Annotated in this window: 49 protein-coding genes (2 of these 49 only partly in view); 17 read left to right on the top strand and 32 right to left on the bottom strand. The window is 43.1% G+C overall.

Annotated elements, in window-relative coordinates; genetic code table 11:
• The 9 genes from ACYX4M_RS16715 to ACYX4M_RS16675 all read right to left on the bottom strand — a co-directional run.
• Positions 1-688, bottom strand: the 5' portion of a protein-coding gene (locus tag ACYX4M_RS16715; RefSeq protein WP_476080961.1) for an SIMPL domain-containing protein. The gene continues 29 nt to the left of window position 1, outside the view; only the first 688 of its 717 coding nucleotides appear in the window; the start codon lies at positions 686-688; its stop codon lies beyond the left edge, outside the window.
• Between the two features lie 196 nt (positions 689-884).
• On the bottom strand, positions 885-2006 hold the full coding sequence (locus ACYX4M_RS16710; protein WP_476080960.1) for a pyridoxal-phosphate-dependent aminotransferase family protein: 1122 nt from the start codon (positions 2004-2006) through the stop codon (positions 885-887).
• A gap of 517 nt (positions 2007-2523) precedes the next feature.
• On the bottom strand, positions 2524-3048 hold the full coding sequence (locus ACYX4M_RS16705) for a gamma carbonic anhydrase family protein (RefSeq protein ID WP_476080959.1): 525 nt from the start codon (positions 3046-3048) through the stop codon (positions 2524-2526).
• An 11-nt stretch (positions 3049-3059) separates the two neighbouring features.
• Positions 3060-3920: an acyl-CoA thioesterase II gene (gene tesB / locus ACYX4M_RS16700; RefSeq protein ID WP_334060141.1), complete on the bottom strand. Its 861-nt coding sequence runs from the start codon at positions 3918-3920 to the stop codon at positions 3060-3062.
• On the bottom strand, positions 3913-5790 hold the full coding sequence (locus ACYX4M_RS16695) for a protein kinase domain-containing protein (protein WP_476080958.1): 1878 nt from the start codon (positions 5788-5790) through the stop codon (positions 3913-3915). Before ACYX4M_RS16695 ends, tesB begins: the two co-directional genes overlap by 8 nt.
• Positions 5791-5891: 101 nt before the next feature.
• Complete coding sequence (locus tag ACYX4M_RS16690; protein ID WP_476080957.1) at positions 5892-6809, bottom strand: 23S rRNA (adenine(2030)-N(6))-methyltransferase RlmJ; 918 nt, start codon at positions 6807-6809, stop codon at positions 5892-5894.
• Between the two features lie 145 nt (positions 6810-6954).
• Entirely contained in the window at positions 6955-8652 is a 1698-nt protein-coding gene (locus ACYX4M_RS16685) for a dihydrolipoyllysine-residue acetyltransferase (RefSeq protein ID WP_476080956.1), read from the bottom strand.
• 16 nt (positions 8653-8668) lie between these two features.
• Entirely contained in the window at positions 8669-9646 is a 978-nt protein-coding gene (locus tag ACYX4M_RS16680; RefSeq protein WP_334060137.1) for an alpha-ketoacid dehydrogenase subunit beta, read from the bottom strand.
• Positions 9646-10833, bottom strand: a complete 1188-nt coding sequence (locus tag ACYX4M_RS16675) for a thiamine pyrophosphate-dependent dehydrogenase E1 component subunit alpha (RefSeq protein WP_476080955.1) — start codon at positions 10831-10833, stop codon at positions 9646-9648. Before ACYX4M_RS16675 ends, ACYX4M_RS16680 begins: the two co-directional genes overlap by 1 nt.
• A 517-nt stretch (positions 10834-11350) precedes the next feature.
• Here ACYX4M_RS16675 and ACYX4M_RS16670 point away from each other — a divergent pair.
• Positions 11351-15322 carry a S8 family serine peptidase gene (locus ACYX4M_RS16670; protein WP_476080954.1) on the top strand — a complete coding sequence of 1324 codons (3972 nt, stop codon included), beginning with the start codon at positions 11351-11353 and terminating at the stop codon, positions 15320-15322.
• 43 nt (positions 15323-15365) lie between these two features.
• Here ACYX4M_RS16670 and rmuC read toward each other — a convergent pair whose 3' ends face one another.
• Both rmuC and ACYX4M_RS16660 read right to left on the bottom strand, forming a co-directional pair.
• Positions 15366-16655: a DNA recombination protein RmuC gene (gene rmuC / locus ACYX4M_RS16665; RefSeq protein ID WP_476082901.1), complete on the bottom strand. Its 1290-nt coding sequence runs from the start codon at positions 16653-16655 to the stop codon at positions 15366-15368.
• Positions 16656-16925: 270 nt separating this feature from the next.
• Positions 16926-18455 carry a fumarate hydratase gene (locus ACYX4M_RS16660; protein ID WP_334060134.1) on the bottom strand — a complete coding sequence of 510 codons (1530 nt, stop codon included), beginning with the start codon at positions 18453-18455 and terminating at the stop codon, positions 16926-16928.
• Positions 18456-18698: 243 nt separating this feature from the next.
• On the opposite strand from ACYX4M_RS16660, the gene pabB reads away from it, so the two are divergent.
• From pabB to ACYX4M_RS16645, 3 genes are all read left to right on the top strand, one after another.
• Positions 18699-20159, top strand: a complete 1461-nt coding sequence (gene pabB / locus ACYX4M_RS16655) for an aminodeoxychorismate synthase component I (RefSeq protein ID WP_476080953.1) — start codon at positions 18699-18701, stop codon at positions 20157-20159.
• 70 nt (positions 20160-20229) lie between these two features.
• Entirely contained in the window at positions 20230-20802 is a 573-nt protein-coding gene (locus ACYX4M_RS16650) for a CoA pyrophosphatase (protein ID WP_476080952.1), read from the top strand.
• A 152-nt stretch (positions 20803-20954) separates the two neighbouring features.
• Entirely contained in the window at positions 20955-22328 is a 1374-nt protein-coding gene (locus ACYX4M_RS16645; RefSeq protein ID WP_476080951.1) for an L-serine ammonia-lyase, read from the top strand.
• A gap of 82 nt (positions 22329-22410) precedes the next feature.
• Here the strand turns inward: ACYX4M_RS16645 and cysB are convergent, their stop codons facing one another.
• Positions 22411-23385 (bottom strand): HTH-type transcriptional regulator CysB, encoded by a 975-nt coding sequence (gene cysB / locus ACYX4M_RS16640; protein WP_118494818.1) that lies wholly within the window; start codon positions 23383-23385, stop codon positions 22411-22413.
• A 209-nt stretch (positions 23386-23594) separates the two neighbouring features.
• On the opposite strand from cysB, the gene ACYX4M_RS16635 reads away from it, so the two are divergent.
• Positions 23595-24299: a sensor histidine kinase gene (locus tag ACYX4M_RS16635; RefSeq protein ID WP_476080950.1), complete on the top strand. Its 705-nt coding sequence runs from the start codon at positions 23595-23597 to the stop codon at positions 24297-24299.
• A gap of 93 nt (positions 24300-24392) precedes the next feature.
• Complete coding sequence (locus ACYX4M_RS16630; RefSeq protein ID WP_334060129.1) at positions 24393-25151, top strand: hypothetical protein; 759 nt, start codon at positions 24393-24395, stop codon at positions 25149-25151.
• A 39-nt stretch (positions 25152-25190) separates the two neighbouring features.
• On the opposite strand, the gene ACYX4M_RS16625 is transcribed toward ACYX4M_RS16630, so the two are convergent.
• Positions 25191-26075: a LysR family transcriptional regulator gene (locus ACYX4M_RS16625; RefSeq protein WP_476080949.1), complete on the bottom strand. Its 885-nt coding sequence runs from the start codon at positions 26073-26075 to the stop codon at positions 25191-25193.
• Between the two features lie 120 nt (positions 26076-26195).
• Here ACYX4M_RS16625 and ACYX4M_RS16620 point away from each other — a divergent pair, with 120 nt between their 5' ends.
• From ACYX4M_RS16620 to ACYX4M_RS16605, 4 genes are all read left to right on the top strand, one after another.
• Positions 26196-26903 carry a CoA transferase subunit A gene (locus ACYX4M_RS16620; RefSeq protein ID WP_476080948.1) on the top strand — a complete coding sequence of 236 codons (708 nt, stop codon included), beginning with the start codon at positions 26196-26198 and terminating at the stop codon, positions 26901-26903.
• Positions 26903-27556 carry a CoA transferase subunit B gene (locus ACYX4M_RS16615; RefSeq protein ID WP_476080947.1) on the top strand — a complete coding sequence of 218 codons (654 nt, stop codon included), beginning with the start codon at positions 26903-26905 and terminating at the stop codon, positions 27554-27556. Before ACYX4M_RS16620 ends, ACYX4M_RS16615 begins: the two co-directional genes overlap by 1 nt.
• A 273-nt stretch (positions 27557-27829) precedes the next feature.
• The gene (locus ACYX4M_RS16610) at positions 27830-29152 is read left to right on the top strand and encodes a DEAD/DEAH box helicase (protein WP_476080946.1); all 1323 of its coding nucleotides are present in this window, start codon (positions 27830-27832) and stop codon (positions 29150-29152) included.
• Between the two features lie 227 nt (positions 29153-29379).
• Positions 29380-29913, top strand: coding sequence for a hypothetical protein (locus tag ACYX4M_RS16605; protein WP_476080945.1), 534 nt, complete (start codon positions 29380-29382; stop codon positions 29911-29913).
• A gap of 389 nt (positions 29914-30302) precedes the next feature.
• On the opposite strand, the gene ACYX4M_RS16600 is transcribed toward ACYX4M_RS16605, so the two are convergent.
• Positions 30303-31577 carry a hypothetical protein gene (locus tag ACYX4M_RS16600; RefSeq protein ID WP_476080944.1) on the bottom strand — a complete coding sequence of 425 codons (1275 nt, stop codon included), beginning with the start codon at positions 31575-31577 and terminating at the stop codon, positions 30303-30305.
• A 357-nt stretch (positions 31578-31934) separates the two neighbouring features.
• Here ACYX4M_RS16600 and ACYX4M_RS16595 point away from each other — a divergent pair, with 357 nt between their 5' ends.
• Positions 31935-32426 carry a tyrosine-type recombinase/integrase gene (locus tag ACYX4M_RS16595; RefSeq protein WP_476082900.1) on the top strand — a complete coding sequence of 164 codons (492 nt, stop codon included), beginning with the start codon at positions 31935-31937 and terminating at the stop codon, positions 32424-32426.
• A gap of 425 nt (positions 32427-32851) precedes the next feature.
• On the opposite strand, the gene ACYX4M_RS16590 is transcribed toward ACYX4M_RS16595, so the two are convergent.
• The 7 genes from ACYX4M_RS16590 to ACYX4M_RS16560 all read right to left on the bottom strand — a co-directional run bounded on the left by ACYX4M_RS16590 (position 32852) and on the right by ACYX4M_RS16560 (position 40683).
• On the bottom strand, positions 32852-35959 hold the full coding sequence (locus ACYX4M_RS16590; protein WP_476080943.1) for an efflux RND transporter permease subunit: 3108 nt from the start codon (positions 35957-35959) through the stop codon (positions 32852-32854).
• A 60-nt stretch (positions 35960-36019) separates the two neighbouring features.
• Complete coding sequence (locus ACYX4M_RS16585; RefSeq protein WP_014951216.1) at positions 36020-36949, bottom strand: efflux RND transporter periplasmic adaptor subunit; 930 nt, start codon at positions 36947-36949, stop codon at positions 36020-36022.
• Positions 36942-38339 (bottom strand): TolC family protein, encoded by a 1398-nt coding sequence (locus ACYX4M_RS16580; protein ID WP_014951215.1) that lies wholly within the window; start codon positions 38337-38339, stop codon positions 36942-36944. Before ACYX4M_RS16580 ends, ACYX4M_RS16585 begins: the two co-directional genes overlap by 8 nt.
• Positions 38340-38411: 72 nt before the next feature.
• Positions 38412-38789 (bottom strand): hypothetical protein, encoded by a 378-nt coding sequence (locus ACYX4M_RS16575; protein ID WP_014951214.1) that lies wholly within the window; start codon positions 38787-38789, stop codon positions 38412-38414.
• 19 nt (positions 38790-38808) lie between these two features.
• Positions 38809-39708 (bottom strand): cation diffusion facilitator family transporter, encoded by a 900-nt coding sequence (locus ACYX4M_RS16570; protein ID WP_014951213.1) that lies wholly within the window; start codon positions 39706-39708, stop codon positions 38809-38811.
• On the bottom strand, positions 39695-40060 hold the full coding sequence (locus ACYX4M_RS16565; RefSeq protein ID WP_014951212.1) for a DUF3703 domain-containing protein: 366 nt from the start codon (positions 40058-40060) through the stop codon (positions 39695-39697). Before ACYX4M_RS16565 ends, ACYX4M_RS16570 begins: the two co-directional genes overlap by 14 nt.
• On the bottom strand, positions 40057-40683 hold the full coding sequence (locus ACYX4M_RS16560) for a cation efflux transmembrane domain-containing protein (RefSeq protein ID WP_014951211.1): 627 nt from the start codon (positions 40681-40683) through the stop codon (positions 40057-40059). Before ACYX4M_RS16560 ends, ACYX4M_RS16565 begins: the two co-directional genes overlap by 4 nt.
• A gap of 79 nt (positions 40684-40762) precedes the next feature.
• Between ACYX4M_RS16560 and cadR the strand changes: the two genes are divergently transcribed.
• A complete protein-coding gene (gene cadR / locus ACYX4M_RS16555; protein ID WP_014951210.1) occupies positions 40763-41185 on the top strand; it encodes a Cd(II)/Pb(II)-responsive transcriptional regulator in 423 nt (140 codons plus the stop codon).
• Between the two features lie 336 nt (positions 41186-41521).
• On the opposite strand, the gene ACYX4M_RS16550 is transcribed toward cadR, so the two are convergent.
• The 3 genes from ACYX4M_RS16550 to ACYX4M_RS16540 all read right to left on the bottom strand — a co-directional run bounded on the left by ACYX4M_RS16550 (position 41522) and on the right by ACYX4M_RS16540 (position 43414).
• Positions 41522-41770 carry an EF-hand domain-containing protein gene (locus ACYX4M_RS16550; RefSeq protein ID WP_039220280.1) on the bottom strand — a complete coding sequence of 83 codons (249 nt, stop codon included), beginning with the start codon at positions 41768-41770 and terminating at the stop codon, positions 41522-41524.
• 52 nt (positions 41771-41822) lie between these two features.
• Positions 41823-42818, bottom strand: a complete 996-nt coding sequence (trhO, locus tag ACYX4M_RS16545; RefSeq protein WP_334060119.1) for an oxygen-dependent tRNA uridine(34) hydroxylase TrhO — start codon at positions 42816-42818, stop codon at positions 41823-41825.
• Positions 42819-42889: 71 nt separating this feature from the next.
• On the bottom strand, positions 42890-43414 hold the full coding sequence (locus ACYX4M_RS16540; protein ID WP_476080942.1) for a VC2046/SO_2500 family protein: 525 nt from the start codon (positions 43412-43414) through the stop codon (positions 42890-42892).
• A 121-nt stretch (positions 43415-43535) separates the two neighbouring features.
• Here ACYX4M_RS16540 and ACYX4M_RS16535 point away from each other — a divergent pair, with 121 nt between their 5' ends.
• The 3 genes from ACYX4M_RS16535 (at position 43536) to ACYX4M_RS16525 (ending at position 47520) form a co-directional block, all read left to right on the top strand.
• The gene (locus ACYX4M_RS16535) at positions 43536-45176 is read left to right on the top strand and encodes a response regulator (protein ID WP_476080941.1); all 1641 of its coding nucleotides are present in this window, start codon (positions 43536-43538) and stop codon (positions 45174-45176) included.
• Between the two features lie 256 nt (positions 45177-45432).
• Positions 45433-46674, top strand: coding sequence for a putative DNA modification/repair radical SAM protein (locus ACYX4M_RS16530; protein WP_476080940.1), 1242 nt, complete (start codon positions 45433-45435; stop codon positions 46672-46674).
• Positions 46675-46725: 51 nt separating this feature from the next.
• Positions 46726-47520: a TIGR03915 family putative DNA repair protein gene (locus tag ACYX4M_RS16525; protein WP_476080939.1), complete on the top strand. Its 795-nt coding sequence runs from the start codon at positions 46726-46728 to the stop codon at positions 47518-47520.
• 114 nt (positions 47521-47634) lie between these two features.
• Here the strand turns inward: ACYX4M_RS16525 and ACYX4M_RS16520 are convergent, their stop codons facing one another.
• Positions 47635-48477 carry a DUF6279 family lipoprotein gene (locus tag ACYX4M_RS16520; RefSeq protein WP_476080938.1) on the bottom strand — a complete coding sequence of 281 codons (843 nt, stop codon included), beginning with the start codon at positions 48475-48477 and terminating at the stop codon, positions 47635-47637.
• A 215-nt stretch (positions 48478-48692) separates the two neighbouring features.
• On the opposite strand from ACYX4M_RS16520, the gene ACYX4M_RS16515 reads away from it, so the two are divergent.
• Positions 48693-49709, top strand: a complete 1017-nt coding sequence (locus tag ACYX4M_RS16515; protein ID WP_476080937.1) for an ATP-dependent 6-phosphofructokinase — start codon at positions 48693-48695, stop codon at positions 49707-49709.
• Positions 49710-49829: 120 nt separating this feature from the next.
• Here the strand turns inward: ACYX4M_RS16515 and ACYX4M_RS16510 are convergent, their stop codons facing one another.
• The 4 genes from ACYX4M_RS16510 to ACYX4M_RS16495 all read right to left on the bottom strand — a co-directional run bounded on the left by ACYX4M_RS16510 (position 49830) and on the right by ACYX4M_RS16495 (position 53085).
• Positions 49830-50657, bottom strand: coding sequence for a LytR/AlgR family response regulator transcription factor (locus tag ACYX4M_RS16510; RefSeq protein WP_476080936.1), 828 nt, complete (start codon positions 50655-50657; stop codon positions 49830-49832).
• A 1-nt stretch (position 50658) separates the two neighbouring features.
• Positions 50659-51732 carry a sensor histidine kinase gene (locus ACYX4M_RS16505; RefSeq protein ID WP_334060111.1) on the bottom strand — a complete coding sequence of 358 codons (1074 nt, stop codon included), beginning with the start codon at positions 51730-51732 and terminating at the stop codon, positions 50659-50661.
• Positions 51733-51872: 140 nt separating this feature from the next.
• The gene (locus ACYX4M_RS16500; RefSeq protein WP_476080935.1) at positions 51873-52334 is read right to left on the bottom strand and encodes an Mpo1 family 2-hydroxy fatty acid dioxygenase; all 462 of its coding nucleotides are present in this window, start codon (positions 52332-52334) and stop codon (positions 51873-51875) included.
• Between the two features lie 67 nt (positions 52335-52401).
• Positions 52402-53085: a PilZ domain-containing protein gene (locus ACYX4M_RS16495; protein ID WP_476080934.1), complete on the bottom strand. Its 684-nt coding sequence runs from the start codon at positions 53083-53085 to the stop codon at positions 52402-52404.
• Between the two features lie 187 nt (positions 53086-53272).
• On the opposite strand from ACYX4M_RS16495, the gene ACYX4M_RS16490 reads away from it, so the two are divergent.
• Positions 53273-55117, top strand: a complete 1845-nt coding sequence (locus ACYX4M_RS16490; RefSeq protein WP_476080933.1) for a M61 family metallopeptidase — start codon at positions 53273-53275, stop codon at positions 55115-55117.
• Positions 55118-55245: 128 nt separating this feature from the next.
• On the opposite strand, the gene ACYX4M_RS16485 is transcribed toward ACYX4M_RS16490, so the two are convergent.
• From ACYX4M_RS16485 to yejK, 3 genes are all read right to left on the bottom strand, one after another.
• Positions 55246-56094 (bottom strand): M23 family metallopeptidase, encoded by an 849-nt coding sequence (locus ACYX4M_RS16485; RefSeq protein WP_476082899.1) that lies wholly within the window; start codon positions 56092-56094, stop codon positions 55246-55248.
• Positions 56095-56233: 139 nt separating this feature from the next.
• A complete protein-coding gene (locus ACYX4M_RS16480; RefSeq protein ID WP_476080932.1) occupies positions 56234-57109 on the bottom strand; it encodes a 6-carboxytetrahydropterin synthase in 876 nt (291 codons plus the stop codon).
• 66 nt (positions 57110-57175) lie between these two features.
• Positions 57176-57671, bottom strand: partial view of a nucleoid-associated protein YejK gene (yejK, locus tag ACYX4M_RS16475; protein ID WP_476080931.1) — the final stretch only. It continues 611 nt past the right edge of the window; the window shows 496 of its 1107 coding nt (coding positions 612-1107); its start codon lies off the right edge, out of view; it ends in the stop codon at positions 57176-57178.

Here is a 57671-nt window from a genome sequence, read left to right as displayed (position 1 = left end):
TCCGCGCTTCTATCCGCTCCTGACCAGGCAGAGACATAGACATGTCTTTGGCAAAAGCTTCAGCACGCATTACTGGAATCGGCATATTGCCACCAGATTCTGAGATTGCAACTACTTCACCTAATTCCACGTTTAATTCTTTTGCCAACAAGTGTGCGCGCTGCTTTGCGTCTTTAACTGCAGCAATCAACGCTTTTTGGTAAGCATCTGCTTCACCAATAGTAATAAAGTTGAATTGTTGAACTCGGTCAACACCGCGTTTAAGCACGCCATCTAGCACCTTGTCGTAGGTTCCAAGGTCAGTTGAAGTAACCGTTATATCTCTTGAAAGGACAAAACCTTGTTGTTCTCGCCCTTGCGGCGTATTGGTATAGCGTGGTTGTAGGCGAACCTGCATACTTTGAATATGCTTTTCTTCTATACCTTGATTAAGCAAAAACTTAACAATAGAGCGTAGATCCGCATCTAGCTGTGTATTAAGTTTACCTACTGTTTCACCCTGCTCTTCTACAACTAGTTTCACTGAATAAGCATTTGGTGTTACTTCTACGGCACCTACGCCTTGTACATTCATCACTCCATCTTGAGCTGCTTGAGCGGAGAACATTGGAGTGGACCATGCGATTGCTGCTGAAGCCCAAAGAGCTCTCTTCAACATGTTTGATTTAGTACGCGTCAACAATTTCATATTGATTCCTTTTCAAATTGCATTTTAGAAACTATGCGTGGAGGATAAAGGTCCATGGCTGAATCGTGGATGAATGCTTTGATGTGGGAAATATTAGCACTTAACCGTAAGCGAGAAAGTTACAACTTCGTCGAGCAGCGTTATTTATGGGGTAAGCCCCTTGTTAACAATAGAAAACAGGGGCTACGAGTTACGACTATTTCAATACGCTACGCAGCGCTGCTAGACAGTGGTCTATATTGCGTGGTTTACAGGCATAGCCCATTAACCCAATGCGCCATACTTTACCAGCGTGATCCCCCAGTCCTGCACCTATTTCTAAATTGAAATCTTCTAGCAGTTGTTTGCGAGTGGCAGCATCATCAACACCGTCTGGTATTTTGACAACGTTTAATTGAGGTAAACGATAATCGCTGTCTACGGTTAGCTCTAAATTTAGCTCACTGAGGCCCTGTGCTAGTTTTTCATGTCCAGAAGCATGTCGCTGCCACGCATTTTCTAAGCCTTCTTCTTTTAAAATTAGAAGCGATTCGTACATTGCATACATGCTGTTAACGGGCGCTGTATGGTGGTACGCACGTTTAGCCCCCTGACCCCAGTAACCGACAATCAAATTCATGTCTAAAAACCAGCTTTGCACTTTTGTTTTTCTGTTTTGAATAACGTGAACTGCTTTATCACTAAACGAAACTGGCGAAATTCCTGGAACGCAACTTAAGCATTTTTGCGAGCCTGAATAAATTGCATCAATACCCCAACCGTCCACGTCTAATTCAATGCCGCCTAACGAAGTAACCGCGTCGACAATAGTTAAACAATCGTATTTTTGGGCGAGTTCGCAAAGTACTTTTGCTTCATTACGCACACCCGTTGATGTTTCTGCATGAACAAAGGCTAGAATTTTAATTTCGGGGTTGGCTTTTAGGGCATCTTCAACAGCATTGAGGTCCGTTTGCTCACCCCACGTATTATTTATGGTGATAGCTTCACCACCGCATCGCTCAACATTTTCAACCATGCGGTTACCAAAAACGCCGTTAATGCATACAAGTACTTTATCGCCAGGTTCTACCAGATTAACAAAACACGCTTCCATACCCGCAGATCCAGGGGCAGAAATAGGCATAGTGAGCGCATTTTCGGTTTTAAGTGCATATTGTAATAGCTGCTTAGTTTGGTCCATCAACTCAATGAATAGAGGGTCTAGATGACCCAAAGTTGGGCGGGCCATAGCGTTTAATATTCTTGGGTTAACGTCGGATGGTCCTGGTCCCATTAAGGTACGCTCAGGCGGTATAAAAGTAGAAAACGATTGCATAATCCAACCTTTTTTTGTTGTGAGGGCCAATTGTTATAGTAAGTATCATGCCTTCAAAGCATGACTCATAACGTCATACTACAAGTTTAGGGAAACGGAACAAGCGTCTGTGTTCAACATAAACAACATGAATGAAAGTTATGCATTATATCTGTATTTGAATATACGCAGAAGGTTTTAATCCGGACATCAAATGGGGAGCATTACTGCATGGAACGATATATTAATGTACTACAAAAATTTTTTACCACATCCGACCAGGAGCTAGTTCTTTGAATTTTAAAGTTTTAATTTTATCTTTAATCGGCTAGAGAGCCTGTAAGATAAAATTCACACAATTGTTGTTTATATTTTGAGCATATTTAAACTATACTAATTGTCCGTTTAAAAATTTTTATTTAAACTCTCCCTGTAAAAGTTAGCGCACGGCTCAGCAATGAGCCATTCCCCTAGGCCCGGAACGTTTGTTCTGGGCATTTTTTATGGGGTAAGAAAAGTTAAATGGTGAGTAGAATTATTACTCATCAATCTGTTGCAAAGATGTCATGTAAGTCTTTGCATTGCTGACATAGTGGTCTGCTGATGCCTTCAATTTTGGCTCTACACTCTCATCAAAAGTCCTGATAACTTTGCCTGGTGCCCCCACAACTAAACTGTAGTCTGGAATTTCCATGTTTTCAGTAATGAGTGCATTAGCACCGATAATACAAAACTTTCCAATTTTGGCACCGTTCAGTACGACAGCGTTAATTCCAATTAATGAATAATCGCCAATTTCACAACCGTGCAGCATAACTTTGTGCCCTACGGTTACTCCTTTTCCAAGTACCAAAGGAATTCCAGCGTCGGTATGTAATACGCTGCCATCTTGGACATTTGTATTTTCACCCAAAGTTATTTTATCCATATCACCACGGATTACGGCGTTAAACCAAACACTGGCTCCCTCTTTAAGTTCCGCATTCCCAATAATATGGGCACCTGGTGCAATAAACGCACTGTCATGAACTTGCGGCGATGTCGAACCTAATTTATAACGCATTCACTTACTCCCTATTCGTCTACTTTTCTCATTAGTCCTTCTTGCATAGTTGAGGCTATTAGTTCGCCACTTTGATTGAATATTTGACCGCGAACCAGGCCTCTAGAACCACCACTAAAAGGGCTTTCCATTGCGTATAGCATCCATTCATTCATGCTTATTGGGCGATGAAACCACATAGCGTGATCAATGGTCGCTATGCGAAGCGACTTATCAGTTACAGCAACGCCATGAGGTTGTAGTGAGGTGCTCAAAAAATGATAGTCTGATGCATATGCAAGAGCAGCTTGATGCACAGCAAGTTGCGCATCCATGGTATCTCTTGCCTTTAACCAAATATAACGGGTTGGTTCTCGCTTAGCTGAATGATACGAATTAGCTGCATCAACCGTGCGAATATCTACCGGCTTATGGTAACTCAAAGCTTCTTGCATAGGGCGCGCAATTTTGTTGAAGTTTGCTTCGTAAAACTCTATGTCAGATTGGACTTCTTCAGGACTAGGGACATCGGGCATAGATGGGTTTTGATGCTCCATGCCTTCTTGCGGCACTTGGAAAGATGCCGTCATATAAAAAATGTTTCTGCCATCTTGTATCGCTTTAACCCGACGCGCAGAGAAGCTCCTTCCATCGCGCACTATCTCAACATCGTACACGACAGGTTTCTTAGCATCACCGGGTAAAAGGAAGTAGGTATGAAATGAATGAGCTACTCTGTCTGGTGATACTGTTTCATAGGCTGCTGCTAGTGCTTGCCCCAAAACCTGCCCGCCAAATAAAGCTCTAAAGCCTAGATCCCAGCTTTGACCTCGATAAATGCCAGCTTCTACTGTTTCGAGTTCAAATAGTGATGATAGTTTAATCTCAGACATCTTGTACGTTCTCTTCAATAACTGCTTTCGGGTTTCGCGGATAATATTTCTCAGGCAATTTTGCTTTGTGCTCGAAAAAACGCGTGTCTTTATAGGGTAACTTCATAAACCCTGAAATGCCTAGCCCTTTTATGTTAGGAATTTGTTGCACCACCTGCGCCAGCAAAGCTTTAAATCGCTCTTCTTGGCTATGGTCGAGCAACGTGTAATAGTTGTGAATCTTCAAATGCTTAGGTAATGCTTCGAATATAATACACCCAGTGTGGTGTATCGTATTTAACTGAACAATAGTTTCAATAGTATCCTGTGGCAGTTTTAGTAATTCATCGGGATCATCGCCGTCTTCGAAATAGGAATGAGTCCGGCTTTCATCTTTTTGCGCAGAAATACGTGATAACTCATAAGGAATGAAAAGGTCACTGCTAGGTATAAAGGCTTCATCTTCACTGCTGCGCTCAATATGAAGGGTATTTTTGGCGTTAAACATACAGCATTTAAATACCGCAGGTTTATGAATAGCTCTTGCTAAATTAATAACGTTATTTACCGCTAAATCAAAGGCACTTTTGAGGGCTTCATCATACAAATTTAAGCTGGAATCCACATATATACCCTCGGGCTCCCAACGTACAGCCATACCGCCTACTACCGGATAGCGCCCTAGCCTACTAATGGCTGATACAAATGCTTTTTCAGTATTTCCCATACCCTGCAGGTAGTTTTTGTAGTAGCGATCAAATTGCGCGTCGTCTATGTAGCGCAACTCTTCAACTTCTTTATCATCTAAAGAATCAGATAATAGCGCCTGTTGGCGTAAATAAGACTTCCGCGAACTATAAACAACGGTTTCTATGTCAGCATTAAGAGTATGGGTTAGCCATGTAGGAATTAATGGGGTGTACTGCGCCTTATTGTCTTGTGCGAAAACCATATTTTTTAGGACATGAAGGTGGTTAAACAAGTAATCCCCTCCTTGTCTTCTTTTCACAGGATCATCACTAAGCATGTATTCCAAGATGTTAGCGAGCATTTTGGGTAACCCAAGGGATGATGGGGTAATGACTTTACTGCCATAGCGACAAGATTGCCCAGATGCTAAAGCGTATAGAGTGCTAGCTAATCCCTGCTCATCAAAGCGAGGGCTAGAAAGTGCGCCGTTTAATTGCTCTTCCCCAATAAAGTAAACATCGCCTAGTCGTGCGTTTGTCTGATGAAGTTCGCCTGACATTAAATCCATCACATTGTTACCCACATACTGCCCATGAATGTCAGTTTGTGCGAATACTGAAGAGCCCCAATCTATTAACCCAATGGATTCATTAGTGGCATCCCAAACAAGATTTGAGGGTTTAATGTCGCCGTGAACAATGGGCTTGATTTCCCCATTTTCGCTGTATTGCCTGAAGCTCGATAAAAGTTCCCCCACTTGAACGGCTATCTTGACAATTATACGGGGCGATAATGGGCCTGTTTTCAAGCTCACTTTTTCTAGATCTTCGCCAGGCGCTCTGCCCATTACTAAGATTGATTGCTTACGTATCTGTTGATATTCGATAAAACGCGGTACAAACTCGTGGTTAACGTGAGAAAGCATAAAAGCTTCCTCTTCTAACCGGTCTTGAACATGCTGGGGTAAGGTTATACGCGAGAACTTAAACACACGTGATTCACCACTTGGTGCATTTCCAGCAAAAGCAAAGCCAAATGCGCCTTTCCCTAAAAGCTCAATGTCGCTATATCCTAACCCTTCTAACTGAGAGATACACAAATTCACCCAGTCTTTTAGTTTTTTAGCATCTGCATGAGATAGCAAATAAATTGACTGTTCGTCTGGTATGTAGAAGTGTTTTAAGCCTTTAAGTTGAGCCATTTCTCAGTTTCACAGTTGTATGGTTGTTTTTATAGCGACTAGACGATAATAAACTTTTTAAAAACAAATCACCTTGCGTTAACTGTTAGGACAAGACGCTTTTAGCTGTCTTCATTTACCCAAGTAACGTGTGCGGTGGCGTGAAAACCTGCTTCATTAACACTGAGCATTTCAACAACATTTGTTAATGCACTGTCTAGGCTTATATCTAGCTGCCATGGTGGGTTGAGTACAAATACACCTGAACCATACATACCTGCGTCAGGCGTATTTTCTGCAACACATATTTCTGCTTTAAAGCAGGGGCGTCCAAGTTCGGCGAGCTTATCGCACATTACTTCACTTGCTCCGCTCTTAGCGCCGGCCCTTTCTGATAGCAGCGGGTACCACACAACAATTTGCGCCTGCTGCCAACGTTTTAACACCTGCTCGACGCCTTTAACAAGATCGCTATACTCATTTGCTCTCTCATAAGGTGGATCGATCAAAATAGCACCGCGATTAGGCTTTGGAGGCGTAAGTGCTCGAAGGCCTTCGTAGCCATCTCGCTTGTGCACATGGCTAAGTCCGGTTCGAAGGCGTGACACGTTTTTCTCTAATTTTTGGAATTCGCCAGGATGAAGCTCCATTAAATGCAAAGTATCAATGCCACGTTTAGCTCTAGCGCTTATTGCAGGCGAGCCTGGATATTGCTGTTGCGCTAAGAAAGGTTCGCATAATGACAGGTAGTCATTAAGTAAGCGTGGTAAACCTTCCGTACTCTTGTTTTCTGAAGCTTGGTTTTCCAAAGCCGCAGATCCATCACCTTGCCCCAAAAGACGAGAAATTCCCGATTCATACTCTTTGTTTTTCGACGATAGATCGTCAGTTAAATCATATGTGCCAGCACCGGCATGCGTGTCAAAAAGTGTAAATGGCTTATCTTTCTTTTTTAAGGCGTTGATAACACCAATCCAACAGAGATGTTTGATGACGTCGGCGTGATTGCCAGCATGAAAGGCGTGTTGATAACTAAGCACAAAACCTCAGTAAAATTTTCATTTGTTTATAGGAAGCTATAATAACGCCATCCCGCTGTGAGGTACACAAAACAAAAAAGGCCAATACGGTTAATATTGGCCTCTCTACTATTTTGCTACAGCACATCAAAATGTATTAGGTAGATCATTTAAGGTGCATTAGCATTTTTTCTGGTTGAGTAAGATAACTCATCCATAAGTTATTAAAGCGCACCATAGTTGCACCATCAATGATACGGTGATCACCAGACCAATTAACTGCCATAATATGTTGTGCGCTAACATTACCCTCATCGTCAAAGCGAGGAAGCTTTTGCGTTTTACCCAACGCCACAATAGCGGCTTCCGGCTTGTTAATTACCGGCGTCGCAGTGATACCGCCGATAGCACCAATGTTTGAGATACTGATAGTACCGCCTTTTAGATGCTCGCCGGCTACGCGCCCTGCTCTCGCCTGCTCGATTATGTCTTGCATTTGACGGGCGATATCCAGTAGTGAAAGGTCTTGTACCCGTTTTATGTTAGGCACTAGAAGCCCAATCTTGGAATCGACCGCAAAACCGATATTGTGATCAGAATAGTAGCTAATCTCGGTGGTATCATCATTGAGCTGGCTGTTAATTACAGGAAACTCGTTAAGTGCCAGTGACATCGCTTTTACGAAAAATGGCATAAAGCTTAATTTAACGTTATTAGCCTCAAACTCAGGCTTGAGCAACTTACGCAATGACATTAGGTTGTCCATCACTAACTCGTCACTTACAGTGAAATGAGGAATTGTGTAGACCGACGCGGACATTTGCTTGGCCATGGCGGCCTGTATACCGCGCACTTTTTCAGTCTTAACGCTGCCTTTAACCACAGTGTTTGCGCTATTCGTATCACTTTTATGTAAAGTGGACTCGATTGACGAAGCAGATGATGTATCTTGTGCCGACGCACCAACATTCGTTTGTTGTAGGTTCATTACGTCAGACTTAAGAATACGCCCTTTTTTACCAGTGCCTTTAACCGAAGAAAGGTCGATATTTTTTTCTCTAGCAATACGTCTTACCGCAGGGCTCGCTAGCACCTTACCTTCAATAGCAATAGGTGGTTCAAACTCACCATCACTAAATTTCGATTGTGTTTTTTCATTTGAGGTTTGTGAAGCATTTGAGGATGGCGTGCTTGTCGCTTTAGATGCATCATCTGAATTGTCAGATGTGTTGTTTGTTACTGAAGAATCGCCCATAACTTCGAGTGCAAACAAGGCACTATGTACTTTAGCGATGTCACCTTGCGCGTAATAAAGTCGATGCACGGTTCCCGCGTTTTTAGCAGGAATTTCAACCACTGCCTTGTCGGTCATCACTTCAACAACGGCTTGATCTTCTTCAATTTCATCGCCCTCGGCTACATTCCATTTGACGATTTCACACTCTACGATACCTTCTCCGATATCTGGCAGAATAAAGTCCTCAATATGCTTGCCATTTAAAGCTTCCGACGTTGATAAACTTCCAGTGTCTGCCGCTGTTTGTTCAGGTCCCTCAGCGTTTTCTTTTACACTATGTGCATTCGCGTCAGTGGTTAAGTCGCTATTTGCATTTTCATCGGTTGCATCGTCAGGCGTCATTGAAAATAGTGGCTCATGGACTTTTGCAATATCGCCAACCGCATAATGTAGTTTATTAACTACTCCAGCATGCATGGCTGGAATTTGAACGGTAGCTTTGTCGGTCATTACTTCAGCTACGGGCTGGTCTTCTTCGATGTGTTCACCTTCAGAAACTAACCATTCTAAAAGTTCGCATTCAACAATACCTTCACCAATGTCCGGTAAGATAAACTCAATTGTCATTTCATTGTCTCCCGGCTTAATAATGAAGCGTACGCTTGATAGCTTCGTACGTTTTGGTCTCGTCTGGCATATATTCTTTTTCGTGAGCCAGTGGATAAGGCGTATCTAGCCCACAAACTCTGGCAATAGGCGCTTCAAGGTATAAGAAACAACGCTCTTGAATACTCGCCGCTATTTCGCTTGCAAAGCCACCTGTTAGCGGAGCTTCATGGTTAATGAGTAAGCGACCTGTTTTCATGACAGATTGCATCACTGTCTCAACATCCCATGGAAGTATGCTTCGTAAATCAAGAATCTCACACGACACGCCATCTTCAAGGGCCATCTCTGCAGCCTTTTGCAGGATTTCTATCTGGGCACCCCAGCCAAGAAGCGTAATGTCGCTACCCTCTTGCACAATATCAGCCTTACCCAGAGGCAACTCGTAATCTTCTTCTGGCACATCGGATACAGACGCTCGATAAAGTCGTTTAGGCTCCATAAACAATACGGGGTTTTTATCCCGTATCGACGCAAGTAATAGACCTTTTGCTTGGTAAGGGTCTCGTGGAATAACAATCTTGAGGCCCGGGCAGTGGGCAAAGAATGCTTCAGGTGACTGGCTATGGTAATGACCGCCAGCTATCCCACCACCGTACGGTGTACGAATAGTTAAAGTACCTACATCAAACTGTCCACCTGAACGATAGCGCCATTTGGCCGTCTCGTTTACGATCTGGTCAAAAGCAGGAAAGATGTAGTCACCAAATTGAATTTCTGCCACAGGAACAGAGCCCTGCGAAGCCAATCCATTTGCAAAGCCAATAATACCTTGCTCAGTGAGTGGCGTGTTAAAACACCGGGCTTTACCAAATTTTTCTTGAAGGTGACTTGTGGCACGGAATACGCCACCAAAGTGACCCACATCCTCACCAAAGACCATTACTTTCTCATCTTCGGTCATGGCTGTAATGAGTGCATTGTTAATTGCTTGTAGTAAGTTCATCTTAGCCATTATTTAACTCTCCCTGCGGTTTTAGGGTACATCTTAGGGTATTTTTTGATGTGGGCTTTTAGTTCGTTAAGCTGTTCTTTGAGGTGCCAAGGCGCTGTGTCGTACACATCTTCTACGATGTCTTCAATAGCGCATATGTCTGTCTTTTCACAACTTTTCATAGCCGCTAACACGTCTTGTCTCGCTTTATCAACACGCTTTTGGTTTTCTGCTGCATCAAACCACCCTTTGCTCTCTAGCCACCTTTCCATGCGAGCTATAGGGTCTTTTGCTCGCCATTTGTCTTCTTCTTCACGGGAGCGATAACCTGTTGGATCATCTGATGTAGAGTGTGCGGCTAGGCGATATGTCATGGCTTCAATAAGCACAGGACACTTTTCTTCGATGGCGATTCGACGGGCTTCTTTTGTTGCTGCGTAAATAGCTAAAACATCATTTCCATCTACGCGGATAGTTTTAATGCCATAGCCTAGGCCTCGCGACGCAATACCATCACCGGCAAATTGTTCCTCTGCTGGCGTTGATATGGCATAACCATTATTGCGGCAGAAAAAGATTACTGGGCAGTTCAGAACAGCCGCCATATTTAAGCCTGCATGGAAATCACCTTCTGACGCGGCACCTTCACCGAAGTAGCAAATGGTAACCACGTCTTTACCTGACATTTTCTGTCCATACGCATAACCTGAAGCCTGAGGGATTTGTGTCCCTAACGGCGACGATATAGTCATGAAGTTTAGGGGCTTATCACCGTAATGAATAGGCATTTGACGGCCTTTGTTCGGGTCATCCTTATTGCTAAACATTTGGTTCATGAATTGCTCTGTCGTATAACCACGATATGCGAGTGCGCCTTGTTCGCGATATTGAGACATAATCATGTCATCATCCGACAACGCTGCTGCACTTGCTACTGATGCTGCTTCTTCACCTGTACTGGCGAGATAGAAACTTATACGCCCTTGACGTTGTGCACCAACCATGCGCTCGTCCAATACACGGATGTAATGCATGGTATTAAAAATTTTTAATGCCTCATCTTTGTCAAGTTCCGGCTCTATCGCTTTTTCAATAAGCTGGCCTTCCGCCGACAAGATTTGAAGCATCGGGATATCAACAACCCCTTTCTTAATAATTTCGACCTTGTTTGTCGTTTTTACTTCGGCCAAATGATTTCTATCTTTCACGTTTGTTCCCCTTAAATATGAGGGTTAATAGCGACTTGAAAAGTTAAAAATATGCTAGATGAGAAAACACAGGAGTGTCTTTCTTATTCAAAGGTAAATATTCAAATGTATGAGATAGGCATACTCAATTAGCAACATTCGGGAGGATAACTGTCCTAACAAAGTAAAATGTATGTAAATATTTTGATAACGGCGTAGGATGAAAATTTTGCAAGATGCGATGAAATTAACGTAAGACGACAGAACGGCTGTGCTTGTTTATGTAATTTTATTTCAATTATATGCGGATTTTCTGCATTATTTCGGCTAATTATTCTAGCTTTATTTCATAATTAGCCTACATCCAAATGTAACAAAATATGTAAATTGTGTATTTATGAAATACACATTACATAACCCGAAAAATTGTGCTAACAATAAATGTGTCATGGCGATTCATGGTGATTAAAAAGGCAAATGACCTTTAAAGCGTTACATAGATTGTCAGACCCAGGGAACTATTCACACGAGAATAATTATGAAAAAAACAATTATCAGTACGGTAGTTGCAACCGCACTTGCAGGTTCTGCATTTGGCGCGTTCGCACTAACAAATCAAATCTCCGGCCACAGCGTTGAACAACAAAACGCAATCGAGGCCTCATTCGACAAGAAAAACATACTTGCTAATGCTATCCAGGTAAACAGTGATAGTGTTCGTGTAATCATCCAGCTAAACGATGCGCCGATGGCGCAGTTCAGCGGAGTAAACCCCAGTGTTAGCAGCATGGCTGCGCACAAGGGACAAAAGGTTAACTTTGAATCTAATGCAGCAAAGGAATATAAATCATTCCTAGAGGCACAACAGCAATCTGTTATTCAATCGATCAAAGCTTTTGACAAGTCTTTTAAAGCAGATCTTTCTTATACTGCAGCATTTAACGGTTTTGCAGGTATCGTTTCTAAGAGTGCATTAGATAAGTTATCTAGCCTCTCAACAGTAAAGGCTGTATATCCTGACGTTATCCATCACGCACAAATGGATGCTAGCCTGGATTTAATCGGTGCAGTTGAGACATGGGAACAGTTCGGCGGTAAAGAAAGTGCTGGTGCTGGTGTTAAAGTGGCCATCATCGATAGTGGTATCCGCCCTGAAAACCCACTGTTTAGCGGTGAGAATTTCGAAGCGCCTGCTGCTGATACGCTACCTACTGACGATTACTGTTCAGAAGACCCTGACTTCTGTAACAACAAGCTAATCGTTGCACGTGCAGCCGACATCGTAGAAGGTTTTGCTGTTGTTGAAGAAGAATATGAAAGCCCGCTAGGTTTTAACGGTCACGGTACGCACGTTGCTGGTACTGCCGTTGGTAACTTTGGCGTTATGGCTGAACGTGATGGTGCTGAAGCGGAAATTTCAGGTGTTGCTCCTGCAGCGTATCTTATGGCTTATAAAGGCCTTTATGCCACACCGGCAAACCCAGCTTCTTCTAGCGGTGCTTCTTCAATGTTGCTTTCTATGTTGGAAGCAGCGCTAACAGACGGCGCTGATGTTGTTAATAACTCTTGGGGCGGCGGCGCTGGCGGTAACCCTAACGGCTCTGTATATGAAGACGTACTTGAAGCCATGCACGACGCTGGCGTTGTGACTGTATTTGCAGCCGGTAACGATGGTCCAGGCGAAGGTACAATTGGTTGCCCAGGTTGCTCCGAGGACGTAATCACTGTAGCGGCAACTACAACCGATCGATTGTTTGCTAACGAGTTGACGATTGAAGGTGACACATCGATTGGTACCATTCCGGCGCTTTACTCTGTTGGCAATCCTGACATCGTTTTTGATACGGCTTTAACTGCACCTGTTGTTTATGCTGGTGAAGTTGCAGAAGCAAACGTTGAAGGCTGTGAAGAGTTTGCTGCCGGAGCGTTTGATGGTGCTATTGCACTTATCAGCCGTGGTACATGTGGATTCGTAACAAAAATTGAAAATGCCGAAGCTGCAGGTGCGGTTGCGGTTGTAATTCATAACGTTGATGGTCGTGGCGAAGCTCCTATCTTAATGGGCGGTCTTAGCCCAGATCAGACGGTTCCTTCATTCATGGTACCTGCAACGCCGGGTCAAGAGCTGGCAACGCTAATCTCAGGCTCAGAAGAAGCAGTTAACATTACCATTGGCGCTGAGGTAGTTCGCGTTGTATCTGAAAGCTTAGCGGACATTATGGCTGACTTTAGCTCACGTGGTCCTAACGGCGATCCTACTTTCCTTAAGCCGAATATTGCTGCACCGGGTGTGAGAATTTTCTCAGGTGAATCTCCAGATGCCCCTGGGCATGTAGGCGAGAACTTCTCGTTCAAAGGTGGTACGTCAATGGCGTCACCACACGTAGCTGGCGCTGCAGCACTTATCAAGCAGATGCATCCAGACTGGACTGCACAGCAAATTAAGAGCGCGCTTGTAACCTCGTCAATTCGTGACGTGTTAAAAGAAGACGCTGCTACACAAGCTGACAACTTTGATATGGGCGCTGGTCGTTTAGATCTTCCACGTGCAACTAGTGTTGAGCTTACTTACAGCGACCTAAGCCTAGTAGACGGTAACTGTTATTTGAACTGCGAAATGTCTATAACAGTAACAAATACCAGTGACGAAGACGTGACTGTTGACGCAACAGTGATGTTTAACGACCCTGCAATTGTAGCAACCGTTACACCACAAATGGCTACCCTGCCTGCTGGCGCGTCTGCTGAAATCATGGTTGCGGTAGATGTTACAACAGCGTCTACAGGCTCATGGTCTTTCGGTGGCATCAACTGGGCTGACACTGACGATACAACAACGGATTATTTCATTCCTGTTGCGGTTTACCCTATTAGCACAGATAGACCAGAATTGTTTAGTAGTGATGTTAGTACTAGTTTGGCTGAAGAGGAAGAGTTAGTTCGAGTAACTGCATCAGCAACTAACCAAAATGTGACAGGTATGATTGGTGTTACTGGTTCAATCGATCACAAGTTCGAAATTGACCCTTCTAGTATCGCAGCGGTTAAGAATGGAGACCAACAGCCAGTATCTTACGACGCCGATAAAGGTGAAATCTATTGGGAAGGTGCATTGAATACCTCGTCGTATTCACTTGATTCTGACACTTCGATTGCAGCGCTAACAGGTGGTTACCTGCCAATGGCTGCATTAGGTGTACAGCCTCTTACGTGTTCTGGTTCGTGTGATGACACGTCTATCACGCTAACTGGCCTCCCTGAAATGACTTACCTTGGCAAGACCTACACGTCAATGCAGGTTTCTTCAAATGGTTACATTTCTCTTGGTACATCATCGGGCAACGTAACTACACCTTCACCTGCTGTTTTGCCAGACAGTAATGAACCAAACAACGTACTAGCTCCTTTTTGGACTGACCTTGATTTACTTGGTACTGATGCTGGTGATGTAGGTACTGGTAACTTATATGCAGCTAACTTAAACGGTCCTAATGGCTCATTGCTGGTAATTGAATGGGAAAATGCTCAATTGTGGGGTATTCCTGATACTAGCTTTAATTTCCAAATTTGGTATGACTTTGCTTTTGATAGTATCCACTTTGTTTATGGTGAAATGGATAGCCCTCAATACGCAACTGTTGCAGGTTTTGAAAATAATACAGGTACTGCTGGCTTTACACTGGGTGCTTTAACAACGGCTGGCACTCAAGGAACGCTTCCTGTAGCTGGTGATGAGTTTATTTTAGCATCATCACCAGGCGATGAAATTGAGTTCAGCTATAATGGTACTGTTCTTCCTTCAAGCGAGTATATGGACGATATGCTATCGGTTAACGAAGATGCGTCGGTGACGGCTAACATTCTTGCTAACGAGATGGATAGCACCATCATCAATTCGTTTACCATGGAATCGCTTTCTGGAGACTTCCGTACGTTTACGCCGATCACCATCGATAAAGCGCCACTTGACCCGTCAACTGTTACAGTCACTACTGAAGCAGCAAACGGTACAGTGATGGTTAACGATGATGGTACGGTAACCTACACGCCAAATGCAGACTTCTTCGGTGAAGACTCATTTACCTATACAGTTCAGGTTGAGGGCACCACTAACGATGCTGGCGAAGTTGTTGAAGGCGACATCGTAGGCGAAGGTACTGTTTCAGTAGCAGTTGCTGGCGTTCAGGATGCACCTGTACTTTCGATCTCTGCACCATCGAGTGTTGACGAAGGTGAATCATTTACTGTTACTGCATCTGCTACTGATGCGGACGGCGATGACGTTACCATCACTATTGACGGTGTTGAAACTTCGTCAATCACTGGTACAGCACCAAGTCATGAGCAATCAGAGACTGTAACAGTACAAGTGACAGCAACGGACGGCATCGATACAACGACAGAAACCGTGACTATTCCAGTCAACGATAAATCTGGTGGCTCTATGGGCTGGATTGCATTACTTCTTGCACCAGCGGTATACCTGCGTAGACGCATGAAACGTTCGTAACGTTTACTTAAAGTGTAAAAAGGCCGCAATCGCGGCCTTTTTTTTAATCGTCTTTAGAAAGTTGCTGTAAGTGCTGTGACATCCGTTTACTTGGCTGAACCCCAAGTTCACGAAACTTTTCAATCTGTCTGACGATATTCCCTCGCCCGTTAGTTAATTTATTCATTGCTTGTTCATAGCTTGCCTGAGCGGTATCCATAGACTTTCCTACTTTTTCCATATCAGTAACAAAGCCTACGAATTTGTCATATAACTTAGCAGCCTGTTCTGCAATTAGCTGTGCATTTTGATTTTGGTACTCGTATTGCCAAATATTATTAATAGTTCTAAGCGCTACAAGTAAGTTTGTTGGGCTTACTAGCATAATATTGTGGTTAAGCGCCATGGTGACTAAGTCGGGCTCTTCCTCTACAGCGATTAAAAAAGCGGGCTCTATGGGGATGAAAAGCAAAACGTAGTCCAACGTCTTTAAGCCTTTTAAATTCTGGTAATCTTTTGCGCCAAGACCTTTAATATGCCCCTTAATTGAAGCTACGTGTTGCGTTAAGAACTGCGCTTTTTCCATTTCATCATCACAATTAAAAAAACGCTCATAAGCTGCAAGGCTCACTTTTGAATCGATAATTACGTCTTTATCGTTTGGCAAATGCACTACTACATCGGGCTGGAAACGCTTGCCTTGTTCGGATGTTGCAGACATTTGAGTTTCGAATTCGTGTCCTTCCCGTAAACCAGATTCTTTAAGAATGCGTTCAAGAACGACTTCACCCCAGTTACCCTGCTTCTTGTTATCACCTTTTAGTGCATTGGTAAGTGCAGCTGCTTCTTCTGTTATTTTTTGATTTAGAGCTTTTAAGCCTAATATTTCTGTCTTAAGTGACGCTCGCTCCTGGCCTTCGCGTATATGCTGCTCTGAAATTTGGCGTTTGAAGCCATCTAATTCATTTTTGAACGGTGCCAGCACAGCCTCAATGTTGTGTTTGGTTTGTTGGGTGTAGCGCTGTTGTTTCTCTTCAAAAATACGGTTCGCCAAATTCTCAAACTGAGTTTGCAACCGTTGTTCAGATGCGTTCATAGCAGCTAATTTATCTTCATGTGCCGTATGCAGCGCCTGAATTCTTGCTTGGTGAGCCTCGTTTTGTGCCTGCAGCTTCGCACTAGATACACGCTCGTCGTTCAATTGACTTTGCAATTGTTCGCAATATTGGGAAGTTTGTGAAAGCTTGGTTGAATTCGTTTGGCTACGAATGAAGGAATAAAGTGCTAGTACACAAACACTAATAAAGGCGATTAAAAAGGCAATGGGTTCGCTAGAAATGAGGTTGGTAATCATAGTGCGCATTCATACTGTTATTTTGTACAGCACTATAAACAAAATAAGGAAAATATACCAACTTACAAAGATATAAACGGCAGGTTTCTGCTTCGTGGTAGTCTTTTACACGAGTTATGTTCTGTATATCGGTATTAAAAAACGGGCGTGGACACGCCCGTTTATCAAATAGATTGAAGCTTTTAAATAAGTTTTGGTAACCCAAACAAACCCACTATGTGGCGACCTTCGTGTTTGCTAACGTTAATTTAAAAGCGACAGTGTCACTGACTATTTAGAAAGAGACTCGTCTAGCTCTTCTATTTTAGCCTTCCAAATCGCTGGGCCATTTTTATGTGCATTTGCACCCGTGCTATCTACAGCAACGGTCACCGGCATGTCTTCTACGTCGAACTCGTAGATTGCTTCCATACCTAAATCTTCAAATGCTACAACACGTGAGTTTTTAATCGCCTTCGATACTAAGTATGCTGCCCCACCTACTGCCATAAGATACACGGCCTTGTGTTTTGCAATAGAGTCAACTGTTGCAGGGCCGCGCTCTGCTTTACCAATCATGCCAATAAGACCTGTTTGTTCCAGCATCATGTCTGTGAACTTATCCATACGCGTCGCTGTTGTAGGGCCAGCCGGACCTACTACCTCGTCGCCCACGGCGTCAACTGGACCCACGTAATAGATAAAGCGATTGGTTAGGTCAACGCCCTCAGGAAGACCTTCACCATTTTCCATCATGGTTTGAATGCGTTTGTGTGCGGCATCACGGCCAGTAAGCATTTTACCTGATAGTAATACCGTTTCGCCTACTTTCCACTCTTGGATGTCTTCTTTGGTCACTTCATCAAGATTCACGCGGCGAGTATTTTCACTCACTTCCCACGTTACTTCTGGCCAATCTTCAAGCTTAGGCGGTGTAAGTTCTGCTGGACCTGATCCGTCTAAATAAAAGTGTGCGTGACGTGTTGCAGCACAGTTAGGTATCATAGCCACTGGCTTGGATGCAGCATGTGTAGGCAAAGACTTAATTTTAACGTCAACAACGGTCGTTAAGCCGCCTAAGCCTTGTGCGCCGATACCCAGTTTGTTAACTCGGTCAAAAATTTCTAAGCGAAGTTTTTCGTCAGTAGTTTGTGGACCACGTTCAATAAGCTCTTGAATATCTACTGGGTCCATTAGGCTTTCTTTAGCAAGTACCGCAGCTTTTTCAGCTGTACCGCCAATACCTATCCCCAGCATGCCGGGAGGACACCATCCTGCACCCATTGTAGGCAAGGTTTTAACAACCCAGTCAGCGATATCATCACTTGGGTTTAGCATAACCATTTTAGATTTATTCTCTGAACCGCCACCTTTTGCTGCGATCATTACTTCAATCTTTTCACCCGCAACCATGTCGATGTGAACAACAGATGGCGTGTTATCTTTCGTGTTTTTACGCGCACCAGCTGGGTCAGCTACAATAGATGCACGAAGCGGGTTGTCAGGGTTAAGATAAGCGCGACGGGTACCTTCATCGACCATTTCTTGAACGGTCATGTCAGTTTTGTCCCATGTAACGCCCATACCCACTTTAACGAAACAGGTCACAATACCAGTGTCTTGACACAAAGGGCGCTTTCCTTCGGCAGACATACGCGAGTTGATAAGAATCTGTGCCATCGCATCTTTTGCGGCTTGGCTCTTCTCTTTGTTGTACGCCTCTTCTACGGCCTTAACGTAGTCAAGTGGGTGATAGTAAGAAATAAATTGCAGGGCATCTTCAATGCTGTCAATGAAGTCTTGTTGACGGATAACGGTCATGACATCCTCTTTTTATTTGGCTTTCGTGGTCTTAGCTAGCTAAAAAAGCGTATACTAGCGCATCTCAAGACATCGCACCATGCAAAACAATGTGCTTGGGGTTAATTCCAGATATTTTTACACGCTATATTATAAAGAAGCATTAGAAAGCGTTGTAGAAGCGACAAGAATTACGCTTGGTCGCAAGTTTCAGTTACAAATAGGAGGCTGCTCTTTTTGCGCTTTTAGCACCTGACGGCCTAGATGAAAAGAAGTACAGAAAAACCTATGCCACACGCAGATACTATCAATATTTATGTTAACCGTTTTACCCAACAGGAATTAGCCGACGAATTTGCGCTAGATTGTGATAAGGCTAGCGTTTTTAATAGGTTATTCGGACAAATATCTGCCCAGCCCTATGCAATTTTATTAGATACTTCAGGTTCATTTAAGAGCGAGGGCCGGTTTAATATAATGGCTTTTTCACCCACAGCGGTTATTGAGGCGAAAGGTCAAGTTACAGAACTCGTAAATTTACACACCGCATCGCGCCAACCACTTAACATGCGGCCTTTCGAAGCTGTGCAAGCGCATTTGCATGCTAAGTTTCAGTCTGTTGAGGTGAGAGCTGATTTTGACACTTCCCACCTACCTTTTATTGTTGGTGTAGCTGGAATGGCTGGATATGACACTGGTCGATTCTACGAAGTGTTACCCAGTATGGCTAAAAACGATTACAGTTCACCAGACTTCAGTGTTGGCCTTTACTTGAGTTCACTTATTGAAGACACCCAAACCGGATATATTTACTATTGCTGCGCGGACAATCGGCCGATATCCAAGGTATTTAATATGTTTGAGCAAGCTTCAACTTCGGATAATTTTAAGCTCACATCGCCCTTTAAGTCTAACCTGACAAAAAGCGCCTATGAAGTGTGTTTAGATAAAGTTCACGCATACTTGCGAGCAGGCGATTGTTATCAGGTAAATATGGCACAGCGATTTAGTGCAGACTTTGAAGGTAACATATGGCAGGCCTATTGTGAGTTACGAAATCAGAATCAAGCGCCTTTCTCTGCCTATTACAATCTTGCACAAGGCTGCATTGCGTCTATTTCACCCGAACGTTTTTTGCGTGTAAAAAACGGCCTTGTAGAAACTAAACCTATTAAGGGTACTCGCCCTCGCTTTAGTGACATGGAAAAAGACAAAGCCAGTGCGCAGAGCTTGCTTAGTGCTGAGAAAGATCGTGCAGAAAACCTTATGATTGTAGATCTGCTTCGCAACGATGTTTCAAAACACTGTAAGCCTCATTCAGTAAAGGTGCCGGCACTGTTTGCACTTGAAAGTTATGAAGCAGTACATCATTTAGTTAGTACCGTAACGGGCGAATTAAACGACGCTTCATCGCCTTTAGAACTTCTAGCTTCGGCTTTCCCAGGTGGTTCGATTACCGGTGCTCCTAAAATTCGTGCTATGGAAGTGATTGATGAACTAGAACCCCATCGCCGACATATATATTGCGGTAGTGTGTTTTATATGGGGTATCGAGAAGATATGGATTCAAGTATCTGTATAAGAACGGTTTTGGCAGAGAATAATAAATTACATTGCTGGGCAGGCGGTGGTATTGTACTAGATTCCGTACCTAGCGATGAATATCAGGAAACCCTTGATAAGGTCTCAAAAATACTGCCTGTGTTAGCATCGATGAACCAGTAAAAACACAGTTTTAATCGCGCTCACTGTAAGCGAACTGCGCTATGTATGTAGTTTTCGAGTAAAAGTATCTATGAAGAGAAGCGAATTTTTATCACAATTTCATCACTTTAGGCTGACTCGTACCGAGCCAGACTTTCCTTTGAAGAAAAAGGGGCGGCCCGCTGCGGTGTTAATACCCTTGATAGATTATGACAACTCTCTACAGCTATTACTAACTGAGCGTGCACACCATCTAAAACATCACCCCGGCCAAATTAGCTTTCCGGGTGGAGCTGTTGACGACACCGACAAATCTTTCTTTGACGCTGCGCTTCGCGAGGCACAAGAAGAAGTCGGCCTTCCGTCTACTCACGTAGATGTTATCGGCATGCTGCCAAAATACCGCACGATTAGTGGCTATGAAATTGCGCCCGTTGTGGGCTTCGTAAAACCCGATTTCGCGCCTGTTATTGACAAAAATGAAGTAGAGAGCGCTTTTGAAGTACCGCTTGCTCATGTGCTTGATAGAAAAAATCACCTCGTCCATAACACCCACCGCCATAAGAAAACTTTTCCTATTTATTTTATACCTTGGCAACACCGCATGATTTGGGGAGCAACGGCGGCTATACTGCGAAACCTCTCCCATCATATTCACCCTTGATAGCTTAGATTTTAGCTGTCACTCAAGAAGCTATAAATTAATCTTTACAGCCTATTAGCAAAACTAATCCCTCTATTAGCTTTTCTGTATTGAGCTTTTAGTGTGGTGGATGCATGATCATAATATTACTTAGTTTTAATTTATGAATGTTTATGATCAGTGTATTTGATATGTTCAGCGTGGGTATCGGCCCATCAAGCTCTCACACCGTAGGCCCAATGAAAGCAGGAGCCGAGTTTGTTTCTGAGTTAGCGCAAGACACTGCGCTTTTTGATTCGGTTGATAGTGTAAAAGTTGAACTGTTTGGGTCACTAGGTCAAACAGGTATCGGCCATGGTACTGGGAAAGCCGTAATCTTAGGATTGTTAGGCGAAATCCCAGACGTTGTGGACGTTGATACCATTGACAGCAAACTTGAAGAAATACGTAACACCGAAGCATTGTGCCTAAACGGCAAGAAACTTATTCGCTTCCCAAACAAAAACGCCATTGTTTTTCATCGGCGTAAAACATTGCCAAAGCACGCAAATGCGCTGACTTTTTATGCTTACTCAAAAAATGAGTTAGTAAAAGAGCAGACCTATTACAGCATCGGTGGCGGCTTTATCATCAAAGATGAAGATTTTGATGCTACAAAGGCCCATGCAGCTAGCCTACAAGCATCGGTGCCCTTTCCTTTCAAAACAGCTGAAGAATTACTGGCTTTGTGTAAAAACAATGGTTTGAGTATCAGCTCATTGATGTTGCGTAATGAAACCACATTTAGGCCGAAACACGAAGTTAAGCAGCAGCTACATCATATCTGGCTGGTGATGAAAGCCTGTATTCAGCGTGGTATTGAAAGCGAAGGCATTTTACCTGGTGGCTTAAAGGTAGTTCGTCGTGCCCCTGCTCTTTATCGTCGTCTGCAGACCGAGCATACGAATGACCCCATGCAAACCATGGACTGGGTAAACCTTTTTGCTCTGGCAGTGAATGAAGAAAATGCAGCTGGGGGGCGCGTCGTAACTGCGCCTACAAATGGTGCTGCAGGTATTATTCCCGCAGTACTGCAGTACGTAGATAAATTTATTCGTCCTGTAGATGAAGAAGTAGCCAGCCGCTTTCTTCTTACTGCAGGGGCTATTGGCATATTATATAAAGAGAATGCATCGATTTCGGGTGCCGAAGTGGGTTGCCAAGGAGAAGTAGGTGTTGCGTGTTCAATGGCTGCTGGTGCCCTTGCGGAAATAATGGGTGGTACTGCGGCATCAGTAGAAAATGCTGCTGAAATCGGCATGGAACACAACCTTGGATTGACTTGTGACCCTGTGGGTGGCCTTGTTCAAGTTCCATGCATTGAGCGCAACGCCATGGGGGCAATAAAAGCAATTAATGCCTCACGCCTTGCGCTACGAGGCACGGGTGAGCAAAAAGTGTCGTTAGATAAAGTGATTAAGACCATGCGAGACACAGGTAATGATATGAAAACAAAATATAAAGAAACAGCCAGGGGCGGCCTCGCGGTTAATATCATCGAGTGTTAATTGTCAGCGCACCGCGAACAAAGATTAAAAACAAAAAAGGGGCGACAGCCCCTTTTTCAATCATACTCATTTTTTAACGCCCCTACTTCACTGGTAGCGTTACGCCCTTAAACATTTTTTCAACTTCTTCATTGTTTTTAAGCATCATAGCTTTTTCCACCTTATCTTTAGTGAGGTGTGGTGCGAAACGTTCAATGAAGTCATACATGTAACTTCTAAGGAATGAACCTTTTCTGAAGCCAATTTTCGTGGTGCTATAGTCAAATAAATGGCTCGCGTCTATCTTCACTAAGTCATCGTCTAACTCTTCACTAACGGCCATTGAGGCGATTACACCAATGCCTACTCCTAAGCGCACGTATGTTTTGATAACGTCGGCATCTGTGGCAGTGAAAACAATTTTTGGTGTTAACCCTGCTCGTTCGAATGCCTGGTCCAATTCCGAGCGTCCTGTAAACCCGAAAACGTAGGTCACTAAAGGATACTTTGCGATATCTGAGATATCTATGGTGCCTTTTTTGGAAAGCGGATGGTCTTTATTTACAATCACGCTGCGGTTCCAGTGATAGCAAGGAAGCATAACTAAGTCGTTGTACAAATGAAGCGCTTCAGTGGCGATAGCGAAGTCAGCTTCACCTTTAGCGGCCAAGTCGCTAATTTGAGAAGGCGTACCTTGGTGCATGTGCAATGAAACCTTGGGGTACTTTGTCATAAAGCCCTGAATTACGTCCGGAAGTGCATAGCGTGCCTGGGTGTGAGTGGTAGCTATATTCAACTTGCCTTGGTCGGGAAGCGTGTGTTCTCTTGCAACGGCCTTAATGCTTTCTACTTTCGCAAGAATTTCGCGAGCAATATTAATTACATCGTTACCCGCGTCGGTTACATGAGTAAGGTGTTTACCGCTACGCCCAAAAATTTGAACGCCTAACTCATCTTCTAGCATGCGCACTTGCTTGCTTATACCTGGCTGCGAGGTATACAAACTTTCTGCCGTTGCAGACACATTCAAATTATTATTGAGGACTTCTACGATATATCGTAGTTGCTGTAGCTTCATATTTTACACCGCTTTATGGGATAGACTGACACTTTACTCCCTCCGTTATAACCAAAACCACCGTTTTTTACTAGTTGCTATTACAAAATTAGCATTATAAAGTTGAATTTATTTCATTTTTTCACAAATTTACGCGTAATTTGTCCTTCATTTTCTAAATTCTTCTACAGTATGTTTAGGGCAAAAAGTCGCACGGCGTTTGATTGACAATGAGCAGTAGCAAACAAGTTACATCCACAATTGATTTTTCATCGGTATTGGCTGCCGCTGTGCACGATATGAAGAATTCATTATTTCTTTTAATTCAATCTATCGAAACACTGAGCGACTCCCTTTCGCCACAGAACACCGAGGCAAGGGAGCAAGTAGCTAGCGTCCATTATGAAGCATCAAGGCTGAACACCAACCTTGTCCAAGTACTTTCTCTATATAGAGCCGAATTAGAAAGTCTTCCCATTACCGTTGATGAAAGTTTTGTCAAAGATTTAGTGGAAGATGTGGTTGGCTCTAACGCACTCTACGTATCACAAAAAAGTATAGAAATTACTATTGATATTGAAGAAGACCTGAGCTGGTATTTAGACAGTGAGTTAATCTATTTACTTTTGAACGATGTGATCATAAACGCAATGCGCTACGGTACGTCCAAGATACTTGTTACGGCCTCTATTGGCGATGATGAGTTTATGATTTTAAAAGTTGAAGATGACGGTAGCGGCTACCCAGAAGCAATGCTATCAAAAAGCCATGAAGAGTTATGTGATTTTGAATTAAGCCAAGGGAGAACGGGGCTAGGACTATTTTTTGCAAAGCTCATTGCAAGCGCGCATTCTCAAGGTAACAGAAAGGGAACAATAAGCCTTTCTAACGGAGGAATTTTAGGCGGGAGTGTATTTGAAGTAAAAATACCGTAAGATTGTCCGATAACAATAGATAATTCAAAAAGTAACGCTCGCGGTTAATAAAAACTGACGTTATAAGATATAAAAACAGACGGAAACACACGCATGTACGTGATTATTATTATTTTGATTGTTGTTTTGCTCATTGCCGCTATTTTCATAAACGCAATTCAACAGCATCGTCAAAAACAAGAGGCAGAGCGTCGTACCGAGCTTGCTAAGCAGCGAACAATTGTCGATGAAACCGAGAACGTTTTATCAGCTTGTTTAAACATGCCAGTTTCTTCTCGCTTGATGGGGATTCTTCACAACCGAATTCTTAATGCGCTCAAAGCCATGAATGAACTATCAAGCACTTCAGAATTAAAGCAAAGAATAGCGAGTAGCGAGCAATCAACTGCAGCCGCACTGTCAGACAATTCGACTGGCACTTCTGAATTTTCGTTGCCTGACAACGATAAAATGATAATTCAGTACATCCAAGCAGTTAAAAAACTACGTATTGTACTCCGCTCTGAACATAGCAAAGGGCAAATCGACTCAAAAGTGTTTATGGACGAAGATAAACAGCTAGAGCGTTTGCAATTAAAAGTAAACGTTGAAACCCTAATCAAGCGCGGTCGTGCTGCACTACAAACCAATATGCTAGGCTCAGCAAGGCAATATTTTGAAAAAGCTAAGACAGCGCTGGAGAACCAAAACCCCCAGGACGAGTACTCTACGTCTAAGCTTTCCACACTAAACGAGTGGCTAAACGATATTCAAAGTAATCTTAAGAGTGTGAATGAACAAGATCGCGCTAAAAAGCAGGAAGAAGAACGAGACGAGTTGGACGAGTTATTCGCTCCTAAAAAGAAGTGGTAGTATAACTCTACTAGCAATTTATTTTGCGCATTATTTGATTCAAGCATAATGCGCAAGTGCCAAGTCCCACATGGATTGAGCTGGCAGCGACAACCCTTTTCTCGCGTTTTTTATTATTCCTATATTTTTCACCAAGGGTTCATCGCTTATTCGTTGGGCTACAAGACCAAGACGCTCCATTTGATCTTTACAAATAGCTGGCATAACAGATATGCCTAAGCCATTTTGTATAAGTTTTCCAAGCGTAGAGAGCTGACCTGTTTCTGCAACAATATGCAAGTCGCCGTATTGTTCGAGTTTAGACTCCGTCCAGTAACGTACGGCGGATCCTCGGTTCATCATTACTAAGGGAAAACGAAGGCAATCCTCCCATTTCAGTGCTTCGTTTGAAGTAGGTAATAGTGCTTTATTCGCCACCACAACAAATTCATCGGTAAAAAGACTCGTAAAGACTAAGCCGTCTTTTCGTTCTGGCTCAAAGGAGAATCCTATCTCACTTCGGCCGGTTGATACTTCGTGAATAACCTGCTCCATAACAACATCTACTATCCGTAGGTTCACATTCGGAATACGTTGATGAAATATCGATAGAATATTTGGCAGGTGCGATTCAGCGAATGACGGCATTGCACAAACGGTGAGTTGCCCCTTGGCCATCGCAAATAGGTTTTGCATGTCCGAAAAGGTATTATCCCAGTCGTGTAACAAACGCAGAGCGTTTGGAAAAAGTACCTCTCCTTCAGGTGTTAAGCTGACATTCCGGGTATTACGCTGGAACAACTTACCGCCTAATTGCTCTTCCATTTTTTTTATCGCAGAAGACAACGCCGGCTGAGTTAAGTGCAGGTTTACTGCAGCTTCGGCAAAGGTTGAAGACTTTGCCACTTCAACAAATGCTTTTATTTGACGATATGAGACATCCATACACGCGGACCTTAATTGCTTATTAATAAATAATATTTATCAATTGGAAGATTAATTCGATTTTACATAGCTTGCAACAATGCTGATACTAATTTTTAACAAAAGCATTGGAGATAAAAAATGGCAGGGTTTAATAAAGTTGTATCCTCGTACGATGACGCCATGGCAGGGCTTGAAGATGGGATGACGGTCATTGCTGGTGGCTTTGGCTTATGTGGAATACCCGAAGGCTTGATCAGCCAGATTAAGAAGATGGGCGTGTCTGGCCTTACTGTAGTTTCAAACAACTGTGGTGTTGATGGATTTGGGCTAGGCCTTTTACTAGAAGATAAACAAATCGCAAAGATGGTGTCTTCCTATGTTGGTGAAAATGCGCTGTTTGAAAAGCAATTGCTCAACGGTGAGTTAGAAGTAGAACTTACCCCACAAGGCACACTCGCCGAAAAAATGAGAGCAGGTGGCGCTGGCATTCCGGCATTTTACACCGCTACAGGTTATGGCACGCCAGTTGGCGAAGGTAAAGAAGTCAAAGAGTTTGATGGGCGCCCTTACATCCTCGAGCCTGCTATCACTGGTGACTTTGCAATTGTTAAAGCATGGAAAGCGGATAGCTACGGTAACTGCGTTTATCGGCACACTGCACAGAATTTTAACCCGATGGCAGCAACCGCAGGCAAGATCACTGTTGTAGAGGCTGAAGAAATTGTAGAACCTGGCGAGCTTAACCCTAGCGAAATCCATACTCCAGGTATCTATGTAAACCGCGTTATTAAAGGTTCATTTGAAAAACGTATAGAACGTCGTGTAGTTAGCAAGGAGACCGTATAATGCTTAGTAGAGAACAGATTGCAATGCGCGTAGCCCAAGAGTTTAAGGATGGTGATTACGTGAATTTAGGCATAGGGATCCCTACCCTTGCAGCTAATTACGTACCTGATGATATTAGCGTTATGCTGCAGTCGGAAAATGGCCTTTTAGGAATGGGGCGTTATCCTACAGAAAATGAAGTAGACGCAGACATGATAAACGCGGGTAAAGAAACGGTAACGGCCATTACCGGAGCCTCAATCTTTAACAGTGCCGAGAGCTTTGCCATGATCCGCGGCGGACACGTAGATTTTACTGTGTTAGGTGCGTTCGAGGTTGATGTATCTGGAAATATTGCCTCGTGGATGATACCGGGCAAACTGGTCAAAGGCATGGGCGGCGCAATGGACCTTGTTGCGGGCGCGAAAAACATCATAGTTACCATGACGCATACTGATAAACGCGGTAACCCTAAGTTACTAAGCGAATGTACATTACCGTTAACCGGTGTGAACTGCATTACACGTATAATCACTGACTTAGCAGTCCTGAGCGTTGAAGACGGCGCGTTTGTTCTTCAGGAGCGTGCACCAGGCGTGAGCGTAGACGAAATAAAAGAGAAAACCGGTGGAAAGCTTGTTGTGCCAAAGGATGTGCCAGAGATGCAGTTTTAGTACTTTCAACAAGTACATACGACGCTCAATCATTTCTCTTTAAAAAATAGCGCTTACTAGGTAACACTTATTGTGTTTATCGGTAAGCGCAACTTAAACGCCATCCCGGCTTTGTGTCTGGTTTTTCAATTTACTGCTCCCCAATACAGAAGCGATTGGTTGTGAAATGCGTCACAAAGTCAAGTTTAAAGCGAACAAGCCAATAAGCCTTTTAATAAACGGTGCATTGAGGGATAATGCGCGCGAACGTTATTTTAAAAAGGCTAACCTTTCTTGCTAGTTACTGATTTACCTGTCCATCATAAAATTATTTCAAAGCTTGAAACGAAAAACATTTCGACGCTAACCGAAATTCAAGAACGCACTATGCTTCCCGCTATTCAAGGTAAGGATATTATTGCGTCTTCAAAAACAGGGTCAGGTAAAACTTTCGCCTTTTTAGTACCTGCTATGAATCGGCTAATGTCGCAAAAAGCGTTAAGCAGACAAGACCCCCGTGCACTTATTCTTGCGCCTACCCGTGAGCTTGCTAAACAAGTTTTCATTGAAGCCAAGTCAATGTGTACAGGTTTAAACCTTACTTGCTCACTTGTTGTGGGCGGTGAAAACTACAATGACCAAGTTAAAGCACTTCGCCGTAATCCCCACATTATTGTAGGCACAGCTGGTCGTGTAGCTGACCATCTATTAGATAAAAGTGTGTATTTGAATGGTTTAGAGCTGCTGATCTTTGATGAAGCCGACCGTATGTTAGATTTAGGCTTCTCTGCTCAGCTTAAAATGATTAACGACTATGCTGATCACAGAAAACGCCAAACCATGCTGTTTTCTGCCACACTCGACAATATTGAGCTTAAGCATATGACAACGCAGTTGACCAAAGGCGCTGTTCGCGTAGCTGTAGGAGACTCAACGGCAGAGCATGGCGATATCGAACAGAAGTGCTTCTTTGCAGACAATGTTGATAACAAAGACCAAATCTTACAGTTTGAACTGGCCAATCGTGCGTACAACCAAGCTATCGTATTCACTGCTACCCGTGAAGATACCGACAGAATTGCTGCGTTGCTTAACGAAAAGAACTTAGAAGCTATTGCGCTTCGTGGTGATATGCTACAAAGCCAACGCGCAGCAGTAATGAGTGCGTTTGCTCGTGGACAGCACAGTATTCTGGTTACTACCGACCTCGCCTCTCGCGGACTAGATCTATCAAAAGTAGGTTTGGTGGTTAACTTTGACCTTCCCAAAAACGCTGATGAATATATTCACCGCATCGGCCGTACTGGACGTGCTGGGCAAAAAGGCGAAGCATTCTCGCTAATTGGCCCGCGCGATTGGAATAGTTTCGAAGGGCTTAAGAATCACCTTCAATATGCATTAGAGTGTTCACCGCACGACGAATTTTCGGCGTCTTTCAAAGGTTTTACGCCCAAGAAAAAAGTGTCGAAAAAATCAAATACGAAAAATGGTAAAAAGCGTGTAGCGAAACCAGCAAAACATGGCACTAAAAAGCGTGTCGATACCATGTCTGGAGAAGATATCGGTATGGTTCCTGTGAAGCGTAAACCTAGAAACACTCTGTCTGACGACGAATAAAAAACGTTTAATAGTAAATTATTTTCCGCCGCTAATTATCACGGACTAGCGTTAAAAGCGGCGGTCATCACTTCATTTATTCTTAGCGAACATTCTCTTACATACTTTCTCTATCAACGCTTCGCAACACATGCTTTAATTTGCATGTATCGCGTGAGGTTATCCTGTAGCCTTATTAGTTGACCTAACTACCTTTAAAGCGTTTCTTTAAAACGGATTTTATAGATATGAAAGCATTAAAATTCTTCTCAATATTACTCGTTGCTGTACTTATTGTTTCCGTACTTTTCTATGAAAAGATAATTGCGAGTGTATTATTGCCTCAATACATTGAATGGGCGCATGAAATCGATCAGAAAGGGCTTGAAATTGGCGTACCGCTGAACGAAAAGGAAAGATTACTCGCATCAAAAATAGGTGTTAAACACCCCGATAAAGTAAGAATTGTTTACGTTGACGCAGTACCCTATCCCTATGAAAACTTTACTTTGAAAGTATTCGGTGAAGCAGCTGGTCTCATCGGCGAAGGTATCATTAACAACGCACAGGTCTTTGGTTATTCAATTTACGCGCGTAAAAACTTTGTACTTAATAGACCAAAGCTAGCCCATGAGTTAGTTCACGTGTTACAAATTGAAAGAGCTAGCTTAGACGAGGTTGTTACTCAACACTTCTTTGACATGGCACAATACGGCTACGACCACGCACCACTAGAAGTCGAAGCTGCAAAAGCTAATAAAAAATACAGCGCAGACTGGTAGCCTTTACTGGGTAGCTTACATAGCTTAGTCATAGGCTCTTCTGTTGCGGCTTAAAACACTGTTATCGACAAACACCAGACCTATAGGGGCTAGGCATCAAACATCCTAGTTGTGCCAGAAGCTGCCGTTTGTAATTTACCTTGTGAGCGGCAACTGCGTACGTAGAGCAGCCGGTGAGATAATATTTAAAACTCAGGATTTGCTAATCGTGCACAGCGGACGCTAAGACCTCTAGTATAGCCTTTTCTTCCAAATTTAAAGAGTTCTCCTTAGAATTAGATTGGTAGTGTGCAACATTAGAGTTATCTAGTTTGTTGATTAAGGACTAGACACTTAATCAAAACTGATGAAATTTATCTCTTAAAAAGAAGTGATAGGTTAAGTCGAGACTAATTCACTATATTCAAAGCGGCTGATAATTCATTAAATGTTCTATGGACATACTCAGAATCACGAGAATATTTAAAACGGTGCATCTTGGACTTCGTATCGTCTTTAATGAAAGCACAACTCGTGGTTGACTGTGAGGTTTTAGGCAGTATTACAGACTCTTTTGTGTCATGTAAAGTTGAATAAATCTTACTATCATGCCAATAAAACACACCTTCTTCAAAGAGTATTTCTTCATAATATAATAGCATGTCAGATTTTGCATCTCCATATGCTTTCGATATGTAAAACTGAACCGACTCTCCGTTGATTACAATAATTCCTGACTCTACACGCCACGATGAATTGGTTTCCCCCCCAATAAATACTACATAGCTTTCTCTTTGGGCAATGTCACTAAATATTATTTCATAATAAACTTCGCTCTTGTGGTAATTGGGTTTAATAGACCATATTCCACCATTGCCATCAGAGCATCCATTTGCTGTATATCTTTTACCTACTGATGTTGCTTTAAGTTTATTAGTAAACCGAAAATCATCGGGTCCGTCTTCATTATAACAATGAGTTGTACAAAGATTCCCTTGAATGCGACGCCACTGTTTATAGGCACTGCTTGTGTTTTCGATCGTTGTATATTTTCCCAATAAATCGTTGACCCAAGATTTGATAGCGATGTCTATACTTTTTTCGTCATATTCTGCTTCATCGTTATTTTCATCAAAGTATATTGTTTCAATAGCTCCGGAATCGTGAGGAACATTATGGTTTACCATCAAAACTTCTCGCCCGTTTAGGTCATAGATATTGACGTTATGCTTAGTACAACAGGTGCCGGAAGAAACTTCATGTAGAGTATAAAAGTAAGTTATCTGACTACTGTCAGAACGAGGAACAGTAAAAAAACCATATGACTCAATGTCATACAAAGAGCCATAAGGAGATTCATAATAAATTAATTGGGGATTGGAAATGTAATTGTTGTGTATTGTTAAAAAACTTAGAGTTTCCCTCTCCATTAACGCTAGTACAGAAGTCTCCTCTCCTGTCTTCCTGTGGTATTTGACCATGGAAAGATCATGTCCCAATACACTTCTTGCTTTAGATAAAACGTTCTCATAATGCACGCTATTTTCTATTTTATCAGACAGATACTTATAAATATCTTGACTTTGTGCTATACCAAACCCAATAACTAATATCGCAAGCGATTCGATCCATTTCTCCCGAATCTTATCTATTAAGCTCACTAGTGAAGTTTTAAGTTTTATCATATTATAAGATCTATTCTTCGCTCATCATATCGAGTCACATGGATTTCGGTTCTACCCCGTTCTACCGGCGGTTTGATTAGATTAAACTTCTCACCTTGATTCGCAAGTCTAATATCCTTTATCAAGATTTCGCTCAATATATAGCCATGATCCGGATTACGTACAACTCGGTCGGACAAATTTTTTTCTAACGTCCGCTTTCCCTAGGAAGTGACTATTCATAAATTCGACATCCAAAAAACTCCGACTGTCCGTTGCTTGTCTAAGTGCGCCTGTCAATCAGACTGCCATACCACTTGGAATAAAAATCGTATTATCGGTCAGAAAAAGCCTCTTCAGATATAACATATATGAAGTATCCGGATTCGCTTAGAGCTTGAAGGACGGACTCGTGTTCTCGCACTGTTCAACCTTGGGCTTGATAGCAAACTACGAGCTTGTGATCTCGTTAAACTCAAGGTTTCAGATGTTGTTTGCGGACGTTCTGTGCTGAGGCGTACGAATGTCGTTCAGCAAAAAACAGGTAGTCCTGTCCAATTTGAGATAACACCAAACACTGGCGAATCGATTTTGGCTTGGGTGAAGAAAGCAGAACTAAAAGCGTCTGACTACCTTTTTAAATCTCGTATACACGGTGCTGAGCACATATCAACTAGACAATATAATCGCATTTTCCACGGATGGATTGACAAACTTGGACTGGATACCTCGCTGTACAGTACCCATTCACTGCGCAGGACCAAACCCTATTTAATTTACAAGAAGACTAAAAACCTTCGGGTAGTCCAACTCTTGCTTGGACACAAGAAGCTTAGAGAGCACAGTTTGTTACTTAGGCATCGAAGTTGATGACGCTTTGGAAATATCGGAGTCTATTGAAATCTAGGCTGTACGGGGCTGCTTGTGCAGCCCCTGTGAGCGTAAAGCGGACCTTGACCACAGCAAATGCGCTGGTCCGCTTCAGACAAACAGCAGACGTTCAGGGCTCTCTGCTCTTGATTCCGATATTTACCATAAGCGGAAGTTAATATGCTTTATTCTGACTGACTCTTCAGTGGCATAAAGCAGTTATTCAGACCACAATAGTCCACAGGATGCGCCTCCAAAAGCCGAATGTTGAATATTACAATTGATAACCAACCCTACAACTCCAAATTTTTATTACAAAGCGATTTACGAGCCACCTCCCCATTTTGTCAAAAGAAGTCGAATGATCGTCATGGGGGTAAGTAAATCCGGGGCATTGATTTATAAACCCAAATGCCCCAGTGCTGCTAATTCACCTTATAGTGAACGAGTCTATAGAGTACAGGTAGTACAACCAGAGTTAACAAGGTAGAGGATATGATCCCACCAATGACCACCGTTGCCAGAGGTCGCTGCACCTCTGCGCCAGTACCTACGTTAAGCGCCATGGGCACGAAACCAAGACTCGCCACTAACGCTGTCATCAGAACTGGCCGCAAGCGAGTCATTGCACCATCAATAATCGAGTTTACCAACTCGCCAGTCTCTTCCATCCTCTGCCTGATAAAAGACAGCATTACCAGACCATTCAATACAGCAATACCAGAGAGCGCGATAAAACCAATCCCTGCCGATATTGAAAGAGGCATATCTCTGATCCAAAGAGCAAAGATGCCGCCAGTTAATGCCAAAGGGACGCCTGTGAAAATTATCAAGGCGTCTTTGACTGAGCCAAATGCAATCACAAGTAATGCAAGGATCAGGAAAAGCGTTGCGGGCACAACCAAGCTCAGTCGTTGACTTGCACTTTCCAATTGCTCAAACGTTCCACCATAACTTATCCAATAACCACTCGGCAGTGCCACATTGGCTGCGATTTGCTCTTTAGCATCATTGACAAAAGAGCCTAAATCACGATCTCTCACATTTGCTGTGACGACGATACGGCGTTTTGCGTTTTCTCGACTTATTTGACTGGGTATATTGGTATATTCAAGCTCAGCCACCTCGGCGATTGGCACATACTCACCATCATTGGTCATGATGGGTATATTTCCCAGCGCTTCTAAATCATTGCGAATCTCTTCAGGATAACGAACAACAATCTCAAAGCGTCTGTCGCCTTCAAATACCAAACCAGCTTCTTTGCCGCCAACTGATGCACTTAACCACGTTTGCAAGTCAGTTACGTCTAAGTTGTAACGCGCCAGCGCATAAGGCTTCGGGTTCACCGTGAAGATGGGGATCTCATCTACTTGTTCTACTCGTGCATCAGCAGCGCCCGGAATATCTTGTAATACGGATAAAACATCACCAGCTGAATCCCGCAGCTTATCCAGATCATCACCATATATCTTGATCCCTAAATCTGCCCTAACGCCACTAATTAATTCGTTAAAGCGCATCTGTATAGGTTGCGTAAACTCATAGTTATTGCCGGGTACATTTTGAAGATCCCTCTCCAATTGCTCGACAAATTCCGTTTTCGATAATGCAGGGTTTGGCCATTCATCAATTGGTTTTAGCATTACAAAAGTGTCAGTGACGTTGGGTGGCATAGCATCAGTAGCCACCTCAGCAGTACCCGTTTTAGCAAATACGGTGTTTACCTGTGGGTATTGCATAATGACCTGTTCAAGCCGTTTTTGCATATCGACAGCTTGTTCAATTCCTGTGCCGGGCACTCTCATTGCATGAAGGGCTATGTCACCCTCATCTAGTTGCGGCACAAATTCAGAACCTAGGCGCATCCCAAACCGAACACTGATAACTACGAGTAATGTTGCTGCACCTACTACCAACCATCGTAATTTTAATGCCCACTCCAGTACAGGGCGGTAAACTGATTTAGCCCCAGTGATTATTGGACTCGCTTTTTCACTGACTTTGCCTGACATAAACATAGCAACAGCTGCGGGCACAATGGTGATTGAAAATACCATTGCCGCTAGCAATGCCAATATTACGGTAGCCGCCATTGGGTGAAACATCTTCCCTTCGACACCTGTTAAGCTAAAGATAGGAATGTACACAATCGTGATTATCATCACGCCAAATAGACTTGGGCGTATCACCTCATTCGTTGCCTCAAATACGACTTCCAGCCGTTCTTTAAGAGGCAGTATTGCACCCGTTCGCCGCTGCGATTCACTTAATCGCCTAATACAGTTCTCGACGATAATAACCGCTCCGTCAACAATCAGTCCAAAGTCTAACGCACCTAAGCTCATTAGGTTCGCGCTAACGCCCGTTTGTACCATGCCTATTATTGTGGCAAGCATGGCAAGTGGGATGACAGCGGCGGTGATAATTGCTGCCCGTATATTGCCCAGCAATAAAAATAAGACAACAATAACGAGTAGTGCGCCTTCAACAAGGTTTTTTTGTACTGTATTGATGGCTTTATCCACGAGCGTAGTGCGATCGTATACACTTTGGATAATTACGCCCTCTGGCAGGCTTGCTTGGATTTCATCCACTTTATCAGCCACGTCTAGCGCAACAGCTCGGCTATTTTCGCCTATTAGCATCATAGCTGTGCCCAACACCGTCTCTTGACCTTCTCGTGTTGCAGCGCCCGTTCTAAGCTCCTTACCGATGGCGACCTCTGCAATGTCACTTACCGTGACGGGAGATCGGTTTGTAAGCGTTACCACCACGTTACCGATGTCCTCAACGCTCGAAAGTCTCGCTTGTGAACGTACTAGTATTTGCTGGCCGTTGCGTTCAATGTACCCAGCGCCCTGATTAGCGTTATTTCGATTTAATGCCCGCAATAAATCGTCAGTACTAACGCCGTAATTAAGCATAAGTTGAGGATTAGGCTTCACATGATACTGTTTGGTAAACCCCCCAATAGCATTAACCTCTGTTACCCCTTTCACCAAGGCCAGTTGAGGTTTCACCACCCAATCGTGTAACTCTCGAAGCGCCATTGCATCAAATTTTCTGCCATCGACAGTTACTGTGCCGGGCTTCGCGCTAAGCGTGTACATGTAAATTTCACCCAAACCTGTGGCAATCGGCCCCATCTTAGGCTCAATACCATCGGGCAATTGGCTTTTGATAATGCCTAGCCGTTCGTTTATGAGGTTTCTGGCAAAATAGAGATCCGTGCCTTCTTCAAAAACGGCCGTCACTTGTGATAAGCCATAGCGCGATAGTGAACGTGTGTAGTCCAAGTTTGGTAATCCTGCCAAAGCGTTTTCTACCAAAAAGGTGATACGTTGTTCAGTTTCAAGCGGTGAATAACCTTCTGCTTGTGTGTTGATTTGTACCTGAACGTTGGTGATATCGGGTACGGCATCAATAGGCAGCTTTTGATAACTGAATAGGCCTAATCCAATCACCAAAAAGGAAAGCATCAGAAAAATACCGCGCTTTTCGATTGCGGTACGAATAATGGAAACTAGCATCTTAAACCTCCCTTAGAACTACACGCCATTTGACAGGGAAATATCAGTTGTAGTGAGGCATTAATGATCATGGCCTGCCTCCGATTTTTCCAAATCTGCTTTAATTATGTAGCTATTGGAAGCCACGACGCGTTCGCCTGCTTCAAGGCCACTGATAACCTCGATATAGTGACCATCTGAGACACCAAGCTCTACCGCTCTGGGCGCATACTCATCACCCTCAACCACAAAAACAACTTGTTTGGCTTCATACTCTTGCACAGAAGATAGAGGAACCGAATGACTTACTGACTTAGTTGACGTCGTAACTTGTGCTTTGACCAGCGTACCGAGTGGCCAATATCCAGTACTATTATCGACAGCTACATTGGCAAGAGAGTGTGGATTGCCATCAGCTGAAGGCGTAATATATGCAATCTTGGAGGTTTGGTTGAAACCTGCGTGGCTTAGTTCAACTGACTGTCCAACCTTGATGCTGCTAAGCATTTGTGAAAAAACGGTCAGCTGTGCCCATACGTTTTTATAGTTAGCTAACGAAAAAAGTACTTGCCCGTTTGATAACTCACCATTATTCGCATGTCGCGCAATCACATTGCCATCAAAAGGTGACGTGATGGAATAACTTTTTAAACTCTCATTGGACTCAACAACCGCTAAAATATCACCTTTCTTAACGGAATCGCCAATGTTGACTTTTACATCTTTAATAACACCGTCAAACCGTGCTCTTATATGACTTAATGAGGCGGGGTCTGCACTAATTCGCCCATAAAGCGTACTCGTTAACGCAATATCGCGTGCGAGCACGGGAGTTGCAGAAATACCATTCTGAATTGCTGTTTCATTGCTCATTCTTACGACTTCACCTGCGTGATTGTCTTGATCGCTGGAACTTACATCACTGTGTTTACCTCCTGCGATTGCGGTTAGGCTATAAAGGCTAAGGGTGAAGATAGAAATAAGTACTTTTTGTATTGTGAATTTATTCATAATCATGACTTCTTATCGAAATGTTAGATGACTGCTGCCAATTGCTTTTGTGACTTGGGTGAAATGAGTCATCATTGTGCTCATTCGTCAGCGCGAGACCTGTGAGTGTTTCAATTTCTGTTTTGCTTAAGTGAACTTGAGACGCTGCCTCTATTAATGTCAGCCGGGTTGTCAGAAATTCTTGTCGAGTAGTTACCCATTCCAAGTAGCTGAAACGGCCCTCCAAATAGGCGTTCTCGACTAAATCTAACGCGCCCTTTAACGGAGGAATCACCTTGCGCTGAAGTGTGTCAATCTCTAGCAATGCTCGTGTATGTTCGCCTAACGCTTGATTAACTGAATGTAATAGGCTTCGAACGTTGCTTTGTCTTTGCTGCTCTATTGCGTCAAGACGTGCCCTGTTTGCTTCATATTCACCAAGGTTTCGTTCTTTTTGAAACAATGGAACGCTTACTCCGGCAACCAGTGCTGTTTCATCAATACCTTGCATTCTGCGAAGCCCCGCTGACCACTCAATATCAGCGCGGTTATTCGCTTGCACTAAACGAAGCTGCGCCGCTTGCACACGGCTTTGTTTAGCGTATAGGTCAATGTGAGGGCTATTTTGGATTGCGACTGCCAGCGCATCAAACGACTCAATCTTATTAAAAGCAAAAAGATCGCCTTCCACACGCTTAAAGCTCGGTACCTGCTCCCCCCACATGATGGATAAACTGCGCAAGGCAAACGTTAGGTCCTGTTGAGCTAGATTAACATCGAGCTTTGCTTGGGCCAGCGCAGCTTGGGCACGTTTTTGTTCTAACAAGGGGGACGCGCCTGCTTCAACGCGTTTCGTCACGGCATTCAATGTATAAAGTGCAAGTGCCTCTGCATCTTTTATGACGTCTAAGTTCGCCTGCAATACGAGTACTTTGATGTAACGACGATTAAGCTCACCGAGGATATCTAAGGTGAGTATTCGCTTTTCAACATCTTGCTGTATTCTTCGTTCAGAGAGTACATTCAACCTTGCTGCTGGCTTATCATTGAGCTGTAACACTGATGATAATGTCAAGGTAACTTCAAGCTCTTTGAGACCTGATACCTCGCCAGTTCCCAAAAAGTTCTCTAATTCAACCCCTGCATTCAATGCGGGTTTAAGCGCCGCCGTTTTTGACTCTCCGTCTATAACACGTTGTTTAAATTTAAACTCATACAGACTTGGATTATTGGCAAGTGTTAGTCTAATAGCGTCCTCAAGAGTCAGCGTTTCTCGTATGGGCGCTTGGACACTTTTGTCTACAAATCTGTTGGTTTTCGCCGCATGAGCGGTCGGTGGACTGAGTAATAAGCCCAGTATGCAACTGCACACAATGGCAGATGCATGCCCGAAAATAGGAAACATTTTCATTGGAATATCCTAATAATTTATCAATATTTAGCATCGCGAGTGTTATCAGCGCGGTGCTATCGAAAAAACGTACTAGGAAGTAATTTTGGGGGGGCGAAGTAAGCGGTTAATAGGTGCGTCAATTACCGCATCTAAATAGTTGAAATTGTGGACTGAAACCACTGTTTTCAGACTGTTGATATGACTCTGACTGACCCATTGTGCATGTGTGCCATGGCAGTGGCCGCAATGGTGACAATCAGCAGGATTGTGGTGCTCTGTACTTACTTTATCACTGGTTTCATTGGCAGACAGCTCAGACTGCACTTGCTCGTGCTCAGAATGCTTATGCTCGTGTTGCAAGTGCTGAATGTCTATTGCATGAAAATCTAACGAATTCGCCACAGCAGAAAACGACTGAAAGAGTATCAGCGAGATCACGATGTAACTTATGCGTTTTAGATTTTTCATGTATGAAAGGTTACCAAGCCTAATTCACTTCGTCACGACATTGTTCATTAGCAAACTCCAGCTCAACTGTCGTATGTTCAAATTTATACTTTTCTAACGAACTGTGTATGTTTTCTTTGAGTGATTGGAGGTGCTCGAGACTGACATCTTCATCAAGAACAAGATGGACCGTCATTACGTTACGCTCACCGTCTAGAGACCAAATATGAAAATGATGAAGATCACTTACCTTATCGTTTGCCAGTAAATCGCTTCGAATCTTTGAAAGCTGTTCTTCATCGGGCGTTGCTTGCAAAAACAGCATTAGGGTTTCTTTGAGATTGCGGAACACATTGAAAAGGATGAACAAAGTAAAGCCAATGGATAAGATTGGATCTAAAATAGGCCAAGGCTTAAACATTAAGACGATGGACACGATAAATACTGCTACCCAACCAAGCACATCTTCCAGCAAATGCCAGTTGAGGACTCGCTCATTTAATGAGTCTCCCTCACTCAGTTTATAAGCCGCAAAGCCGTTTACTGCCATCCCAAAGATAGACAATAAAACCATCCCTTCAACTTGGGGCATTTCAGGCTCAGCCAAACGAGGTATCGCTTCAAGCAATATCCAAATGGAGCCTACCGTCAGCACAATACCGTTAATCAATGCACCGAGTAAGGAAAATCTTTTGTAGCCGTATGAGAATGTTTGATTAGAATCTTTATCGCTAAGCTTGTTTAATCCCCACGCTGTACCAATGGAAAGACTATCACCCAAATCGTGCACTGCGTCAGCCATAATAGCGGTGCTGTTGGTAAGCCATCCACCAATGAATTCAATAACAGTGAACACCACATTTAAGAAAAACGCCCATCCAATACGTTTAGACGCGTCGGTTGAATTCTCTTGCGAGTGTGAATGGTTATGACTGTGCATTTCTAATTTTTTCCAATATGGCTTTGTTTTCGGGTGAAATAGACATTGACTTGAATGGACTCACGTTTGCCCCACCAGTATTGCCCTCAGGCAATAAGCCAATTGGAGTTTTAGTCAGCGCACCTAGCATTCTAAAAATTTGTCCAAATATCTCTTTAAGGTCGCGGCGTTCTATTCCAAATTTAAGCATTTCATAATGCACTCGTGTGTGGTGGTATGTTGAGTGCTGACCGATGACATGAGCATCCTCTAAGGCCTTAAATCCTGCTTTATTGTCATTGTTCGAAAGGGATTGATGCGCGGCGCTCAGTTTTTGAAGTATGTAAGGTTTTGCTGCTTGAGTGAAATTCATACGATCTCTCCATTCGTCGAGCTGTTTTCACGGAATTCCTGTCTGGCGTCTTTTAGAATTAAGACTGCGCCTCGTAACACAACGATAGACACAATAAAACCTATGACCAAATCAGGCCAACGAGTATCGAATAGATAAACCATCACACCCGCCAATATCACTCCTATGTTTGCAATGACGTCGTTTGCCGAGAATATCCAACTTGCTCGCATATGCACCTCGCCATTTTTTTGTTTTCTGATTATCGCCAAACATATAACGTTAGCGATAAGTGCAACACCGCCCATGCCCATCATAAGCATAGATTCAGGCCCACTTCCAAAGGTTGCGCGACGAGCTATGTCAAACAAAATTAATAGGCCTAATGCCAATTGAAAATATCCACTTACCTTTGCAGCATTGGCTTTGTGAACAATTGTTTTCCCTACTGCATATATACCAACACCGTAAACGACTGCGTCAGCCAACATATCAAGGGAGTCTGCAATAAGTGCTGTTGAGTCAGCGAGTAACCCTACACTCATTTCAATGATAAACATCACAGCATTGATGCCCAATAGCCAGTAGAGAACTGCCTTTTGTTCTTGGTCTTTTATCTCAATTTCGCACCCACAACCACTCATAAAAACACTCGCTTTACTCACCTATAACGCGAGTGTAAACTCTATACTTGGTATAGAGTCAAGCTTTAGGCAAGTTAAAATGAAAATTGGGCTTCTGGCAGCTAAGACAGGGTTAAGTATTCAGACAATTCGTTTTTATGAGCGTAAATCACTATTGGCTGCACCTGAGCGAACGGCATCGAATTATCGAAGCTACTCTGAAGATGCACTGAAGCAGTTATTGTTTATAAAGCAATGTCGCGCATTAGATATGACAATCGAGGAAATTAAATTAGTACTGGAAACCCGAGCAAACCCAGAGAATAGCTGCGAAAACGTTAATACTACAATAGATAAGCATGTTGACGATATCGAACATCGGATAGCTGAATTAAAAGTACTACAAGAAACACTGATTTCAATTCGTTCTGCTTGCGATCATGATAAGAAGGTTAAAGAGTGCGGGGTATTGCATCAATTAGATAGCATTGCAGAAGTGTGTTCTTCTAGTACGGAGAATTAGTCTCGAATTATCAGTTTTATGTTGGAGCTTTGTCATAGGTATTCGGCTAAAGCAGCCATTCAATTTTTATTAGTAGCATGACCGTTGATTACCTCATTCGTGTCATTAAAATCTTAATGAGCCAAGGTCTGCTTCACGCTCAAAGCAGCCGTCCAACAATATACTCGTAAACCTAAATTTACCAACTTTTGCGCGCGCAAAACTCTGGCATAAAAAAACGGGTGCTTTTCAAAGCACCCGTTTTAACGATTTCTGTTTGCGTAGCTATAAGCTTTTCAGACACACTCAATAGAGCATACACAAAACCTAGCGATGGTATGGTTTACTAAGTAAAACTTAGTACTCCCACCATCCTTCTTGCCACCACTCCAAAAACTCTTCGAAGTCGATGTAACCATCGTCGTTACTATCGATAAGCTTAAAGCCTTCTTGTACGTGGCTAGCTTTAGTCTTTGGTGAGATTACGGTTAGAAGCTCGATGAACTCAGGTAAATCGATTTGGCCATTGCCATCACGATCAAAAAAGCTGAAGTCCTTTCTAATTTCTTCAATTTTAGATTCTGAAAGTTGAGTGCTCACTCGCATTCCTTATTTCAACTGCAATAACCACGAGTGTAACGCCCTTCTTTCTGACTGTCTACGCCTGATTTTCTTTTGCTTTAAGTGCGCGTAAACGTTGAGCTTCTGCTTTTTCCTGACGCTTTTGTTCCATTGTCAAACGCGCTTCGGTGCCAACGTGTTCTTGCTGACGCTCTTTCGCTAGTTGTACCTGCTTTTCACGTTCTCTAAAGCGAGCAATTTGATCGTCCGTGTGAGTACCGAAGCAGTGTGGACAGCTTACACCTGGCTCATACTTATCGCTTTGCTTGTCTTCTTCGGTAATAGGAAGTCGACACGCGTAGCACTGCTCATAGTGACTCTTCTCAAGATCGTGGTTTACCGCAACGCGATTATCGAATACAAAGCAGTCGCCTTCCCACATAGACTCTTCTTTCGGCACATCTTCAAGATACTGTAATATACCGCCTTCTAAGTGGTAAACCTCTTCAAACCCCTGCTCTTTCAAATACGCTGTCGACTTTTCACAGCGAATACCGCCGGTACAGAACATGGCCACTTTTTTATTTTTTGACGGGTCGAGTTCTTTCTCTACGTATTCTGGAAATTCGCGGAACGTATCGGTTTTAGGGTCAATGGCGTTCTTGAAAGTGCCAATTTCTATTTCATAACCGTTTCGGGTGTCAATTACGGTTACATCAGGATCGCTTATAAGCGCATTCCAATCTTTAGGCTTGACGTAAGTGCCTACGGTTTGGCGAGGGTCGATACCTTCAACGCCCATAGTCACGATTTCTTTTTTAAGTTTCACCTTTGTGCGATAGAACGGCTGTTCGTCGTGAAGTGATTCTTTGTAAGAGATTGGATTGATACGTTCATCACTGTTCAGATAAGCAAGCAATGCGTCAATACCTTCACGGGTACCAGAAACTGTACCGTTAATGCCTTCGTGGGCAAGAAGAAGCGTACCTTTGATACCATTTGCTTCCATAGTTTCTAGAAGCGGCTGGCGGATTTCTTTAAAGTTTTCAAGCGCAACAAATTTATACATTGCGCATACAATATATTTAGACATATTTTAACCTTTGCTGATTGGAGCGTAAGACCAGTGCAAAAATGCGGCGCGCAATATAACAAAACTGAGCGTTAAAAACTAGGGTAGCTCCCGTTATCACGCTCGCCTTGCGAAGATATAACATCGTAAAGTAACGTATTATCTTCTTTTATGGCGTTGTCATATTGCCTTTTTAATCGTTTCTGCGTCGCTAGACTGCAGTTATCTACAACGTCATCCGGGATGCGTTTTGCGTCATCGGTTTGAGCTAACGGCTCGGGTTTCATACTAAGATGCAGGCGTGCGCCTTCGTAGTCTGTTGCAACCAAATTTGAATGCACACGCATATCTACCCACTCGCTTTCACTGGCAGATAATGAAGGGCGTCTGTAGTGATTTAATGCCGCGAGTTGTGCCTCTATACTATTTCGGGCGTCAGCGTCTGGCGTTGCAGCTTCAATTTCAAAGGGTTCAGCTACGCTATGTTGCTGCATTGCAAGGTATAGCGAGAACAATGCTCCCTGCGATGAAGCACGAGCAAGTACACCACTTCGCTCCCAGTAAATACTGGGGTCTAGTTTTGTCTGTTCACTTGCTGAGGCTAAATCTGATGACATTCGTACACAGTGCTGTTTAAGTATACGTATGTTGTCGGCAAGATAATGTTTTTCTTAAGCTTATTTTCTAAAGTTAGATATACTTTCAAATTATGATAGGGCGTTTATTCACGGATTCGAAATGCAATTTAGCAACAAACAAGTATTGATTGTTGAGGACCAGCGTCCTTTCCTTCTGCTTTTGAAAGGACTAATGCACTCAATGGGCGCGTCTGATGTCGTGACTAAGTCTTCTGCTGAACAAGCGGTATCGCTGTGTAAAAAGCACAAATTTGATATTGTAATTTGCGACTTACATTTGGGTGCTGAAACCAAAAATGGCTATGAACTGATAGAAGAGTTGCGCACGCGCAGGCTAATAAACCCCACTTCAGTGTTTGTTCTTATCAGTGCTGATAGCGCCCGCCCTGTAGTGCTTGGCAGTATTGAGCGTCGTCCCGATGACTTTCTTATAAAACCTTTTTCACAAGTGCAGTTAAAATCTCGAATTGTTCGTGCGTGGCAAAAAAGACAATTTCTTCATCAAGCGTTCAGCTTGATAGATCAAGGTGAATACAACAGCGCCATAGATCATATTGAAGCGCTTTTAGAAGCCCCTCGTCATTACAAAGGTCATTGTGAGCAATTGCTAGTGGAGCTCTATTGGCGCATAGCTCAACCTAGAAAGGCGCTGGACGTATTAAGAAATTACATCGACGGAAAGCCAGTGCTATGGGCACAGATAGCTATTGGAAGAACCTATCTACTGTTGAACGAACATGAAAAAGCGATATCCATTGCCAAGAAAACGTTAAAACGGAACAGATTCAATGCTGATGCTCATGATATTCTTGCGCAAGCGCATCATGCCTTGGAAGCTGGTGAAAAGGCCCTAGATTCAATTAAAGAGGCTATTAAACTATCGCCGTTCTCTTTACCTCGCCACTTTCAGGCTTGTGAAATTGGCCGGGAAAATGACGATTTAGTGCTAGCAGCCAACTCTAGCCAAGCAATTTGGGATCTATCAAAACGCACTGTACATAAGAAAAGTTTACATTGGTGCGGCATGATACGCAGTTTGCTTGATGTTGCTGAGTCAGCGGACGATAAAAAGCAGCGTAATAAGTATCAACAAGAAGCGTTACTCACGTTACAACGGGGTAAATTCGATGAGTACCTGTACAAAATGGATAGGGATTTCGACGTAGATATTTTTGGCAATATTATAAATGCAAGAATAAGTGCGATTGACGGAAAGCTTATCGATGCAAAGCGTCATCTTAACAAGTCGCAAACGCAACTCGATGATAAATACTCAGAGGTACCCACTGCATTTATTCCAGATAGCATTAACGTTATGTACAAACTCGGAGAATTTGACGACGCGTTAGCGCTAAACGCCATTCTTAGCGCTAGAGATGAGGTACTCGACCAAAACAGTTCAAAGATGCTGGAGACCCAAGCACAAAGCGCACAAAAAAGCCTAGCTAGCTACCAGCAGTTTAATCGTGAGGGTATTCAACACTATCAGCAGCAAGACTATGAGCGCGCCAAAGCTTCATTTGCTCTCGCTCAAGGTTTTGCCCCGGTGAATACAGGCGTAGCGCTAAACTTGCTTCAATGTCTTCTTCAGATAGCCATACAAGAAGATAAGGCCGATGTGAAGTTAGTAAACGAGTGTAAACGACTGTTTAAGCTTATCGATGATATGCCTCTAAAAGCAGCCTATAAAGAAAAATACGACAACATTAGAGATGAACTATCTAAATTTATAGGATTTTAGCTTTAGCTTTAGCTTATTTTAATCGGTTAACAGCGAGATAGTCTTCGCCGTCACTCACCGGCGTCAATCCTGAATCGGGACAATCCCGCCAACATTAAATCTTCACCTTCATTTACCACACGCAATTGTACTGTATATATATACATGCTATAACATTTTAACTCTCAGCCTAGATGACAAAACACGTTTAGTCGTGTTTCTAAAAGAATTACTAGGCTGTTTGACTGTAATTACTTATAGGAAAGTTAAATCTGCGATGCACGACAGACTGATCCAAAAACTAGAAATTCTCTCCGATGCGGCTAAGTACGACGCATCTTGCGCGAGTGGTTCGGCAGGTAAACGACAAGCAGGGAAATCCGATAAGACTGGTATAGGTTCACTAACCGGCGGTTCGGGTATATGCCATAGTTTTACACCCGATGGAAGGTGTGTTTCGCTGCTTAAGATCCTTATGACAAACTACTGTATCTATGATTGTCATTATTGCATTAATAGGATTTCAAGCAATGTTCAGCGGGCGCGCTTTACAGTTAAAGAAACGGTAGATTTAACCCTAAATTTCTATAAGCGCAATTACATTGAGGGATTGTTTTTAAGCTCGGGGATTGTGGGTTCACCCGATATCACCATGGAAAGCATGGTTCGTATTGCGAAATCATTACGTCTTGACCATGGGTTTAAGGGATATATTCACCTTAAAACTATCCCGAATGCGTCGCCAGAATTACAAGCTGAAGCAGGTCTTTATGCAGACAGGCTTAGTATTAATGTGGAAATGCCTACACAATCATCGCTAAACAAGTACGCACCAGAAAAAGATCTCGGTGATATTCACGGTTCGATGAATACGCTGAAAGAAAAAATTGCAGAACATAAAGTAGACAAGACATTCTCAGGCAAGCGCCCTCCCCGTTTTGCACCTGGGGGGCAGTCTACGCAAATGATTATAGGTGCTGACGGGTCAAATGATAAAACCATTTTAGGAACAAGCGTTAAGCTTTATAGCGATCAAAAACTTCGTCGTGTTTATTACTCGGCATTTTCCCCTATTCCTGATGCGTCGGAAGTTCTACCGCTGAAACCTGCACCATTAATACGAGAGCACCGACTGTATCAGGCAGACTGGCTCTTACGCTTTTATGGTTTCGGCTTAGATGAAATTTTGCAAGATGACATGTTAGATATGGACTACGATCCCAAACTTGCATGGGCATTACGTAACCGTCATCTATTTCCTATTGATTTAAACAAAGCTGACAAACAGATGCTGCTACGCGTTCCTGGTCTTGGCGCCCGAACGGTACAGAAGATTTTGTCTATAAGGCGTAATACCAAGCTTAACTGGGTCGACCTTACTAAAATGCGTCTTCCCATTAAAAAGTTAAAGCCTTTTATTAGCGTGGGGGATTACTTTCCTGATATCCATTTACTCGACAGTACTAATTTCGAGCTTCAGTTTAAACAGCCTAAGCAGTTTGAGTTGTTTAGTGCTTGATTGTGCAGTTAACGCAGTTGAGTTTAGCCGTAGTCTAAGAGGTAGTTTTATATGAAGACCATTACCATTACTTCAATACCTGGCTTTGATGAATGGCGGGAAGCCTCACGAGAGTGCATTGCCAAGCGTATTCCCCCTGAACATATTATTTGGCAGAACGCTCATTCTGTACAAAACGATCTCTTCGGCAGTGACGACGATCAATGCAAAAACAAGAGGCCGCAAAGTAACCTTAATATTCCTAAATCTACACTGATACTTTTAAAGTACGCCCTGTGCCATAACGATCATAATCGATTTGCGCTATGTTACCGGGTGTTGTGGCGTGTCGTTTATGAAAATAAGCAACTTATTCAAATAAAAACTGACGACGATGTTATGCAGCTTTTCGCTATGGCGAAAGCGGTAAAACGTGATGCTTACAAAATGAGTGCCTTTTTGAGGTTCAGAGAAATAAAGGTAGAGGGTCACGAGCATTTTGTCGCTTGGTATGAACCTGAGCATTTCAGTCTAGAGATAAAACTTAACTTCTTCCAAACCCGTTTTAAGAATATGCGGTGGTCTATCTTAACCCCCTACCGCGCAGCTCATTGGGATACCGAAACACTAGTTTTAGAAGATAATCCCGATTCAAGCGTAGTGCCTGACGATGACCGCATTGAAAAATATTGGCTGACCTATTACGCCAACATATTTAATCCTGCGCGTATCAAGACAAATGCGATGTTAAATCAAATGCCGAAGAAGTACTGGAAAAATATGCCAGAGACATCGCTGATAGGCGATATGATAAAACATTCGGACGCCCGTGCTAGAAAGATGATCAGCGATGGCAATAAGCAATGAGCTAATCCAAATGAGTTAATATAACCTGGCCTAGCCCTTTATCTTTGGGCCAAGCTTAGGTCTAACCTTAATTTAGCTTTGCTCTAGCACTGGACTGACTTTGAGAAAGTAAATTTAGTTTCTAAAGTTCTCTACGGTATCAATCAGGTCGTCTATATTTTCGACAAGGGTCTCTCGCTGCTCGTCTGTTAGCGTGGTAAAAAGTTCGGATATTAACGTAGCGCTAACGGTCATGTTATGGGCGCTACTTTGCTTGTAAATATCACTTTTATAGCTATCTGGGTTTTGCATCAAGTCAACGAGTTCTGCTTCGAAGTTGTCGTTAAATTTACGGGTTACAAATAGCTTTCGTGCCGCGTTTTGAATATTCCTGCGATAGGTTAGCCATTCCCCCCCCGTGGAAATAAACTGGGTCGCGTACGTGGACACTAACTGCTTTTGCTCGCTAGTTAGCTTGCCTATGCGTTCACTTACAGTCTCCTCTATGCGCTCAATACGATCTTCTAACCGCTCTTCTTCAGACTTTTCTAGCGCCTCTTTTCGCTCCTCTTCTTCCTCTTTATTATCTTTCTCAAGCGCGGCAAAAAGCGTAACGACTTGCTCGTCATCGAGCGTTTTTGCTATTTCAGCTAATTCAGGGCTAACTTCATCACGCACTCTTTCCCAATGCGTTCTTGCGTTTGCGAGATGCTCAAGGACAGTATTTGAATCTAAGTGCCCTTCTTTGATTTGACGTTTAATATCGGTGAGTTGAGCTTGGTAACGTTTAAGCTCTGAGGTTTTGTGCCAACGTAGCCAGTTTTGAAGATAGTCATCAAATTTTTCTTCTTGTGCATCTTTAAGCTCGATATAGTCGTCCATGTACCAGTAAACCCACCAATCCAAGTTGTTGTAGGCCAGTTTGGAACTGCATGAAGCAAGAAAGATCACAGAAATAAATACTACCAGTACACGCATAACTAATCCTTTTTTTGTTAACTACGTTATTTGCTGCAAATTCGCTTATTTATAACTTCAATTAAATAGCAGACGTAAATAGTGAAGCGCTTGTGACATTGTGCTGCTTTATTCTTTTCAGTTACTTAAGTTCTTTACAACACACATGCGCACTTTACGTATTGACACCTTAACGTTACCTTAACTGTAGTGCAGGTAAAGAGAAGGATTTTAATGTGTCAAAACGTGTCGCAATTTTAACCTCTGGTGGCGACGCACCGGGTATGAATGCTTGTATACGAGCTGCGATTATTGCGTGCCAGAAAGCTAACTATACGCTTCTTGGCTATAAGCATGGTTACAATGGGTTATTACAACAAGAGTATATTCCCCTTTCACTCGACTCTACTCACAACTTGATTCAACAAGGCGGTACCATTTTGCACAGCGCAAGGTGCAAAGAGCTTAAAAGCCAAGAAGGAATTAAAAAAGCTGCAAACAATTTGATGAAGGCAGACATTGATACGCTTATTGTGATTGGCGGTGATGGCTCGTTTCGTGGTGCCGCTGAACTAGGGAAAGAATGGGACGGCCAAATTTTGGGTATACCCGGTACGATAGATAACGACATTAGCGGCACAGACGCAACCATCGGCTATTTTACTGCTATTGATACGGCCATGAGTTCTATCGACAAAGTTCGCGACACTGCTGATGCATTCGAACGTATTTTTCTTATAGAAGTCATGGGCAGAAACGCAGGCTTTTTAGCATTGAATGCTGCTCTCTCATCTGCAGCTGACTACGTGGTTGTACCGGAATTTTTCGAATCTGCTGACAAAGAGATAGAGAAGCTTGTGGCACAAATAAAAGCCCAGCGCGCGTTAAAAGGGCCAGTTAGTTTCATCGTCGTCGTTGCTGAAAACGTATGGCCAAATGGCTTAGCTGGCCTTACTGATGCATTACAGAATCATGATATTAGCGACGTCAGGCCGGTAACCTTAGGTCATGTTCAACGTGGCGGCTCGCCTGTTGCTCAGGACAGGTTACTCGCAACGACACTTGGAGAATTTGCGATAAGTTTGGTAGGTAGCAACATTACCAATATTATGGTGGGTGAAGTAAATCAACGCCCTGTCACTGTCCCCCTTTATAAAACGTGGGAAAACACCAAACCCCTGGACGAGGCGCGTGTTGATGCTATGCGTACGCTTATGAATGAGCGATACATTGTTAACTGTATTGACGGTTAGAAGCAGTAATAAGAAAGCAAGAAGTTTATCCCAATGCGCATAGTTAGTTACTCAAAGTCACAAACAAAGGCGTTGTCTATTTCTAAACAACGTCTTGGATATTTTACTACTTAAGCTTAGTCACATTTTCATAGCCGCTTTGACTTTATCGCGATGACTGCGACTCACCTTAAGTTCTGTATCGTTTTGGAGTATTAAGTGGTACTCGCCACTAATATGACTGACTAGCTTTTTAACAAAACGAATATTCGCTATAGCTGAGCGGTGTACCCGTACGAAAAATTGCGGGTTTAGTTCTTGCTCAAGCTCTTTCATCGTTTTACGCATTATATGCATGCCATCAAGGGCGTGCACGCACATATAATCGCCTGCCGCATCAATCCACTGAATGTCTTGTACGTTTACACGGGTTACTTCTGAACCATCTTTAATTGCTAAAACATCAGGGTAAGGGTTAGTCTCAACTGGCTCTCCGCTCGCGAGTTTACGTAAAATTTCTTCGCAATCATCACCCGTGAGTTCAGCCACAAGGCTCACCAACTTTTGAGACTGTTCGTCTTGATGCTGGGTTGAGAAGTATTCACGCATCTTGTCTAACGCCGCGCCAAGACGCTCATCGTCCGCCGGCTTTAGAAGATAATCAAGCGCGTGTATATCAAAGGCTTTGATAGCATAGTTGTCGTAGGCCGTCACAAAAACAATCATTGGTATAGGCTGCTTAAGTTCACGAAGCTTGTGAATAACTTGAAAGCCATTTAAACCCGGCATTTGAATGTCTAAAAATACTAAGTCTGGACGGTGTTGAGAGATACTGCTCACCGCTTCAAGACCATTTTGACATTCTGCAAGAACCTGTACATCATCATGACGCTCCAACCTAGCGCGAAGGCCTCGACGTGCTAAAGGTTCGTCGTCTACTACAATGGTTTTAATCACTTGCTTTGTCATGTTATGCGTCCTTAACTTCATAGGGTATGCGAATTCTAACCCGCACACCAGAAGGCTGATTGTGTTCTATAGAGAATGCAAAATTACGGTGATAAAGGGATTGCAAACGCTCTTTTATATTGGCCAAGCCCACGCCATTTTCACGGCTAAGGTTGCCATCTTTAATATCTGCACCCGGGCCATTATCAGCGACGTCCATCAATAAATCATTACCAAATGTACGTGCCGTTATTGAGATACGACCGCCATCTTCCATTTTAGATATGGCGTGCTTTATTGAATTTTCAATAATTGGCTGCAGGATCATACTAGGTACAAGTGCACTTTCGCAGCCTTCATCAATATCCCACTGCACATCTAACCTGTCATCAAAACGCACTTTTTCTATTTCAAGATAAAGCCTTAGCGCCTTAATCTCTTGACCTAGCGGAACACGTTTTATGGGGTCGTTATCTAAAGAGTATCGTAAGAAATCACTTAAGCGCGAGACCATAGCCTCCGCCGTATCATTTTCTTTCAAAAGGATAAGAGTAGAAATAGCGTTCAGCGTATTAAAAAGAAAATGCGGATTAAGCTGGTAGCGAAGCATTTTGATATGCGCCTGGTGGGCCATGGTGCTGGCTTTTAGCGCATTTTGCTTTTCTTTTTGCAGCATCTGAAAGTTTTTAATGCCGAAGTAAACACCACTCCAGCAGCCGACCATTATCAATGAGTTAATGGTATTGGTGAAATACATGTACCATTCGTCTGGGCGATATCCGTGTTTGTATATTTCCCAGTAGTTAATGTTTTTCACTACTGCCCACAATAACGCTATTAGATAACACGACACTATCACTATTACGATCATGTTTAGCGGAGATTGTTTCCTTGCCCAACGATAAACGTATCGCAGTGGAATGGTTAACAACCACCCTGCATAAGCGTTTAGCATGATTATAAAAACCCAAATGGGCCTTACGTCGTGAAGGAACGAACCAATGTAATAAATTATCGCAAACCCTGCCCAGCCCGCGCTGTGCAACGTCCAAAATAAACGTTCATTACTTTCTATTACACGCTGAAAGCGACTCACAATATTACCAATTTAAAAACTTGTACCAAGATTATACGTTAGCACTGCTGTTACCCAAGCGGCTTGGTCGTGCTCCTTATGCCTCTGGTCGCAGGGCAAATTTTAGAAATTATACATTTTTGAAGAGAGCGTTAGCTAAGTTAATAGCTTATGTTCATTCTCTTAAGCCAGTGAACCCACCACCAAGCGGGACCTACTAAAAGAAAGCGTAGATCCTCAAAGAATGATGGCTTTTTGCCTTCTATATGATGCCCAATAAATTGCAACACCCACATGACAACAAACAAAGTTAAGGAGAATAACCACACTGAGATATTAAAGTACGCTAACGTATTCACAGCACCAAAGCATAGTATGGTGAGCAGTGTCATTGCTGCACCTATTGGCCCTGACAACATAAAATAGTAATAGAGTACAGGTACTGCGATAATGTGAGCCCAAGTTATGTCAAACCGGGAAATAAAATCAGGTACCGGCAAGCTCCAAAGTAAACCAATTGAAACGAAATAAATACTCGGCACGGCAATAGCGTGAATGATAATGTTCGTTTTGTTTTGATGGCTTTCGCCATACTGCATTAAAAGTCGCTCAATGCTTCTCATACCTGACCCCTTTTACCTGTTTTTAACAGTTGTCTAAAGCGTCCCCGAAAACATGTTTACCAAACTACTAGTTCAACAATGTGTGTCGAGACAACAGTGTTTTTATCAATTTTTCATCGCAGGTAAAGGCGAGCCCGTAGTAAACCATATCACTTTCGAGTTTATGGTTTTTAACCCTTGCTGTAAGCGCTACTTCTTTACCGTCTAACGAATAGTTTAGCCGAACCTCAGCTTCATCAAGCATTACAGGCCAATTTGGCTTCACCTGAAGTGCTACTTTGCATCCTTTTTCACTTAAATCAATGATTATACCTGTCACATTTTCATCATCTGGAAACACCTCCGACTCCAATGTTACAGATACGCCCAATTGTGCGCGCTTGACCGCACGTAGGCCAATACTTTCAATGCGTTTAGGAAACGTTGTGATAAGTAAGCCGGAAGGCTTAGCGAGTAACTTTAAAACTTTTACTTTAAAAGCAATCACTTGGCCAGTATCGCCTTCAAGTATAGAACGAACGACAACCTCGTTACCTACAGTGAGCGCATCGCGAACGGTTATCCACTTGGCCGATGTGGGGATATGAAAAAGCAGGCAGTCATCTGTAAGCATGCCTACGTAGTCTGTTTTTACACGCTTCGGCGCAGCAGGCATCGTAATTTGTAAGTCGACGATATCACCAGGTACTAGCGTTCGCAACGATTCCAAATTATCTTCGCTCAGTAAGTCGCTTTGTATTTTGTCAGCCATTTGTATTTGTTATTGCTGGATTTAATGTAATTTCATCCAATTTACGCATCAAATCAAAACTTATCAACACTATGATGGCAAACCGACTTTTATCTACACAAAAATCATCGGGTGGTTGCCAATCTATTGGGATTAACCTAATAGGTTGATATAGTTAAAGTATAGTTTTTTACCCTATTGGACGTTTATGCCTTCTGCTCTTCACTACACGTTAACTATTTCAAATTGGCGTGCACACCAATTCACTGTTGCGCTACACATTCCTGAACATGACGATTCATCGCTAACGGTTACTCTTCCAAGCTGGATCCCAGGAAGCTACATGGTGCGAGACTTTGCGAAAAGCATCATTTCGTTAAGTGCTACGTTATGTTCTACGTCAAGTACTAGCCGCGCAGAGAATGCTAGCGACGAAAACTCCGTAAGTGCCCCGGTAACTAAGCTTGATAAACAAACGTGGCGTGTTGATACCGACGGAAAACCTTGTACCGTTAACTACACCGTTTATGCGAATGATTTGTCAATTCGCTCTGCCTTTATAAATGACCAGTACGCATTTATAAACGGTACCAGTGCGTTTTTACGCGTCTTGGGCTTTGAGCAAGCAGCCTGTGAACTAGACATTGAACTCGATGATAGTGACCCATCTACCGCAAATTGGAAAGCTTACACCTCTATGCCAATTCGCAGCGAAAGTACGAGTTCGAAGCGCTGGCATTTTGCCGAAAAAAATTACGATGAGCTCATCGATCACCCTATTTACGTTGGTATTGCTGACACCCACAGCTTCGATGTAGACGGGATAACTTTTACATTGCTTTTCTCTGGCAACAACAATATCGACTATCCGCGCATCGCTAGCGATCTCATACCTATTTGTAAGCATCACTTAGATTTGTTTGGTACTCCACAACCAATAAATAATTATCTGTTTATGACTCTGCTTGCCGATAACGGCTTTGGTGGTTTAGAGCATAAGCACTCAACCGCCCTTCTTTATCCGCGTTTTGATTTGCCACAGATAGGTGAAAGTGAAGACAAAACTGACAGCTACATAACGTTTTTAAGTTTGTGTAGTCATGAATTTTTTCATACATGGCTTGTGAAGCGCATCAAACCTAAGGTGATGGTAAAACCTGACTTATCTCAGGAAACCTACACCAACCAGCTTTGGATTTATGAAGGTTTTACCAGTTTTTATGATGACGTAACCCTAGCAAGAGCGGGCGTTATTGAGCCTCAAAAATACCTCGATATTGTGGCGCAAAATGTCAGTCGACTGTTACAAAACGCTGGGCGCTTCAAACAAAGTGCAGCTGAAAGTAGCTTTGACGCTTGGACAAAGTTTTACAAGCAGGATGCGAGCGCTACCAACAACATCGTCAGTTATTACACTAAGGGCGGCATTATTGCCCTTGGTCTAGATTTGCTGCTTCGCGAAAGATCAAACAACCAAGTAAGCTTAGACAATGTAATGCAACTGCTGTGGAAGCACTATGGTATTGACGAGTGTGGCACGCCTGATAGCGTGATTCAGTCGTTGTGCGATACCCATTTTGGCATTGATGTCTCCGAGTATTTAGACCGTGTTGTTTATGGCACAGACGATGTCGAATTGGCTTCACTGGTTTCTGACATGGGCGTTAGTTACAAAACCCGTACACGTGTGTCAACTGAAGATAAAGGCGGTTTTTCGCAGCAGCCTTCAATCAAAAACCAGCTTGGCGCCACGTTGAAAGCCGCATCGTTTGGCCTAACAGTAGTTCAGGTATTTGAAGGCCTAGCTGCGATGAAGGCAGGTATTCTTCTCAACGATGTGATAATTGCTCTAGACGGACATATTGTTAATGCTCAAAAGCTACAACGCTTATTGGATAACGCTCAGACAGCGACGGTGGACATAACGCTTATCCGAGATGGGCGACTTCTAACGCTTCCTCTTGAAGTCACTCCGGCTAGACAAGAAATGGCATGCTTTGAAATTACTGATGAAAAGAAACTTAATCAGTGGTTAGGTAAATCCGATAAGTGATTAGGTAAATAAAGCAACGCATAATTACTTAAAAGATCGCTAAAAAGAATACTAAAAAGGCGCCTTCGGATTCTACCTGAAAGCGCCTTTTCTATATTGCTTTGACGACTCAAATCAATAGGCTTTTACTATTCGGGAGAACCAGAGATTATAGTCTGCGGATCTAATCGAGTTTTCCCTAAGTTAATACGCCAGTCCAAGTGCGGACCGGTGGAGCGGCCAGTAGAGCCTATCGTACCGATTTGTTGACCTTGCTTAACGGTATCGCCTACCTCAACTGTAAAACTATCCATGTGGAGAAACGTTGAAAAAACACGCATGCCGTGGTCTAAAATCAAGGTGTTGCCTGAATAATAAAGATCATCTGCCATGGTAACCACCCCATCCACAGGCGCATATACTGGAGTGCCTGTTTTGTTAGCGATATCTACGCCGTAATGCGGCCATTTGGGCACACCATTTAATATACGTTGGCTGCCGTACACGCCCGATATTCTGCCTTTAGCTGGCCATTCAAACCGAGTGAATAAAGCGTCTAAATCCGTGTTTGCGCTACGCGCATTGGCAACGTTGACGTTATCGCGCTTTATCCGTGCAGTTACCTCTGCAGGCGGCGTAACCATTTTTTGCTCTAAACCATCAATACGCTGAATATTGTACTCGCGCTTTTCAAGGGTAATGTCGCGCTTCCACGTTTTACCATTTTCTAGCGTTACCACTAAACGTTGCTGAAGGGGGGCCTCTCTTTCAAAGCCCACAACAAACTTACCGTCCTTGTTTGTCTGGACAGACTCACCATTAAGAGTGACCGTAGCGCCTACTGGTGCCTGACCACGTAACAAGGCGCCTTGGGTAAATTTACCATTGAGCGAAACCTCAATCGGGTTTTGGTCTTGGGCTGGGTCAGACGATATTTCAGTGCCTTCATTTGTTGCAACTGCCGCAGTTGCAGCAGGGATTGCGGTAAACACACCCATAGCAAAAATACACGCTAGTGCGCTTGATACCCTATTACCCAACGATTTTTTAATTACGCTGATTATCGGGTTACTCGCCGCGTCTTTAATATCTGTGGAAGCCATATTATGCCCTATCCTTTGTTGCTTAATACTAACGCTAACCTTTAACCGTAGCGCCTTTACCCACACCTTCATAGGCAATCACTTGGCAAACTCCATCAGGCGTGCGCTTCTTTTGCTCCTCAAGAAGATACTGAGCTAAACACTCAACCGTCGAGTCGGTTTCGATGACTTCACAATCTGATTTAGGAATAAGTAGTTCAAAATAACCCTGTGACGACTCGTAAGCGAAACAGTAGTAGTCTTCAGCATTCGCCACTTCACCTTTAAGCTTTCTGTCGCTGTAGGCAATTTCATCTTCACCAGTTGCAATATAAATGTCTGCCCAACGGTCAGCCCAATATTGCTGACTTTCCGTGCTCACTTTGCCGTCAAGGATAATATCAATGCGAGAACGGTGTCCGTGAGCTATGCGCTGACAGTTACCGTCGTGCTTCTTAAGTCCATGAGTGTAGTGATAGAAAGGTGAGTTGATAACTTCTTCACGCAAATGTAGCGTTAAGTTTTCAACGTTTTCAGGAAGGTGCGTTGCTAACACTTCTTTTAAGTAAACGCCGACAGACTCCATGTTTATTTCATCTGAATAGACGAATGCATAGGCTTCCGCTGGGCAATGAAGCATAATGCTGCGCCCATCAGTACAGGTAAAACGGGTCTCTACCTGTTCACTATCGTCATCGTGAATAACTTCAGAACCGCTGTATTCAGCAGGTACTAAAAGCTTATGATCGACATATTCGTCAATAAGTCGCTTAAGGTTCTTTTTCACGTGACCGAAGTCTTGAACCATGCTCTCTTCATTAAGCTCACCGTCCAAAATCACATCGACAATCCAGCTTTCCCCCACCATGCCGCGCTTTGGGCAAAGGTAAGAGAAGTCCATCACTGTCAAATCATTTACAAATAATTGCATAACACCCTTGAATCGAGTTGATATTCTATTAACTAGTATACGTTTTTTATCTTCGCTTCGCAGCGACTAGTCCATTGAAGATTGGCGATTAAGCTGATCTTTTAAATTAGGTGGAATTCCACGAATTGTTAGTGTATCCGTTGCCGGGTCATAAAACACTCTGTCGCCCATCAGTTTACGTTCAAAACTTAGCGATATGCCGCCACCCTGCCCCGTAAACTTCGCAAGCTGTTTCAACGCCGCTGGATCGGGCTGAATTTCTTTCTCAAGAGGTGCATCCATAGACTGAGTAAAGGAAGAAAAATTGCTGCTGGTCTCTTCGTTTTGAGGAAGCCGGTTTGCCAGTTCATCCACCGACAGACTTTCACCCGCATCAATCTTTTCTTTGAAGTACGACTTAACTTCTTCTCTGTGCTGATGCTGCTCTTGCGGATCTAAAGACTCACTAGCTAGGTACGCATCCACCGTAGAAATTAACTGCTTGTTCTGTTGCTTAACATCAACCAGCTCTTCACAGCCCACAAACTGCATGAAGAAATCAGATACCTTGCGACCCATTCTA

It is taken from the genome of Alteromonas sp. ABV4_150 (genome assembly GCF_056311745.1).
This window is presented reverse-complemented; position numbering and strand designations above follow the sequence as displayed.

Bases quoted from the DNA above. Each gene is read 5' to 3' on its own strand.
- ACYX4M_RS16560 (WP_014951211.1), bottom strand. From the start codon at position 40,683: ATGAGTGGTTGTGGGTGCGAAATTGAGATAAAAGACCAAGAACAAAAG.
- ACYX4M_RS16530 (WP_476080940.1), top strand. From the start codon at position 45,433: ATGCACGACAGACTGATCCAAAAACTAGAAATTCTCTCCGATGCGGCT.
- ACYX4M_RS16525 (WP_476080939.1), top strand. From the start codon at position 46,726: ATGAAGACCATTACCATTACTTCAATACCTGGCTTTGATGAATGGCGG.
- ACYX4M_RS16575 (WP_014951214.1), bottom strand. From the start codon at position 38,789: ATGAAAAATCTAAAACGCATAAGTTACATCGTGATCTCGCTGATACTC.
- ACYX4M_RS16570 (WP_014951213.1), bottom strand. From the start codon at position 39,708: ATGCACAGTCATAACCATTCACACTCGCAAGAGAATTCAACCGACGCG.
- ACYX4M_RS16685 (WP_476080956.1), bottom strand. From the start codon at position 8,652: ATGACAATTGAGTTTATCTTACCGGACATTGGTGAAGGTATTGTTGAA.
- ACYX4M_RS16520 (WP_476080938.1), bottom strand. From the start codon at position 48,477: ATGCGTGTACTGGTAGTATTTATTTCTGTGATCTTTCTTGCTTCATGC.
- ACYX4M_RS16565 (WP_014951212.1), bottom strand. From the start codon at position 40,060: ATGAATTTCACTCAAGCAGCAAAACCTTACATACTTCAAAAACTGAGC.
- ACYX4M_RS16710 (WP_476080960.1), bottom strand. From the start codon at position 2,006: ATGCAATCGTTTTCTACTTTTATACCGCCTGAGCGTACCTTAATGGGA.
- ACYX4M_RS16535 (WP_476080941.1), top strand. From the start codon at position 43,536: ATGCAATTTAGCAACAAACAAGTATTGATTGTTGAGGACCAGCGTCCT.
- ACYX4M_RS16500 (WP_476080935.1), bottom strand. From the start codon at position 52,334: ATGAGAAGCATTGAGCGACTTTTAATGCAGTATGGCGAAAGCCATCAA.
- ACYX4M_RS16645 (WP_476080951.1), top strand. From the start codon at position 20,955: ATGATCAGTGTATTTGATATGTTCAGCGTGGGTATCGGCCCATCAAGC.
- ACYX4M_RS16495 (WP_476080934.1), bottom strand. From the start codon at position 53,085: ATGGCTGACAAAATACAAAGCGACTTACTGAGCGAAGATAATTTGGAA.
- ACYX4M_RS16705 (WP_476080959.1), bottom strand. From the start codon at position 3,048: ATGCGTTATAAATTAGGTTCGACATCGCCGCAAGTTCATGACAGTGCG.
- ACYX4M_RS16580 (WP_014951215.1), bottom strand. From the start codon at position 38,339: ATGAAAATGTTTCCTATTTTCGGGCATGCATCTGCCATTGTGTGCAGT.
- ACYX4M_RS16485 (WP_476082899.1), bottom strand. From the start codon at position 56,094: ATGGGTGTGTTTACCGCAATCCCTGCTGCAACTGCGGCAGTTGCAACA.
- ACYX4M_RS16625 (WP_476080949.1), bottom strand. From the start codon at position 26,075: ATGGATGTCTCATATCGTCAAATAAAAGCATTTGTTGAAGTGGCAAAG.
- trhO (WP_334060119.1), bottom strand. From the start codon at position 42,818: ATGTCTAAATATATTGTATGCGCAATGTATAAATTTGTTGCGCTTGAA.
- ACYX4M_RS16605 (WP_476080945.1), top strand. From the start codon at position 29,380: ATGAAAGCATTAAAATTCTTCTCAATATTACTCGTTGCTGTACTTATT.
- ACYX4M_RS16510 (WP_476080936.1), bottom strand. From the start codon at position 50,657: ATGACAAAGCAAGTGATTAAAACCATTGTAGTAGACGACGAACCTTTA.
- ACYX4M_RS16615 (WP_476080947.1), top strand. From the start codon at position 26,903: ATGCTTAGTAGAGAACAGATTGCAATGCGCGTAGCCCAAGAGTTTAAG.
- ACYX4M_RS16490 (WP_476080933.1), top strand. From the start codon at position 53,273: ATGCCTTCTGCTCTTCACTACACGTTAACTATTTCAAATTGGCGTGCA.
- ACYX4M_RS16650 (WP_476080952.1), top strand. From the start codon at position 20,230: ATGAAGAGAAGCGAATTTTTATCACAATTTCATCACTTTAGGCTGACT.
- cadR (WP_014951210.1), top strand. From the start codon at position 40,763: ATGAAAATTGGGCTTCTGGCAGCTAAGACAGGGTTAAGTATTCAGACA.
- ACYX4M_RS16540 (WP_476080942.1), bottom strand. From the start codon at position 43,414: ATGTCATCAGATTTAGCCTCAGCAAGTGAACAGACAAAACTAGACCCC.
- ACYX4M_RS16670 (WP_476080954.1), top strand. From the start codon at position 11,351: ATGAAAAAAACAATTATCAGTACGGTAGTTGCAACCGCACTTGCAGGT.
- pabB (WP_476080953.1), top strand. From the start codon at position 18,699: ATGAAAAGAAGTACAGAAAAACCTATGCCACACGCAGATACTATCAAT.
- ACYX4M_RS16480 (WP_476080932.1), bottom strand. From the start codon at position 57,109: ATGCAATTATTTGTAAATGATTTGACAGTGATGGACTTCTCTTACCTT.
- ACYX4M_RS16600 (WP_476080944.1), bottom strand. From the start codon at position 31,577: ATGATAAAACTTAAAACTTCACTAGTGAGCTTAATAGATAAGATTCGG.
- tesB (WP_334060141.1), bottom strand. From the start codon at position 3,920: ATGTCTGAGATTAAACTATCATCACTATTTGAACTCGAAACAGTAGAA.
- ACYX4M_RS16635 (WP_476080950.1), top strand. From the start codon at position 23,595: ATGAGCAGTAGCAAACAAGTTACATCCACAATTGATTTTTCATCGGTA.
- rmuC (WP_476082901.1), bottom strand. From the start codon at position 16,655: ATGATTACCAACCTCATTTCTAGCGAACCCATTGCCTTTTTAATCGCC.
- ACYX4M_RS16620 (WP_476080948.1), top strand. From the start codon at position 26,196: ATGGCAGGGTTTAATAAAGTTGTATCCTCGTACGATGACGCCATGGCA.
- ACYX4M_RS16590 (WP_476080943.1), bottom strand. From the start codon at position 35,959: ATGCTAGTTTCCATTATTCGTACCGCAATCGAAAAGCGCGGTATTTTT.
- ACYX4M_RS16680 (WP_334060137.1), bottom strand. From the start codon at position 9,646: ATGGCTAAGATGAACTTACTACAAGCAATTAACAATGCACTCATTACA.
- cysB (WP_118494818.1), bottom strand. From the start codon at position 23,385: ATGAAGCTACAGCAACTACGATATATCGTAGAAGTCCTCAATAATAAT.
- ACYX4M_RS16585 (WP_014951216.1), bottom strand. From the start codon at position 36,949: ATGAATAAATTCACAATACAAAAAGTACTTATTTCTATCTTCACCCTT.
- ACYX4M_RS16695 (WP_476080958.1), bottom strand. From the start codon at position 5,790: ATGGCTCAACTTAAAGGCTTAAAACACTTCTACATACCAGACGAACAG.
- ACYX4M_RS16660 (WP_334060134.1), bottom strand. From the start codon at position 18,455: ATGACCGTTATCCGTCAACAAGACTTCATTGACAGCATTGAAGATGCC.
- ACYX4M_RS16550 (WP_039220280.1), bottom strand. From the start codon at position 41,770: ATGCGAGTGAGCACTCAACTTTCAGAATCTAAAATTGAAGAAATTAGA.
- ACYX4M_RS16630 (WP_334060129.1), top strand. From the start codon at position 24,393: ATGTACGTGATTATTATTATTTTGATTGTTGTTTTGCTCATTGCCGCT.